Source organism: Streptomyces sp. NPDC047841 (assembly GCF_040704085.1).
Lineage (GTDB): Bacteria > Actinomycetota > Actinomycetes > Streptomycetales > Streptomycetaceae > Streptomyces > Streptomyces argyrophylli.
This window is the reverse complement of sequence record NZ_JBEYRP010000017.1, coordinates 93,666-150,607: the sequence shown is the minus strand read 5'-3', so window position 1 is coordinate 150,607 and position 56,942 is coordinate 93,666. Positions and strand designations below refer to the sequence as shown.

Sequence of the window (56,942 nt, the reverse complement as noted above, 5' to 3'; positions counted from 1 at the left end):
CCCCGCATCCCGGGCAGTGCACCGTCCGGGCCGTCCACACGCCGGGCGCGGGGCGGCCGTGCCGCGGAACCGGCCCTCGTGCCGGACCTGCCAGGGCCCGGCCGGCGGCGTGAGCGGGGCGAGACCGGGAGGCCCGGCGCGGCCAGGGCGCCGAACACCGCTGTGAGGCCGGGGAGGAGGGCCTCGCCCGCCTCGGTCGGCGTACTCGCCACGCCGTTCGGCACTCCCGGCCCGGCCCCGTACCTCGGGGCCGCCGCCGCGACCGGCGGGTTCGGGATGCCGTGCCAGGCCGGCAGGGCCCGCGCGACGGCCGCCAGGGGAGCGGCGGCCGACCGGCTGACGGCGCCCGCGCCGAGGCGGTGCAGGACGGTGCGCAGGACGCGCTGCAGCCGCCGGTGCCGGCCCGCGGCCCGCCGGACCGACGGCGGAGCGGTGAGCCCCGCTTCGCCAGGGACCGCACCACGCGCCGGCAGCGGCCCGCTGCCGCAGCCGCCCTCGGGTACGCCCGGCCCGTTCGTCATGACACACAGTCTCCCGGCTCCCAACTGCCGCAGCCGCGGGACGACTTCTAAGGTGGTCAAGTGACAGCATTCAACATCCTTGACGACCACAGCGCCTGGCGGAAGGACTTTGAGCAGCGGCTCCACGCTCCGTACACGGCGGCCGGGTTCAGTCTGGCCGCGGCCCAGCGTCTGGTGGAGTACATCCGCGCCCGCATCGGCGACTGGACCGTCGCCGAGATCACGGACGCCGGGACCCGGGTGGGACACGTGGCCGTGGACGTGGCCGACGACCACGGCGTCCTCGTGGGCCACATCCAGGACCTCCGTGTCGACGCCCCCCACACCGGCCGGGGGTACGAGCAGGCGGCCCGGGACTGGGCCGAGGCGTGGTGCGCCGAGCGCGGCGCGCGCCGGCTGGGCATACGGCTCACCGAGCCCGCCGCTGACCTGTTCGGCGGTTACGGCGTCCGGGGCCAGCTCAGGGCGCGGAGCATCGGCCCGGCGCCCGAGCCGCTCCACGGTGTCACCGCGCGGCCGATGACCCCGGCCGAATACCCCGCCTGGCTCGACTCCGAGAAGGCCGCCTACGTCGCCGACATCGTCCGGTCGGGAGCCATGAGCCGGGAGGAGGCCGCGCGCAAGGCCGACCGGGACTTCGGGAACCTGCTGCCCCAGGGCCTGGACACGCCCGACAACAGCGTCCTGGTGCTGGAAGCGGCCGGCGAGCCGATCGGCAGCGGGTGGTTGAAGCACGGACACCTGCCGGGGGTGACGTACGGCTACTCGCTGTACGTCGCGGAGCGGCACCGCGGCAAGGGGTACGGGCGGGCCGCGATGGCGGCCGGCGAACAGGTCGCGCTCGCGGCCGGTGACTCGATGCTGATGTTCACCGTGTGGGGCGGCAACGAGGTGGCCATGAACCTGTACACGAGCGCGGGATACCGGATCGTGGAGGAATCGCGCACCCTCGACCTCCCCCAGGGCGCGGCCTGACCCGACGCGGCGAGGCCCCGCCTTCGGCCCGAGCCGTGGGCGAGGGCGGGGCCCGTCTCCGCCCCGCCAGGCATCCGCAAGGGAACCGCCCCCGCCGGGGAATCCGGGTATACGGCGAATCTGGGTATACAGCACTAGAAACCGGCAAACGCATACATACGGTCGCTGCCTGTTCCGGGAGGCACGATGAGCCAGCAGCCAGTCCTTCTCCCTTACGCCGACCCGGCCTTCGTGGCGGACCCCTTCCCCCTCTACCGCCGCCTCCGCGAGGAGGGTCCCGTCCGCCGCGCGATCATCGCCGGCGGCCTGGACGCCTGGCTGGTCACCCGCTACGAGGACGGACTCGCCGCCCTGTCCGACCCCCGGCTGAGCAGCGATGTCCGAGACGCCTCGGACCCCCGCCTCATCGCACAGCTGCCCGCGTTCGAGCGCGAGTCGATGATGAGCACCATGCTGCGCTCCGATCCGCCCGACCACACCCGGCTGCGCCGCCTGGTGGCGAAGGCGTTCACGGCGCGCCGGGTCGCCGAGCTGCGGCCCCGGGTCCAGGAGATCACCGACCGGCTCCTCGAAGCGGTGCTCCCGGCCGGCCGGGCGGAACTCGTGGCGGACTTCGCGCTGCCCCTGCCGGTCACCGTCATCGGCGAACTGCTGGGCGTGCCGGTGGACGAACGGCACGACTTCCAGCGGTGGACCGACGCCATGCTCGTCCGCGGGGAGGAGGCGCCCGACCCGCTCGTGGTCGACGAGGCGTGGCGCCGGATGCGCGCCTACGTGACGCAGCACCTCGCAGCCAAGCGAGCCCGGCCGGGGGACGACCTCCTCAGCGCGCTGATCGACGCCCACGACCAGGAGCAGCGGCTGAGTCACGACGAACTGATCGCCATGACGTTCCTGCTGCTGGTGGCGGGCTACGTCACGACGGTCAACCTGATCGCCGGCGGCATCGCCGCGCTGCTCACCCACCCCGACCAGCTCACCCTCCTGCGGAATCGTCCGGAGCTGCTGCCGGACGCGATCGAGGAGTTCCTGCGCCACGACGGCCCGGTCAGTCCGGGCATCGCCCGTTTCGCACGCGAGGACGTCGAGATCGCCGGCGTGACCGTCCCGCGCGGCGCGACCGTGCTCGTCGCGTCCGCCATCGCCGACCGTGACCCGGCGCGGTTCCCGGACCCCGACCGGCTGGACATCACCCGGCGGGACAACGGCCACCTGGCCTTCGGGCACGGCATCCACTACTGCCTGGGCGCGCCGCTGGCCCGGCTGGAGGGCCGGGTCGCCATCGGGACGGTCCTGCGCCGCCTGCCTGACCTGGCCCTGGCCGTGCCGCCGGCGGAGCTCACCTGGCGTCCCGGCGGCCTCCGCGGCCCGGCGCGGCTGCCCGTCACGTTCGCCCCCGGCGGCCTGCGCTGAACACCGCCGGCCGCCCCTCGCCACCGCGGTCACCCCGAGGCGCGTGGCTTGGTTGGATGGGCCCCTCGGCCCCGTGCCCCGACGCCGTCACGCACGTGCCGCAAAGGCGGCTGTTCGTCGAGGCGGACCCGGTCAGCCCGCACGTGCCGTTGCTGCCCGGCACCACCACCTCGTCGGCGCCGAGACCCTGGCGCTCATGAAGGACGACGCCCTGCTGATCAATTCCAGCCGGGGCGGTCTCGTGGACACCGACGCCCTCCTGGAGGCGCTGCGTGCCGGGCGGCTGAGGGGCGTCGGGCTCGACGTGTACGAGGAGGAGGCCGGCGTGTTCTTCCTGGACAAGTCGCTCGAGGTGATGACCGACGAACGCCTCGCGAGGCTCATGACCTTCAGCAACGTGCTGGTCACCTCGCACCAGGCGTACTTCACCAGGGACGCGGTCGGCCGGATCGCCGAGACCACGGTGGCCGGCATCGAGGACTGCTTCGCGGGCCGTACCAGCGACAACACCCTGGTGCGGCCCGTGACGGCGTGACACACGGTCTGGGCCGTGCGCGGATTTGGCCCCCGCTGGTCCGCCGCCCCGGGAGTGGCGGACCAGCGCCTGCGAAGACGCCGTCGCGGGGTGAAACGGAACCTACGCTTCCAGTGCTCCGCGACGGAAGACCTGCGGATGTGGTCCGCCTCACACGTGTCCAACGGACCTGCGCGAGACGCGCTGACCTGCGGAAACCCAAGCGATCACGGATTCGGGCACGCGGGCACTGCTCGTCCCGCCAGGCGATGAGGACGAGAGGCAGGCTGCCCACGGCGGCTGCCCACGGCGACGAACTCCTTCTCCGTCGGCCGGGTGCCGACGCGAGCAACATCCCCCAGGAGGTGGTCACCAAAGCTCGGCTGAACGAAGATGGCCACCGGTGGACACGAGGCGCCTGGGACGCCGGGCCCGTGCCTGAGGGCTGGACGAGGGGAGCGTTCCGCGGTGACGCAGGCTCATGAGGACGAAGTGCTGGCCCGGATCACGAAGGGGCTGGTCTACACCGAGTCGGAAGCGGCCTTCCAGGCCCCTCGGCGCCGCACCGAGGAGATCTTCGAGTACAACCACACACCTCCGGGCCGGACGGACAGGCGCCGTGCGCTGCTCCTCGCGATCTTCGGCTCGGTCGGTGAACGCACGGTGCTGCTGCCGCCGTTCCACGCGGGGTTCGGCAGCAACGTCCACATCGGCGACGACTTCTTCGGCAACGTGAACCTGACGTTCGTCGACGACGTGGACATCCGCATAGGCGACGGTGTCATGATCGCCCCCAGCGTCACCCTGACCACGACGGGGCACCCGGTGCACCCGGCGCGACGCGCCGACTTCGGCCGGTTCTCGGAACCGATCGTGATCGAGGACAAGGTCTGGATCGGCAGCAACGCGGTGGTCCTGCCGGGCGTCCGCATCGGATACGGCTCGGTCATCGGCGCCGGCAGCGTCGTCAGCCGCGACATCCCCCCGATGAGCGTCGCGGTCGGAACCCCGTGCCGGGTGGTCCGCCCGATCACGGAGGAGGACCTCACCACACGCACGGCCGGGCCTTAGGCCCTGCGGCGGCCGTCGGCGTCCGGCGGCGCTTCGTCCCCGTCAGCGCCCCGGCACCAGGGCGCGCAACGCCGCCTTGTCCGGCTTGCCGCTCGGGGCGACGGGAACCTCGGTGATGCCGACGACGCCGACCGGGACGCACGCCTCGCCGAGTTCCCGGGCCACCAGCTCGCGCAGCGCGTCCGGGTCGGGCACGCTCCCGGCTCGCGGGACGACGAAGGCGTGGATCGCCTCGCCGGTCCGGTCGTCCGGGACTCCGACGACGTACGCCTGGTCGACGTCGGGATGGGAGGCCAGCACCCGCTCGACGGGGCCCGCGTAGTGGATGACGGCGTTGACGATGACGATGTCGCGCGTGCGCCCGGACAGCCGCAGATACCCCCGCGCGTCGAGCCGTCCGAGGTCCCGGGTCCGGACCCAGCCGTCCCGCAGGACCTCCGCGGTCTCCCGGGGGTCCTCCCAGTAGCCGCTGAACGCGTCCGCCAGCCGGACCCACACCTCGCCCGTCCGGCCCGTGGGGAGGTCCCGTCCGTCAGCGTCCCGCACGGCCATCTCGACGGTGTCGAGCGGGCGTCCGACGCTGTCGGCGAGCCCGGGATCGGCCGCCAGCTCCTCCGGTTCGAGGACGGTCAGCATGCCCGTCTCCGTCTGGCCGTAGGCGTGGTGGACCACCGGCCCCAGCAGCTCCGCCGCCTCGGTGAGCCGGTGCGGGGCGAGCGGGGAGCCGGCCACGACGAGGGCGCGCAGGCTGCTCGTGTCCACGGCCCGCTCGCGCACGGCGTCGAGGATGCCGTACAGGCGCGGCACCGTCGTCATGCAGGCGGTGACGCGGTGCTCGGCGAAGACCTCGGGGAACCGCAGGGGCTGGTCCGGGATGACCGCGGTGCCTCCGCCGAGCAGCGACAGGCAGAGGTGTTCGAACATGACGGCGCTGCTGAGTGTGCCGAAGAGCAGGAAGCGTGCGTACCGCGCGGCGAGGCGCCGGGTGCGGTCGGTCCAGCGGGCGGGTTGCAGGGCCCAGTCCTCCGACAGCGCGCCGTAGGTCACCATCGTGCCCTTGGGCCGGCCGGTGCTGCCGCTGGTCAGGTGGATGACGCCGATGCCGTCCCGGTCGCCCCGGGCGGTGAGGTCGCCGAGACCGGGCGTGACGGGTGCCGGGGCCCATGACGCGCCGCCGGTGTCCAGCAGCGGGACGTCGCCCGCCTGAGTGGCCAGTTCCGGCCGGCTCGCGGCGTCGTCCGTCACGACGGCGTCGATGTCGCGGGCGAGGATGTCGCGCAGGTGCTCGCGGGTCAGCCCGGGACGCAGCGCCACCACCTGGCAGCCGACGACATGGGCCGCCACGCGGACGGCGAACGCCTCCGGCGTGACACCGGTGTCCAGGGCCACGCGGGATCCGGCGGTCAGCCCCGCACCGCGCAGACCTCCCACGAACCCGGCGATCAGCGCGAGCACCTGCCCCCGGTGACCGCGCGTCCCCCGTACTCGAGAGCGGGCAGGTCCGGAGCGTCGCGGAAGGCGTCGACGAGCGCTTGCGGAAAGACTTCCCCGGGCTTTTCGTCCACTTCGTCTCCACTCCGGACCGGAAATCGACGTAAAGGCAGTGTGAATGACTGGAAAACGACCATGCGGGGTGTGCTCGGCGTACTCCGTCCGCCAATCACGCCTTCACGTTAACCGACAGGAGAAATCCGCCGCCCCGAGAGGTGTGTGACCTACATCACGCGGGGCTGGGGTGGCTCCGTGCTTTAACCGTCAAGTACCGTCTTTCCCGCCCCCACGGAAGGCAGGAGAAGGCCATGTCTGATTTAGGACAGGTTGACTATCTCGTCATCGGCGGCGGCCCCGCGGGCCTCCAGGCCGGTTACTTCCTCCAGAAGAGCGGCAGAGATTACCTCATCGTGGAAGAAGGCGACGCTCCGGGCGCTTTCTTCACCCGCTTCCCCAGACACCGGACCCTGATTTCCTCCAACAAGGTGCACACCGGTTGGAGCGATCCCGAGATGCGGCTGCGCGTCGACTGGAACTCCTTGCTCTCGGACGAGGGCCCGCTGTTCACGGCGTACTCGCCCCGGTATTTCCCGCCGGCCGACGACATGGTCCGGTACCTGGCGGACTTCGCGCGGGCGCACGCGTTGCGCATCCGCTACCACACCCGTGTCACCCGGGTCTCCCGGCCCGGCGGTGACCTCTTCACGGCGACCGACGGGAGTGGCAACGTTGTCCGGGCCCGGCGCGTCATCGTCGCCACCGGCGTCTCGAGGCCGTACGTGCCGCCCATCGAGGGCGCCGAGGAGGCCGAGCACTACGACCAGGTGTCCGTGGACCCCGCCGAATTCACCGACAAGCGGGTACTGATCATCGGGCGGGGGAATTCGGCTTTCGAGACCGCCGACAATCTCATCGAGACCGCCGCCGTCATCCACGTCGCCGGACCCGGCTCCCTCAAACTCGCCTGGCGCACCCATTTCGTCGGACATCTCCGGGCCGTCAACAACAACTTCCTGGACACCTACCAGCTCAAGTCGCAGAACGCCGTACTGGACGGTGACATCCTGCGCATAGCACGGAAGCCCGACGGCACCTATGTCGTGAGTGTCAAATTCGCGCGCGTCGCGGAAGTGGTCAAGGACATCCCGTACGACCGGGTCATTCTGGCCACCGGATTCCGGTTCGACGCCTCGATCTTCGACGACGACTGCCGTCCCGGCCTCGTCATCAAGGACCGCTTCCCGCAGCTCACCGATGCCTGGGAATCGGTGAACGTGCCCGATCTGTATTTCGCCGGCACCATCACCCAGTCCCTGGACTTCAAGAAGTCCACCAGCGGCTTCATCCACGGGTTCCGGTACGGCGTGAAGGCGCTGCACCGCATCCTGGAGCGCCGCTACCACGACCGGCCATGGCCCCACACCACCCTGCCCGCCGCCGCGGGCCCCGTGGCCGACGCGGTCATCGGGCGGGTCAACCGCACCTCGGCCCTGTGGCAGATGTTCGGATTCCTCGGCGACGCGGTGCTGGTCGGCACCGAAGGGGAGGTCCGCTACTGCGAGGAGATCCCGGTGGCGCACCTGCACGAGGCCGCCGCCCGGGGCGAGTTCGGCAATCCGTCCTCCTACTTCACCGTCACGCTGGAGTACGGCGCCGACCACGACCGGGTCGACCCCTTCGACATCACCGTCAGCAGGACGCCCCAGCAGGACACCAGCGGTCTCGACGCGCGCTATCTGCACCCGGTGGTACGGCAGTTCCGGCCCGACGGCAGCGGCAAGCCGGTCGCCGAGCACCACATCACGGAGAACCTGGAGAACGAGTGGGACAACCCCGACGTCCACGTCGGCCCGCTGCGTTCGTTCCTCGCGTCCCGGCTGTCCGCCGGGGACGACCTCCCGGCCGGCGAGGAACTCGCCGCGCCCCGGGCATGACCGGCCCGCACGCCGGCCCGCCGCACGGTCCAGCCGAGTCGGCACGCGAAAGGCTCGGTCCCGAGCACTACGACTACTTCGCCGGCGGCGCGGGCGAGGAGACGGCGCTCAGGGACAACGAGGACGCCTTCGGCCGGCTGGCCCTGCTCCCCCGGGTGCTGCGGGGCGGCGCCGGCCGCGACACCCGGGTGAGCGTGCTGGGCCGGTCATGGCCGGCACCGCTCTTCGTCTCGCCCACCGCCTTCCACCGTCTCGCCCACCCCGACGGCGAGGCGGCCACCGCCCGCGCCGCCGCGGCGACCGGCACCCCGCTGGTCACCGGCATGGCCGCCACCACCGCCGTCGCGGAAGTCGTCACCGCGGCCCGCGAGGCGGACCCGGACGCGGTGGTCTGGTTCCAGCTGTACCTGCAACCGGAGCACGAGGTCACCGCCGAGCTGGTGCACCGGGCCGAACGCGCGGGGTGCTCCGCCCTCGTCGTCACCGTCGACTCACCCGTCTTCGGCACGCGCACCCGGGACCTGCGCAACGGCTTCCACGACCTGCCGCCCGGTCTCGCGGCGGAGAACATGCGGGACCTGCCCGGTGCCGCACCCGGCGCCACCCGCGACATCGCCATGTGGCCGGCCGGCTGGGACGACCTGGGGCGGCTGCGCGAGCTGACCGGCCTGCCCCTCGTCCTGAAGGGCGTCCTGCACCCCGAGGACGCGCGGCTCGCCGTCGAGCACGGCGTCGACGCGCTGGTCGTGTCCAACCACGGGGGACGGCAGCTCGACGCCGCTCCCGCGTCGGTCGAGGCACTTCCGGCCGTCGCCGAGGCCGTCGCCGGACGGGTGCCGGTCCTGATGGACGGGGGAGTGCGCCGGGGCGGCGACATCGCCCTGGCCCTCGCCCTCGGGGCCCGGGCCGTCGGTGTGGGCCGCCCCGTGCTGTGGGCCCTGGCCACGGGCGGCGAGGCCGGCGTACGGGAGGCGCTGACGGCCCTGCGCGAGGACTTCGACCAGGTGCTCGCCCTCTGCGGCGGGCACCGCCCGCAGGACCTCACGGCCGACCAGGTGGTCCCGCGCGGACTCCCGTACCGGACCCGCCAAGGAGGACCCGCATGATGAGCAGGAGAACGGCGGCGGCCCTGGCCGCGGGTGGTGCGCTGCTGCTGACCTCCCCGGCCTGGCTGCCCGGCAAGGTCGTCGCACTGCGCACGAAGGTCTTCGCCCGCGTCAACGGCGACGAGGGCATGCTCCTGCCCGACGCCGTCTTCGGCCCCGACCGCTTCCAGGAGGTCTACGGCCACCCGGCCGCCGGGGGCCGCAGCAAGGGCGCGGCACTGTCCGACCTGTTCTGGTACTGGCTCGCGCCCGGCGCCGACATCCACCAGGAGCACCTGGAGGCCGGACCCCGCTACGACGAGGTCGCCCGCCGGACGCTCGCCATCCTCTCCGGCCCGTCGGCGGAACTGTACGAGGCCGCCGCACGGCACACCCGGCAGGCCCTGGACGCCGCGGCCACCGGCCGCGTCCAGGCGGTGCGGCTGCGCGACGTGATGATGCCGGTGTGGGCCGGGTTCTTCTACGGCCTCGTCTTCAAGGAACCCTGTCCGGCCGAGGCCCGGCGGCTGATCGTCGCCCACGCCGAGGACGTCGTCAACGCCCTCAAGTGCACCCGTCCGCGCCGCATGCGCCGCAGGAACCGGCTCACCCGCTACCTGCTGCGCCGCCTGGCGGCCGGTGACGTACCGCATGAGCTGCCCGCCGGCCTGACCCGCCGCCAGCAGGCGTACTACCTCCAGGGCACCTTCTTCAACACCGCCGTCGTCCAGATGTCCGAGGCGATGGCCCACCTGCTGCTGGTCCTGGCCCAGCACCCGGAGGTCCAGGACCGGGTGGCGGCCGCACCCGACGACGACCGCTACCTGACCCATGTCATGAACGAGACGTTCCGCCTCTACCCGCTGTTCGGGGTGGCCCACCGGATCACCACCGCGGACATCGCCCTCGACGGTCTGCCCACGATCCCGGCGGGCACCGTCCTGACCTTCAGCTACCCCGACTACCACGCCACCGGATATCCCGACCCCGAACGCTTCGACCCCGGACGCTGGGCGGCGCTCTCCGCGAGGGACGCCCACCACATCCCCTTCGGTGTGGCCACCAACCGGCCCTGCCCCGCGTGGCGCCTCGCACCCGTCGTCATGCGCGCCGCGACCCGCGAGGTGCTGGCCCGGTACGTGCTCGACTCGCCCGTCCGCCACACCCGCTCCATCCCGCACCGCGCTCCCTGCCTGCTCCTGCCCCGGGACCGGCCGGTCCCGGAGCGCCGGCGACGCGTCCTGCGCACGGCACTGACCGTCCGCGACCGCGCCGAGGACGTCGGACGGAGCCTGCTGCAACTGCTCTTCGGCACCTGGATGGTGCTCGACGCCCGTCGCACCACCCCCGCCGCGACGTACTTCGCCCGGCACGACACCGAGGGCCGCCCGCTGGACGGCGACCACGGCTCGCCCGGCACCGCGGCGGGACCCGCACAGGCCGCGGCCACCTGCCCCTACACCGGCCGGAGCGCCTGACAGCGGCAACCCCCCATACGTCTCCTCACCAAGGAGTCACCGTTGTCGACCACCGAGATGGGCCCGGCGTTCTTCCTCGCCGCGGCCGTCATCCTCACCGCGTGCCGCCTCGTCAGCCGGCTGCTGCGCCCGCTCGGCCAGCCACCGGTCGTCGGCGAGATGGTCGCCGGCGTGGCCCTCGGCCCCTCCGTCCTCGGCCTCCTCTCGCCCGGCCTGGAGAAGGCCGTCTTCCCGGACGAGATCCGTCCCGTGCTGTACGTGGCGGGACAGGTCGGCCTCGTCGTGTTCATGTTCCTGTCCGGATACGAGTTCCGAACCGACCGGCTGCGGTCGGTGGGCCGCACCGCGGTGCCCGTCTCGGCGGCCGGCATCACCGTGCCGCTCGTGCTGGGCGCGGGACTGGCCTGGGCGGCGCACGACACGGTGGACCTCTACCCGGACGGGATCTCGCCCACGGTGGGCGCGCTGTTCGTCGGCGTCACCGTGGCGATCACCGCCTTCCCGATGATGGCCCGGATCATCACCGAACGCGGGCTGACGAACACCCGCTTCGGATCGGTCTCCCTGGCCGCGGGCGCGCTCGACGACGCCGTGGCGTGGGTCCTGCTCGCCGGGGTGCTCAGCATGGCGGGCAGCGGTGCGGACACCTTCCTGCGCGCCGTGATCGGCACGGCCGGGCTCGCCGTGTTCCTCGGCGTCTTCCTCCGTGTCCGGCCCCGGGCCCTCGAACGGGCCCGGCGGCTGACCGAGGACCACATGCTGCTGGTCACCGTCCTGCTGTTGTTCCTGGCCGCGTGGTACACCGACCGCATCGGCCTGTACGCCGTGTTCGGAGCCTTCAGCCTCGGTGTCGCCTTCCCCCGCGACCCGGTGGTGACGCGCGCGGTGGAGGCCGTTGCACCGGTCAGCCGGATCGTGTTCCTGCCCCTGTTCTTCGCCTACTCCGGCCTCAACACGGACTTCACGCTGCTGTCCGACGGCAGGATGTTGCTGTTCACCGTGGCCTGCGTGGCGGTGGCGATCATCAGCAAGTTCGGTGCGTGCTGGGCCGCGGCCCGCCTGCTGGGCGAGCCGCAGGCCGTCGCCGTCCGCGTCGGCACCCTGATGAACGCGCGCGGCCTGATGCAGCTCATCGCCATCAACGTGGGCCTGTCCGCGGGCATCGCCTCCCCCGCCCTCTTCGGCGTCCTCGTGATCGTCGCCCTGGTGACCACGGTGATGACGGCCCCGCTGCTGGCCCTGCTGGACCACCGGGACCAGAGCCGACGGCCGCGCGAAGCTCCCCTGGCGGGGATGACACCGACCGCGAGGGAACCATGACGCCGTCCGGGGTCCGCTGCCGGGTGCGGGGCCGCCTGGACGGAGGTGTTCGACGCCGACGGCGAGGATCCGGACCGCCCTGGGCCTGTCCTGACCTCGCGCGTCCCCTCCCCGTGAGCCGGTCCGCCGGGACGGCCCGCCGCTCTCCTTCGGGCGGCTGATCAGAGCACCGGCGGTCCTCGACCGGACCGCCCAGCCCGGCGGCGAAGATCCCCCGGCCGCCGCCGAGGTGGTCCAGGGTGGCCACCTGGCGGGCCAGTCGTGCCGGGCGGTAACGGGGGAGCGGGGTCAGCAGGGTGCCCAGCCGGATGCGGGAGGCCGCCGGCGCGGCCGCCGTCATCAGCGTCAGGGATATCCGAAGGGACGCCCCGTCGCGGAAGTCGGCGAAGTCACCGAAGTCCGGGATGTACGCGGAGAAGCGCATCCCGGCAGGATGCGCAGCGGGCCGTGACGGGGCGATCGCATCGCCGACGTGGCCGCGGCGGCGGTCCGGCGCTCGCAGGCGTCGGCGGACTGGTGCCGTGCCTCCCTCACGGACACGGTCCTCATCGGTCGCCCGGACGGCGGCCTCATCAGGGGGCGGGCTCCGGCGGGCCGTGACCCCCGGCATGGTCCTCGTCCGGCGTCCCGGGTGTTCCGAGGTGTTGTTCCGCCCACACGGTCTTGCCGTGGGCGTGCTGGCGGGTGCCCCAGCTCCGGGTGAGCTGGGCGACGATGAACAGTCCGCGTCCGCTCTCGTCGAAGGTGCGGGCCCACCGCAGGTGCGGGGAGGTGCTGCTGTTGTCGGAGACTTCGCAGATCAGCCCCGTGCCCTGGCGGATCAGGCGCAACCGCACCGGAGGCCCGGCATGGCGGACGGCGTTGGTGACGAGTTCGCTGACGATCAGTTCCGTGGTGGCGACGGCCTCCTCAAGGCCCCACTCGGTCAGCTTCTCCGCGACGTGCCGGCGGGCCTCGGACGCGGAGGCGAGGCCGGCCGGGAGCTCCCAGGTGGCGACGTCGTCGCTGCCGAGCCTGCGGGTGCGGGCGGCGAGCACACCGGCGTGGGCGGGACGCTCACCGGACAGCAGCGTGTCGAGCGCGGCCTGGCAGACGGCAGTCAGGCTCGGCTGGGATCCGAGGTCCGCCAGGGGCGGCGCGGTCGCGCCGGTCCCGGCTGCCGGGCCGGGCGTTCCGGGGGCGTGTCCGCACAGCAGGAGCACACTGCCCTCGGGGAGACGGACCTCCGTGGCCTCCACGGGCGGCCGCGCGTGTCCGAGCGGTGGGCTGGCCGGAAGCTCGACCGTGGTGACGGCGCCGTCGGGCCCGATGACGGTCGGCGCCGGAGATCCGGCGCCGGCGAGAGCGCAACAGCCGGAGACGGGGTCGTACACCGCGTACAGGCAGCTCACGGTCATCTCCGGCGCGCCCGCGCGGTGCCGGCCCGCGGGGCCGGCGGGACGCAGCCGGGTGAGCACGTGTTCCAGGCGGGTGAGGAGTTCCTCCGGTTGCAGGTCCACGTCGGCCAGCGTGCGTACCGCGGCGCGCAGTTCGGCGGTGACGGCGGGCGTGGCGCTCCCGTCCTCGACGGAGCCGGCGACGAGCGCGACGCGGGCACCCGGCAGCGGTATGGCGTCGAGCCAGTAGGCCTGGGCGCCGGCCGTGCCGTCGGCGGGCGTGCAGCGAGCGGCCAGTTCCACCGCCGCGGGGTGCGGCAGGAGGTCCAGCCGCAGATCGGTCGCCGGGGGCGGAGTGCCAGGGACCGCGCTGCGGGCGGACGCCACGGGCCGCTTCCCGGGGACGGAAGCAGAGCGGTGGGGACGCAGCCGCGCCTTGCAGACGACGAGGCTCAGGACGAGGGACAGCACGGCCGCGGAGATCACGACCGTTCGGCCGCCGCCCGAGACCCCCTGGATCGCGAAGCCGTAGACGGCCACGCTGGCGGCCAGCGTCGCCATCCCGACCGTGAGGGTGGTGCGGACGGAAAGCAGCGCGGCGGCCACCAGGGGTGCCGGCAGGGAGTAGGCGGACCAGCGGACCAGGCCGCCCGCCGACGCGCCCAGCTGGACCGCGCAGGCCGCGCACAGGTAGACGGCGAGCAGCGAGCCGGGGTGCCACAGCAGGCGGCGTACGGCGGCCGTCCGTGTCACGGTCCCTTCCGGACCGGCGCTGTGCAGGGGGCACACAGCGGGCGGGGGGCCGTCGCCGCTGGTCGTGTCGCCGGTCATGCGGTCGCCTCCGGTGCGGGTCCCGCGACAGCCGTCGGGACGTGGCAGAAGTGGGCGGGGGAGTGCACGGCCACCATGGCGAGGTCGTCGTCCAGATGCCGCCCCGCATACCTCTTCAGGTCCTGGCCGATGTCATGGAGAAGACCGCGCGGACACTGCCACGCCCAGCCGGCGGCGCGTTCGAGGACGGGGTAGAAGCTCCCGGTGGCATCGCGGGCTTCGATGAGCCCGTCGGTGTAGAGCAGCAAGGTGTCTCCTGGCGCGAACGCGAAGGTGGAGAGGGGGAATTCCTCCGCCGTGCTCCCGGCCAGGCCGAGCGGCGGAGCGGGACGGGTCACACGCAGGGCGGTCACGGGGCCGCGCCGGTTCACCAGGGGCGGGGGATGTCCGCAGCTGACGATCCGGACGGTCTCCTCTCCGTCGGGAAGTTCGGCCAGCAGGGCCGTGATGAAGCGCTCGGCGCTGTCGGGCGCGAGCTCGGCCATCTCGTCCAGGTGCCGGCGGACACTGCGTTCCAGGGCGGCCGCCAGTTCCGGGAGGGTCTCGTGCTGGTGGGCCGCCTCGCGGAACGCGCCGAGCAGGGCGGAGGCGTCCTCCAGGGCCGGGAGACCTCTGCCGCGGACGTCGCCTATGAGGATGCGGGTCGCGCGGCCGGTGCGGGCGGCGGCGTACAGGTCACCGCCCACCTGGGCGTGCGCGGTGGCCGCCCGGTACGCCGACGCGACGAGCAAGGAGCCCAGCCTGCGGGGGAGGGGCCGCAGCAGGACCCGCTGGGCCGCCTCGGCCACGGTCCGCACCTGCGTGAGTTCCCTCAGGTCGCGATCGTGCAGGGCGCGAGCAGCGATCACCGAGGCGGAGACGGACAGCAGGGCGCCGATGTGAATGGGCAGCAGGGGTGAACGCAGCAGCCCGTCGTGCCGGTCGATGAGGACGACGGCCGCACTGGCGATCAGCGCTATGGCGACCGTGTACCGGGTCCGCGCGACCGCCGCGGTGCAGGTGGGGGCGGCCACGAGGAGGGGGGAGAGGTGCACGGCCAGGGGGGCGAAGGACGCCGCGAGGGTGATGACCGCGATCAGCAGGAGGGGAAGGGCCGCCTGGGCTCGGACACCGCTCGCGAGGGGTCTTCCGGCATTCGTGGGGCCGAGCCGGGACCGGCTTGCCCACCGGTGCCGAAGTCCCCGCGACCCGTGGCCCTCCGCGTCCTCGGGATCTGGTGCCGGGACACCGCGGGAAGGAGATTTCATGGGGGTCCTATGAGAGGTCGAACCTCATCAGCGCCGGGGGTTCCCCGGCGACGCGACGCAGACGCTCCGACGGAAGTGGATCATAGGCCCGCCGTCCTAACCGGATTCATGCCGCATTATCACCGTAATGCGCGAAATGGTTTCCGTTATGCGGAATCAAATGTGCGACACCCGAAGGGCGCGAGTCAAGCGGCTATAGCATCAAGGCCCCGTCATGACAAGACCGTACGCATTCGTGGTCACCCTGTGCTCGGCCGGACACGTGCCGGTCATCGCCCGGCCCCCTGACGGGCCCGCCCACCGGCTGCCGGCACCGGTCGGTGTGCCGCTGGGCGTCAACGCACCGTCCGGCGCCGCGGTGCCGTTCGAGGAGACGACCCAGCCGCTGCCGCCGGGCAGCACCGTCGCGCTCTACACCGACGGACTGGTCGAAAGGCCCGGCACCGACATCGAGGCACAGATCGATGTCCTCGCCCACACCCTCGATGGCGTGTTGCGGAACGCTCCCTGCGGTCCGGACGCCCTGGACGCCACCGCGGCCCACCTGCTCGGCAGCCTCATCCCGGACACGGCCACGCACGACGACGACGTGACGCTGCTCCTCCTCGGCGTGCCCGAGCCGCAGGAGTCACCCGGTTCGGCGGTCCGCCGTGATGCGCAGCCGGATCGTGCGGGCCTCGGGGCGCAGCGCGAACGCGGGCCGCACGTCCGGTCCGCAGGAGCGTGAACCGAGTCCGTGCTGGGCCGCATCGATGATCAGGTGGCTCGTCGTCGAGGCGGGAAGCTCGAACGGGTGCCCGGCCCGTGCGGTCTGCCGGGGGGTGTGGCGGCTGAGGGTGAACCCCGGACGACGTCCGGACCTGTCCGGGACCGCCTCGACGTGCAGCACCTCGGTGCCGCCGCTCAGCAGTGTCAACCGGCGCAGTCCGGAACGGTGCCCGGTCTCCTGGGGGCGCGCGTAGCCGGCCGAGAGGTCGCCGATATCCGCGGTGAAGCGGCCCGTGCGCGCCGCGCGCAGACTGTCGGGGTAGGACTCGAAGGGGCCGAGACCGAACCACTCGGCGCCGTCGACCGGAGCCGTGCCGTCGGGAAAGCCGAAACGGATCCCGATCCGGGGCCACACCGTCCGCCAACCCCTCGACGGCTCGACCTCCACGAGCAGTTCCAGACCGTCGGCCCCGAGGGACCAGACAGACTCCACCGTCACCGACGGGGCGGAGCCCGCCGCTGCGACCTTGTCGATCGTGCGCAGGGACCGCGCGGCCTGCTCCACGCGGACCCGCCGTGTCATGAGCCGGTCGAGACCGTCGCGGCGCCACAGATCGGCGTGGGAGACACCGGCCACGGCGGCGTCACTGTCCTCGACCCGGTCGGACGCGCTCTCGTCGTTGTCGGTCGGTGCCCGGAACAGTTCCAGCCGCGGGCCCGTCACGGCGCGCCCGGCCAGCCGGACGAGGGACCCGTCGGCGAACTCGGCGATCCCCAGCGTCAGGGTTCCCCCTCCCGGCCGCCAGTCGGTCCGGGGCCGGGCCGCCGGCACGGTACGGGGAGCCGATGCGTCCCGCTGGGCCGTCGCTACCACGTGTCCCTCGGGCGCCCAGGCCGTTCCGGCCGCCAGCACCGCGTCGACCGTCAGCCATGTCTCGGCGTCCGGCGACACACGGACCGGAGGCAACGGCACCCGCGCCGAGCCGCCCGGTCCGACGACGGGGACCTCCAGGACCCCGCTGTCCACGGGCGAGCCGTCGTGCTCGACCCGCCAGCGGAAACGCAGGTCGGAGGTGTCCGCGGAGTGCCGCAGGTTCGTGACCGTGACGCCGTCGTCGCCGAAGCCGAAGCGGATCGGCTGCGCGACCGCCTTGAACTCGTGGAGGCCGGGCGTCGGCACGTCGTCGCTGAGCAGCATCCCGTCCATCACGAAGTTGCCGTCGTGCACCACCTCCCCGAAGTCGCCGCCGTAGGCGTAGTACGGTGTCCCGTCCGGGGCGCCGGCCAGGATGCCGTGGTCGCGCCACTCCCAGACGAAACCGCCGTGCACGCGCGGGTACGCGTGCACCAGTGCCTCGTACTCGTCGAGCCCTCCCGGCCCGTTGCCCATCGCGTGCGCGTACTCGCACAGCAGGAACGGCTTGGCACGCTGACGGGCACTCTGGGCCGGGGTGCAGTGCGCCAGCGCCGAACGGGCCCCGTCGGCGCCGATCTGCTCGATCTCCGGCACCGATGCGTACATGCGGGAGTAGACGTCGGTGTACTCGCCGGTGTGGTCGCCCTCGTAGTGCACGGGGCGTCCGGTGTCGCGGGCGTGCACCCACGCCGACATGGCGGCGAGGTTGCTGCCCGTCCCCGCCTCGTTGCCGAGCGACCAGATCACGACGCTGGGGTGGTTCTTGTCCCGTTCGACGGTGCGCTCGATCCGGTCGAGGAGCGCCTCGCGCCACGCCGGGTCGTCGGAGGGATTGCCGGCCCAGCCGGCGTCCTCGAAGCCGTGCGTCTCCAGATCGCATTCGAGGACGACCCAGAACCCGAGTTCGTCGGCGAGGTCGAGCAGCCTCGGGTGCGGCGGGTAGTGGCTGGTGCGGATGGCGTTCACGTTGAACCGCTTCATGCGGGCCAGGTCCGCCCGGGCGTGCTCCTCGTCGAAGACGCGCCCGCGCTCGGGATGCGCCTCGTGGCGGTTCATCCCGTGGAACACGACGCGGCGGCCGTTGACCAGGAACCGGTCGCCGCTGATCTCGACCGTGCGGAACCCCACCCGCAGGGAGACGGTCTCGGCGGCCGTCGACACGGTGGCGTCGTACAGGCGCGGTCGTTCGGCCGACCAGGGCTCCACGCCGGCGACGTCCAGGGGGGCCACGTCGGCGGGCGTCGCCCAGACCCGCTCCACGCCGAGTTCCGGGATGCGCAGGGTGACCGGGAAGGCCGCCGCCTCGGCCGTGACCTCGGGATCGACGCGTCCGCGCCCGTCGTCGAACCCGGTGCGCAACCAGACGTCCTCGACGCCCCCGGCAGGCCGGGCGATCACGGTGACGTCCCTGAAGATGCCCGGCAGCCACCACTGGTCCTGGTCCTCCAGGTAACTGCCCGCCGACCACTGGTGCACCCGTACGGCGACGACGTTGTCGCCCGGGCGCACCACCGAGGTGACGTCGAACTCGTGGGCGAGCCGGCTGCCGCTTGCGCTGCCGATCTCCACGCCGTTCACCCACACCCGGAAGAACGACTCGACCCCGTCGAACCGCAGCACGACGCACTCGGCGTCCGACCAGTCGGCGGGCAGGCCGAAGTGGCGCCGGTAGTCGCCGGTGGGGTTCTCGTCCGGCACGTGGGGCGGGTCGAGCGGGAAGGGGTAGCGGATGTTGGTGTAGACGGGCCGGCCGTAGGCTCCGTCGCCCTGGAGCACCCAGTGGGAGGGGACCGGGATGCTGTCCCAGCCGCGGTCGTCGAAGTCCTCGGCCGCGAAGTCCTCGGCCTGCGACGCCGTGGGCGACAGACGGAACCGCCACGGCCCGTCGAGTGACAGGGAGGGAGCGTCGGAGTGCAGCCACGACCGCGCGGGACGCAACGCCCCGCGTCCGGGGGCCAGGTCCGGGACAGGGGTGGGAAGTCTGGAAGGCAAGGGGTCACAACTCTTTCTCGTGAGCGAGTGAGTGCGTGAGCGAGTGAGCCACTGGGCGACCGGGCGTGTTCCAGCGCCCGCGGCGACCGGTCAGCGCACCCTGACGGTGCGGATCTCCCACGGGGCGAGGCCGAGTCCGAGCCCGTCGCGCACCGGCGTCTCGGACAGGGGCCTGCCCAGCAGGTCGACCGTGGTGGCTTCCGTGAACGGGCCGGTGACGCGGACGTGCGTCCCGCTGTCGCTCATCGCCGTCAGCCGGATCTCGGTACCGCTGCCGGTTCCGTGACCGGCGTCGGTGACCCGGCGAACGGCCGAGACGAGGACGTTCGCGCCGTCGACGTGGATGCCGGTCGCGTCGGGGGGCAGTCCGCCCCCGGCGGGGCCGGTCCCGCGGGTCACGAGTACGTCGTTGCGGAACTCCTCGGCGCGCGCGACCGCTCCGGCACCCGCCCAGCCGGCCGCCGAGGGCAGCACCGCGAAACGGTTCTCGATGCGCATGCCCAGGTCCTGCGCACCCGGTGCCGGGATCTCGCTCGCCGCGGGCTCGTCACGGAGAGGATGGATGTTGACGCTGATCGAGCCGATGGCACGCAGCAGGGTGAGGGCGAGTTCGGAGCCGCCGTCGACGAGTTCGTACTCACCGGAGTGGGCGAGCAGCACGTGCGCGGCGCCGGCCGACACGAAGGAACTCGCGGGGAACGTCGGGATCGGGTACTCGCCCCAGCCGCCCTCGGCGCTGAGCCCGCGTTCGGTGACGGCGAACTGCCCGGCCGAGGCCGACGTGTCCACTGGTTCGGGCAGCGGCACGTGGAAGCGCAGCCGGTGGTCGGCGCACTGGTTGAGGAACGCGGTGGAGACACGGACGAACGGCTCCCCGGCGCGCACCTCCACCAGCGTCTCGACCGGCGTCGGCACGGTCCGCGCGCTGCGCACGTCACGGTCGCAAGACAGCTCCGCAGGCCACTCGTAGACGCGGGTGACACGCACGCGCGCACGCAGCGGGCCGCTCTCGAGCAGCTCGGAGCCGACCTCGGCGGGCTCCGAGACGAGCACGTCCCGGGCCGGGGGAGCGTAGTTGTAACTGTCGCCGCGGTCTCCGCCGTCGACGAGCCGCCCGACCCCGTTCAGCACGGTGCCGTCGGCCCCGGTCACGTTCAACGTGCCGTCGTCGGCGACCACGACCTCGACCAGCCCGTTCGACAGGGCGCGGTCCGTCGCCGTCGCCGGGGCGGGTGCCGCCGCGGGGGCGGCGGTCCGGTCGCCCGGCGCGACCCGGAAGCTCGCCAGCCCGCAGGCGGGGACGTGCACGGGCACCAGCGCGGTGGCACGCGCCTCCTGAAGCGTCAGCACCCGCCACTCACCCGGATGCGCGGCAGCGGCGGCGGCGACGTCCCGGCGCAGGACGAGCAGGTCGAACGGTCCGCCCGCCGGCACCTCGGCGAGGTGGAAGACGAGCGACCCCGGGGTGAGTTCGTAGTGGTCGATCAGCAGGCCGAAGAGTTCCCGGCGGTGGATCCGGCGCAGCACGCGTTCGAGCTGCGAGGCGTCCACGCGCTCGTCGCTGAGCACGGTCGGGGCCTCGCAGACCAGTTGCACGGGGTGTTCGCGGCCGTCCGCGGTGGTGGCGACCAGAGCGGTTCCCCCAGGCGGGGCCGCGACCTGCACCTCGACCAACGCCTCGCGGGGGAACGGCAGCGGATTGGCGACCAGATGGCCGTCGCCCGGCACCAGGGCGGCGGGCTCGGCGAGAGCCGCGTCCCGGACGGCACGCGCGATCTGCGCGGCTTCGGCGAGCCGGGCTTCGACCTGGGTACAGGTCTCGTCGGTGCCGGAGCCGACCACCGAGTCGTGCGCCGTCGACTCGATGATCTTGTGCCAGGCGAGCGAGAGGAACGGCGAGTCGTCCCGCCGGGACCACAGCGCGTTCACCCGCTCGGCGTGGTCGATGGTGCGCTCGGCCACGGCCATCCGCTGCTTGAGGCCGAGCCGGACGGACAGCACGCCGGGCAGGATGTTCCCGCGCACATGGCTGCGCAGCTCACCGGTGACGACGGTGGCCGCCTCGTCGCGCACGTGCTCGCGGACGTACTCGTCGAGCGTGGCGAGGGTGATGGCGCGGTCCGGTCCGGCCGCGCGCCGCAGCCAGGCCGCGAGCCGCGGGTCGGGCGCGGTGTGATCGGTGCCGGCCATCGCCAGCACCGGGTCCTCGCCCCACCGGTGGGCCGTCATCTCCGTGTACTCGCCGAGCGCGCGGCCGATCCGGTCGGGTACCAGCAGCAGGTCCAGGCCGTTGTCGTAGCCGTCGAAGAGGAACTCGGTGCGCACCTCGGAGCCGTCGGGAGCGCGCCAGCGGAAGGCGTGGCCTTCGACGGCACCGGGCACACCACGCCACAGCGCCGCGTGTTCGATGCCGGCGCGGGCCAGGATCTGCGGCATCTGCGCGATGTGGCCGAACATGTCCGGCAGATAGCCGATGGGCATCGCCCCGCCCAGGCCCTCCGCGGCCGCCCACCCGAGCTGGAGGTTGCGGACGATGGTCTCGCCGGAGCAGAGGAACTCGTCGAGAAGGATCAGCCACGGTCCGATGGCGAGCCGGCCCTCGGCGACCAGGGCCGCGAGACGATCGCGGTTCTCGGGACGCATCTGGAGGTAGTCCTCGACCGCGGCCATCTGACCGTCGACGGTGAACCGGAACTCCGGGTCGGCCTCGGCCGTCTCCAGCACGGTGTCGAGGGCGGTGACGAGCCGGTGCCGGAACACCTGGAAGGGCTCGTACCACTCGCGGTCCCAGTGGAAGTGGGGCACGAACACGGCCTCATGGGACATGGCGGCGGACACCTTCCGTGCGAGGGGGGCGGACGTCATTTGAGGGACCCGGCGGCGAGCCCGGTCCGCCAGAACCGCTGGAGGAGCACGAACACGATGATCACGGGCAGGATCGACACCAGCGAGCCGGTGATCACGGACTGCTGGAGCAGCGGGGCGCGGGCGGTCTGGCCGTTCCACTCGTACAGGCCGAGCGTGATCGGGAACAGGGACTCCTTCTGCAGCATCACCATCGGCAGGAAGAAGTTGTTCCAGATGGCCACGAACTGGAACAGGAAGATGGTCACCAGGGCCGGCGTCATCAGCCGGAACGCCACCGAGAAGAACGTGCGGAACTCGCCCGCGCCGTCCAGCCGCGCCGACTCGATCAGCTCCTGCGGGACGGACGCGTTCGCGAAGACGCGCGCGAGGTAGACCCCGAACGGGCTGACGACGCTGGGCAGGAAGACGGCGAGATAGGTGTTGACGAGTCCGGTCGCCGAGAACAGCAGGAACAGCGGCAGGGCGAGCGCGGTGGTCGGCACGAGGACACCGCCGAGGATGACGGAGAACAGCACCTCCCGGCCGCGGAAGCGGAACTTGGCGAGGGCGTAGCCGCACAGCGCGGAGATCAGAGTGCCCACGGCCGCGCCCAGCACCGCGTAGACGACGGTGTTGAGGGCCCAGCGGCCGAAGACGCCGTCGCTGCGGGTGAACAGGACGCGGAGGTTCTCGAACAGGTCGAAGTGCGAGAACACCAGCCCGTTGGTCGAGGCGAGGTCGCCCTGCGGCTTCGTCGCCGCGACGACGAGGAAGTAGACGGGCAGCAGGAAGTAGACGGCCAGGAGCAGCATCAGGGCCATGACGGCCGTACGGCTGACGCGGCTCTCACGGATCACGGAGGGGTTGCTCACAGTCCGGCCCTCTTCGCGGTCAGTCGCATGAACCCGAAGCTCAGCACGAAGGTGATGACGGCGATGACCACGGAAATCGCCGCGGCCTGCTGGTAGTTGTTCCCCGAGGCCACCGTGTAGGCGAGCATGTTGGGCGTGAACGTGCTGGAGATGTTCGAGGAGATCTGGCGCAGCACGGCCGGTTCGGCGTACAGCTGGAGCGTGCCGATGATCGAGAACACCGAGGTCAGGACGATCGACGGGGCGATGATCGGGACCTTGACCCGCCACGCGATCGTCCAGTTGCTCGCGCCGTCGATCTTCGCGGCCTCGTAGAGCTCCTGCGGGATCGACTGCAGCGCCGAGAACATGATCAGCATGTTGTAGCCGGTCCACAGCCAGGTGGAGACGTTGGCGGTCGACCACAGCACGGCGCCCGGGCCGAGGAAGTCCGGCTTGAGGCCGACGCCGTTCAGCAGGTCGACGACGGGGCTGAGCTGGGGCGAGTACAGATACGACCACATGATCGCGGCGATCACTCCGGGCACCGCGTACGGCATGAACGCGGTGATGCGGAAGAACGCCTTGAGCTTCAGCAGCGGGGTGTCCAGCAGCAGCGCGATGATCAGGGCGACGAACAGCATGACCGGCACCTGCACGACGCCGAACAGCCCGGTGCGGCCGATGCTGGACCAGAACTCGGTGTTCCGCAGCACCTGGCCGTACTGCTCGAGACCACCGAAGGCGGTGTACGAGGTCCCGTACTGCCCGCCGGTGCGGCGCACCACCCGGAGGCTCTGCCAGAGCGCGTAGCCGACGGGCACCAGGTAGAACAGCAGGAACGGCAGGAAGAAGGGGGTCAGGAACGCGGCGACGGTACCCGCCCGGGGCCCGCCGCCGTGGAGCCGGCGGCGGACGCGGACCGGCGCCGCCACGGATGCCGCACGGGCTGCGGTGTCGGTCATGCCGCGGTCACTTCCCCGCCGTGACCGGGATCGCCTGGTCCTTCATCGATGTCAGCGCGGCCTTCTGGGCTGCCGCCAGCGCGTCGGTGAGCGTGCCGCCGCCGGCCGCCGCCTTGGCCATCGCGTCCTGCAACGCCAGGTTGACCGTCTTCTGCGTGGGACCCCAGGCGAAGCCGGTGTCGATCTTCTTGGACGACTCGGCGAAGACGTCGAAGATCTTCTCGTTGCCGTAGTACGCGACGCCCTTCCGCAGCGAGGGAAGCCGCAGCCCGGCCTTGGCGGCGGGGTACAGGCCGCCCAGCTCGTTCTCCAGCGCGAGCGCCTCCGGATCGGTGTTCAGCCAGGTGTTGAACCGCACCGACTCGTACAGGTGCTTGCTCCCCTTCATGAACGCGACGGTCGACCCGCCCCAGTCACCGGACGCGCCGTCCGTGCCCCAGGTCGGCATGGGCACGACCGACCACTTGCCGGCCTGCCTGGGCAGGTTGTCGCGGAACATGCTGTAGCCCCAGGCGGCACCGACGTAGCTGGCGATCCGGTCCTTCTGGTACGCGGCGTACATCTGCGTCGAGCCGTTGGCGAGGTCGGTGCGCACGAGCTTGCCGGAGATGAGCTTCTGCCAGTACGCCGCCACCTGCCTGCTGCGGTCGGAGTCGACGGTGACCTGCCACTTGTCGTCGGAGTAGCCGTACATCCTCGCGTCGTTCTGCCAGAGCAGCCCGTTGAACCACTCGGCGTTGTTCGGGTCGAAGAACGTGATGGCGAGGTCCGGGTCCGCCTTGTGCAGCTTCTGTGCCGCGGAGGCGTACGCGTCCCAGGTGGTGGGGATCGCGACGTGGTGCTTCTCGAAGAGGTCGCGGCGCACGAAGAGGGCCATCGGACCGGTGTCCTGCGGGAGGGCGAACACACCGGTGCCGCCGAAGCTGGTCTGGGACCAGGTCCACGGGACGAACTTCGACCTGGCCGCGGTGGCCGCCTTGCACGCCGAGGCGTCCACGAAGGCGTTCTGGGTGCGCAGGTTGGGGAGTTCGTCGTAGCCGACCTGCGCCAGGTCCGGCGCCTTCCCCGCCTTCAGGGCGTTCCCCAGGGTGCCGTACTGGTCGTTGGAGATGTTCTTCGTCTCGACCCGGATGTCCGGGTGCCGCTGGTTCCACAGGTCCACGACCTTGTCCATGCCCGGAACGGTGTTCCAGTACTGGAGGGTGACCTTGCCCTTGGCGGGCGCGCACGACGCCGCCGACGCCTCGCCCGACGGCGCGGGCGAGGAACACGCGGCGAGTACGGCGACACCGGCGGCCGCGGCCACGGTGGCGAGGCGGGTGCGCATGACTGTGCTGCTCATGTTTTCCGTTCCCGAGAACGGCCGGCGACGGGCGCCGGCCGGGTCGACGTTGACTCACTCAGACGGGATGCCGCGGTGGACATGGACGGCCGCGACGGTGCCGGTCGGGGTCCTCGGGCACCGTGGCGGAAAGGGGCGAGCCTGCTGTAACTTCCGTCCGTGAGCGTTCACGGGAACGTTCACGGGCGCTGTGAAACGTTCGGAAGTGTGCGCTCGCGTGCAGTTGAGTGTCAAGACTCCGGATCACGAGGGGGAGGTGGCCGACAGTGCCGTCCGGGACCGGGTCCCGCAGGGTGACGATCCATGACGTCGCCCGTGCCGCCGGGGTGTCCCGGCAGACCGTGTCACGCGCGCTGAACGACAAGGGGGAGATCGACGACTCCACCAAGCAGCGTGTGCTCGACGCCGCACGGACGCTGGGATACCGGCCGAGCCGGTTCGCCAGGGGACTGGTGCGCCAGGACACGATCAGCGTCGGTCTCGTGATCCCCGACCTGCTCAACCCGTTCTTCACCGAGGTCGCCGCGGCCGCGCTGGAGGCGGCGCGGGCCCGCGGATGGCACGTCCTGGTCTACGACACCGCGGACAGCGCACAGGAGGAGCTCGGCACGCTCCAGGTGATCGCCTCCCAAGTGGACGCGGTCGTCGGCTACTTCAGCCGTGGCGAGAGCGAGATCGAGCAGTGGACCCGGGGGCTGCCGGTCGTCCTCATCGACCGGGGCGAGGACGCCGAACGCTTCAGCTCCATCCGCGTCGACGGGCGGGAGGGCGTCAGGGCGGCCATCTCCCACCTCGTCCAGGCGGGCCATCGGCGCATCGGCATGCTCGACCACGCGGCTCGGACCGAGCCGAGCGTCCGGCACGCGTGGTTCGCCGACGCGCTGACCGCCTGCGGACTCGCCGACGGACCGGTGTGCCGCGCGGAGCAGAGCGTGCAGGGCGGCGAGAGGGCGCTGGAGCACCTCCTCGGCCACCACCCCGACGTGACCGCCGTGTTCGCCTTCAACGACGTCATCGCCATCGGCGCGCTCCGTGCCGCGCGCCGGACGGGACGCCAGGTGCCGCGCGACCTGGCCGTGATCGGCTTCGACGGAGTGACGCTCGGCACGCTGGTCGAGCCCCCGCTGTCCAGCGTGGCCCTGGACATCCGCCGGCTCGGAGCACTCGCCGTCGAGCAAGCGGCCCGTCTCCTGACCGGCGACAGTCCCCTCGGCCCCGACGACCTCGTGGTCCGCGCGGAACTCCGGCTCCGGGAGTCCACGTAGGTCCGCCCCTCACCCGGGCGGCGTGGCGAGCGCCGCCGGGACCGGCCCCGTCACGCGAGGCCGGAGCGCAGGCCGACCGCTTGGCGGAGGGCCTTCCGGCACGCCCGCACGGCAGGGTGCCGGCCGCGGCCACGGCGTACGACGGTGAAGATGCGACGGACGCGCTGACCGCGGGGGAGCGGCCGCAGCGCGACGGTCGGGGACTGTCCGGTCCAGACGAGGCCGGGCAGGAAGGCCGCGGCGTGCCTCTGCTCGACGAGGCGGAGGTGGAGCAGCAGGTCGGTGGTCTCGAACCGCACGTCCGGTTCGAAGCCGGCGTCGCGGCACAGGGTCATGGCCCAGTGCCGGGCCGCGGTGCCCTCCGGTTCCATCACCCAGGGGTGGTCGGCGAGGGAACGCAGCGCCGCGGCCGGGCCCTCGGCTTCCGCTGTGCCGGCCGGTGCCGGCAGGGCGAGGCGCAGGGGGTCGTCGAGCAGGCCTTCCTGTTCGAGTTCGGCGGGCCGGGGGCTGGGGTTGCCCGGGTATTCCTCGGCGAGGACGAGGTCGAAGTCGCGGGCCTGGAGCGCGGGCAGGGCCTTTTCCGGCTCCATGTGCGTGACGTGGACGCGCAGGTGCGGGTGCTGCTCCCGCAGCAGGCCGAGCGCGGCGGGGACGAGGGCCAGGGCGGCTGTCTGGAACGAGGCGATGCGCAAGGTGCCGGTCAGGTCGGACAGCGAGGCGGCGATGTCCGCCTCCGCGCGCTCCAGGCGTTCGAGGACCGCCTCGGTGTGGGCGACGAGGATCTCGGCCTGCTCGGTCAGCCGTACCCGCCGCCCGACCGGTTCCAGCAGCGGGACACCGACCTCGCTCTCCAGCAGGGAGAGCTGCTGGGAGACGGAGGAGGGGGCGTAGGACAGGGCGGCGGCGACGGCCGCCAGGGTGCCGCGGTGCTTGAGTTCCCGGAGCAGGCGCAGCCGGTGCAGATCGAACATGTCACGCTCGGTCCGTGGGGCCCATCGGTCGGTTCCGTCGATGAGTATAGGTCGAAAACATTCGCTGGACCGATCGTACGGACGCGCCGCACGCTGATCCTGTGCCTGACGACACCCCTGACGACACTCCTGCCAACGCCGGCGCCCCTGACAACACCCCCTCCTCCCGTCCGCTGCCGTGGTTCGCGCGCTCCGGTGCCCGTGCCTGCCGGTGTCAGCCCGCGCCGGCCGAGGTGCGGGCCTTCCACCTCTCGCTGCCCGACTACGCGCCCACCCCGCTGACCGAACTCCCGTCCCTCGCGGACGCGTGGGGTGTCGGCCGGGTCTTCGTCAAGGACGAGTCGTGCCGTCTGGGGCTGCCCGCGTTCAAGGCCCTGGGTGTGTCCTGGGCCATCCACCGCGTCCTCGCCGAGCGGACGGCCGACGGCGGGGAACCGGCTCCGCTCACCCTCGTGACCGCCACCGACGGCAACCACGGCCGCGCGGTGGCCCGTACCGCACGCCGCCTCGGCCGGGAGGCCCACGTGTTCGTTCCGCAGGGCGTGCACCCCCGGGCCGTGGCGGCCATCGTCGCCGAACAGGCCAAGGTCACCGAGGTGCCGGGGCCGTACGACGAGGCCGTGCGCCGGGCGGCCGAGGCGGCTGCCGCGCCGGACGCGGTCCTGGTCCAGGACACCGCCTGGCCGGGCTACGAGCGGATCCCGCGGTGGATCGTCGAGGGTTACTCCACCCTCTGCGCCGAGACCGACGAGCAGTTGAGGACCCGAGGGGTCGCCGACGGGCCCGATCTCGTCTCCGTACCGGTGGGCGTGGGGTCCCTGGCACAGGCCGTGGTCACCCACTACCGCAGCCGTCCCTCCGGGCACGCCCCGGCGCTGCTGTCGGTGGAGCCGGAGGCCGCGCCGTGCGTCCTGGAAAGCCTCACGCTCGGCGCACCCGTCAGCGTCCCCACGGGGAGGACCACCATGGCCGGGCTGAACTGCGGCACCCCGTCCACCATCGCGTGGCCCCGCCTGCGGGACGGGCTGGACGCCGCGGTCGCCGTCGCGGACGCCGACAGCTCCGACGCGGCCGGTGTCCTCGCCGCTGCCGGTGTCTCCTCGGGTCCCTGCGGGGCCGCGTCGCTCGCCGGTCTGCGCGCGGCGCTCACCGGCGCGGGGGCCGGGGAACGCCGCAGGGCGCTGGGACTGGGGCCGTCCTCGGTCGTCGTGCTGCTGAGCACCGAGGGCACCGCTGCCAATCCGCACGCGGGGGCGGGTCACGGATGACCGCATCGACCGCATCGACCGCTTCGAAGAGTGAGATCGACTCAGCCGACTCGACCGGGGGGAGGGTGGCCGGGTGCTGACCCACCTCCTGTCCGCGATCGGCGTCCTGGGGCTGCTGACCGTCGTGCCCGGCCCGGACATGGCGGTGGTGACCCGGCGTGCGCTCGTGGCCGGTCGCGGGGACGGGCTGCGTACCGTGGGCGGGATCGCGACCGGGCTGCTGCTCTGGGGTGCGCTGACCGTGGCGGGGCTGGCGGCCGTGCTCGCCGCCTCACCCGCGGCGTACCTGACCGTGAAACTGCTGGGCGCGGGCTACCTGGTGTTCCTGGGCTCGCAGGCGCTGTGGCGACACCGCCGCGCGGCCCCGGCCGCCGGGACGGATGCCGTTCCTGCCGCCGTGGGGGGCCCTTGGCGGACCGGCCTGGTCGGCAACGTCCTGAACCCGAAGATCGCCGTCTTCTACACGGGGCTGCTGCCCACGCTGGCCCCCCCCTCGGCTGCCCGCCCCCTGGGCGATGACGCTCCTCGTGCTCGTCCACGGCGCGCTCACCCTCGCCTGGCTCGGCGGCTACGTGCTGCTGCTGTCCAAGGCCGGACCCGTCCTCCACAAGCCACGGATCCGCCGCGCGCTCGGGCTGACCACGGGCGTCGCACTGGTCGGCCTGGGCCTCACGGTCGCCGCGACGTCCGGTTGACGGGCGTCCACCGGCGGTTCGGCGACACGCCGGGCTGCCCCGGCCGGCTCTGGGCAAGCCGGGGCCCGGCGCCGTCCGGCGGCCGGCTACGACCGGATGTACGGCCGGGTCATGATCTCCATGTTGTGGCCGTCCGGGTCCTCGAAGTAGGCGCCGCGGCCACCGAAGAGACGGTTGATCCGGCCGGGTTCGGTGTGGCCGGGGTCGGCGTAGTAGGTGACACCGAGCGTGTCCAGGCGGGCGATCATGGTGCTGAACCGATCGTCGGGCACGAGGAACGCGTAGTGCTGCGACTGGATCGGCTCGTCGCGCTTCTCGTAGTAGTCGAGTGTGACGCCGTTGCCCAGGTCGACGGGCAGGAACGGGCCGAAGGGGGCACCGACCTCCAGACCGAGGACCGCGGCGATGAATTCGGCCGACAGGCGACGGTCCGTCGCGTAGACGGCGGTGTGGTTCAGCTGGACGGCAGCCGGCGAGGCAAGGTCGTTCCGGCGCTGCTGGTCATGTGACATGTGTGGTGTGTCTCTCGAGTCCTGGATCCGCTGTCGGGGCGCCGCGTGGGGGCGCTCGGGGGAAGACGCGGAGAGGTGGCGGGGCTCTGGCCCGCCTCGGGCTCACGCCGAGGCCGGGTGCCCTACTCGTGCATGGCCCATGGCCGACCCGGCAGTCACATGATCGACTCTAGTGCCTGACCGTCTGTCACGGCAAAGAGACCGGGCACACCTTGACCTTGACACGGTGACAAGGTCTTCACTGCGTGCCGAGGAGGTGGTCTCCATGACGATCCCAGGACAGGCCACGGATGCGGACACGGACACGGACACGGACACGGACACGGATACGGCAGGAGTGCTCCACGGGCTGGAGGACAACCGGCCGTCCGTGCGGCTGCGGGCCGCCATGGCGGCCGGGACGGCACCCGACCCGCGTTTCGTCGGCAAGCTCGTCGAGCGATGCGCGATCGAGCCCGAGTTCTTCGTCCGCGACATGCTGACCTGGGCGCTTACCCGCCACCCGGTGCCCATGACGCTTCCCGCACTGCTTCGCGAAGTCCGCTCGGAGCGTGCGCAGGCACGGAGCCAGGCGCTGCACACACTGTCCAAGATCGGGGACCGGCAGGCGTGGCCGGCGATCACACGGACACTGCTGACCGACGCCGACGACGAGGTGGCGCGGACCGCCTGGCGGGCCGCTGTCGTGCTCGTACCGGAAGGCGGGGAACCCGCGCTGGCCACGGTGCTGGCGACGCAGCTCGGGCGCGGCGACCGGGAGACACGGCTGAGTCTCAGCCGGGCACTGGTCGCGCTGGGGGAAGTGATCGTGCCGGTTCTCCGTTCTGCGACGATGGCCCCCGACCCCGGTGTACGGACGCACGCGCTCGCCACGCAACGGCTGCTGCGCGACCCGGACGCCGGATTCGAGTTCGCGATCGAGGAGGCGAAGCGCGTCGTGGTCCTCGGCGGCCCCGGCCAGGAGGAACGATAGGGCGTGTTGATCAGTGAGGTGGCGCGGCGGTCCGGGGTCAGCGCCCGCATGCTCCGGCACTACGAGTCGCTCGGTCTGGTGCGCCCCTCGGGTCGTACGGGCTCCGGATACCGGGAGTACTCCCGCGAGGACATGCGCAGGATCTTCCACATCGAGAGCCTGCGGTCGCTGGGACTGTCGCTGCGGGAGATCGGACGCGCGCTCGACGATCCCGGCTTCACGCCCTCGGCACTCGTCGACGACCTCGTTCGCCAGACGCGCGACCGCATCGCGGCCGAGACCGAGCTGCTCACGCGGCTCCGCCGGATCCGCGCCGCGGACCCCGCCGGCTGGGAGGACGTCCTCCAAGTCGTCGCGCTGCTCCAGGCACTGGGGTCGAAGAACGCCGACGCACGCCAGCGCGCGGCCCTCTCCTCGGCCGACGAGGTTCCGGTACCGGTGGACGCCCTGGTCGAGGCGGCACTCGGCGAGGCGGACCCGAACGTCGCCGGGGCCCTTCGATGGGCGCTGGCGCGATCGGGCGGCACGGGCCCTGCGCTGCTGGCGGAGGGCCTCGGCTCACCGGTGGCCGCGGTACGGGAACGTGCCGTTCAGTGCCTCGCCGAGATGCCCGGAGAGGAAGCCACCGCGCGACTGCGGGACGCCCTCGCCCACCCCGACGCCGTGGTGCGCGGGCATGCGGCTCTGGCGCTCGGCGCACGCGGTCTGGCCGATGCGGTCCCGGTGCTCATCGACATGATCGTGGAGGGAAGGAACGACACCGACGCGGCCGATGCGCTGAGCGTGCTGGCCGGCGACACCGCGACGGCGGACGAGATCGCGAGCGTGTTCGTCGACCGCCTCGCCCACGACACCACGGGAGCGCCCGCACGCGGACGGCTGACCCAGGCGCTGGCGGGCGTCCCGGGACCGAGGGCGTCACGGGCCCTCGTGGAGCTGTCCCACGACACGGACCGTGCCGTCGCGCTGACCGCGGCGTACCTCCTTCAGCTGCGCGGCGCACGCTGACGGGTCTCCGCCGACGGCTGGGGAGCGCTCGGGCCGCGGCGCGCTCACCGCGGCCGGCTCGGCCGGCGGACGTCAGTCCTCCAGGCCGGCGGTTCCGCGGCGTGTGCGCCCGGTTCCGGCGCACCGTGCCGCTCGCCGGGCGGGCCCGCGGGCTACCGGTCCTCCGCCGCAGCGGTCGGGACCATGACGTCCGTCTCCTGAGTGGCGGCCCAGGAGGCCAGGAGTCGCAGGGCCTCGTGCCCGGCCGTGCCGGGGGCGGCGCTGTAGGCGGTGAGGGTCAGGCCGGGCAGGGCCGGCAGTTCCATGGCGTCGAAGTCCAGGGTGAGGGCGCCGACGGCCGGGTGGCGGAAGGATTTGCGGCCGGTGTGGTGCAGGCGCACGTTGTGCTTGGCCCACGCGGTGCGGAACTCCTCGCTGCGGGTGACGAGTTCGCCGATGAGCCCGGTCAGGCCGCTGTCGTGCGGGGCGCGTCCGGCCTCGGTGCGCAACAGGGACACGGTGGTGTTCACCGACTCCTCCCAGTCCGGGAAGAAGTCCCGGCCGCGTGGGTGGAGGAACTGGAAACGGGCGATGTTGACCGACTCGGTGGTGCTGTCGGGGAACAGGGGGGAGTACAGCGCGCGGCCCAGGCGATTGGTGGCCAGGATGTCCAGGCGGCCGTTGCGCAGGAAGGCGGGGGAGTCGGTCATGGACTTGAGGACACGCAGGACGCTGTCCGGCAGCGGGCCACTGCGTCTGGTACGGCGGACCGGACGTCTGGCGGCGGCGCGGGCCAGGTCGTTCAGGTGGGCGCGTTCGGCCTCGTCGAGCTGGAGGGCGTTCGCGACGGCGCCGAGGACTTCCTCCGAGGCTCCGGCGAGGTGGCCGCGTTCCAGGCGGACGTAGTAGTCGACGCTGACACCCGCGAGCAGGGCGACTTCCTCCCTGCGCAGCCCCGGCACGCGCCGGTTGCCGCCGTAAGCGGGCAGGCCCGCCTGCTGCGGGGTGATCCTGGCGCGGCGGGAGGCCAGGAACTCGCGGACATCGCTCTCGGGACTCACGATGCTCAGGCTATGCCGGATGCCGCAGGGGAGGGGGGTCCTGTGAGTACCTGGAACAGCAGACCCTTCCCCGCCTCACCGGCCCGCGGTTTCCTCGATGACGGCGGCTGCTCCGGGAAGACCGCCGACGAGCCCGAGGCGAGCGCGTCTCCCTCCGGTCACCGAGCGGCCGCCCCTCTGCCGGGCCCGGGCCTCACCCGCGCCGGCGCCGCCCGAACCATCCTCGAACCCGTACCCCAGAGAGGGACCCCCATGGAATTCGTCACACGGCAGGCCACGGTCAAGGCACCGGCGGCCTGGTTCACCGGCGACGTCTGGTTCGACGTGCTCTACGCGGGACAGGAGCCGTCGCGGATGCGCGCCAACCTGGTCCGCTTCTCCCCGGGCGCCCGTACCCACTGGCACTCCCACGTACTGGGCCAGACCCTGCACGTCGTCTCCGGCACCGCCCTGATCGGCACCCGCGACGGGACCGTCTTCGAAGCACACCCCGGCGAGACCGTCACCTGCCCCCCGGACGAGGAGCACTGGCACGGCGCCACCGCCGACCGCTTCATGGAGCACATCGCGATGTGGGAGGGCAAGGGCGACGGCAGCGAGGAGACGACCTGGAACGAGCCCGTCACCGACGAGCAGTACACCCGTCCCCGCAGCCGCTGACCCCGCGCCGAACCGGAAGGATCTCCGATGACCGACCAGCCCCGGCAGATCGGCGGCGGACGCCGTACCGTCGGTGACTTCGCCCCCAAGCTCGCCGAACTCACCGACGACGTCCTGTTCGAGGACGTCTGGAACCGCCCCGAGCTGGCCGCCCGCGACCGCAGCCTGATCACCGTCGCCGCGCTCGTCGCCGGCGGTGACGCCGACCAGCTCCGCTTCCACCTCGGACGCGCGAAGGAGAACGGCGTCACCGAGACCGAACTCATCGAGGCGATCACCCACCTCGCCTTCTACGCCGGCTGGCCCAAGGCCATGACGGCGATCACGGCCGCGAAGCAGGTCTTCGCAGCCTGAACACCGGGGGAGGAGCCGGCCAGGGCTCCTCGGGCCGGCAGCGTGTCCGCACACGGACCCGGCACCCGGACGAGCCGGGGGCCGGCCCGGACGGAAGGAGGCATTCCATGCGAGGAGCAGTCCGGCGCGATGCCGAAGGGGCTCTCACACTCCCAGCGGTGGTGTCCGCCCGGACATCACGCGTGCGACAGGGGGCGCGCCCGTGAGCCGGATCCTGGTCACCGGCTCCGCGGACGGCCTGGGACGTGCCGCCGCCGACGCGCTGTCGTCCGCCGGACACCAGGTCGTGGTGCACGCCCGCGACGAGGAGCGCGCGGTGGCCCTCGACCCGCTGGCCGCCCGCGGGGCGCACCTCGTGGCCGGCGACCTCACCGACCGCGACGCCGTACGGCGCATCGCCGCCGAACTGGACGACGCCGAACCGCTCGACGCGGTCGTCCACAACGCCGGCGTCTGGAGCGGGCCGGCCGTCATGCCGGTCAACATCGTCGCCCCGTACCTGCTCACGGCCCTGCTCCGCGCCCCACGGCGCCTGGTGTACCTCAGCAGCGACTCGCACTTCGGCGGGCGGCCCTCGCTCGACGGGGTCGACTGGCGGGGGCGGGGCCCGGGGTCGTACGCCGACAGCAAGCTGTTCGTCACGACGCTCGCGGCCGCGACGTGCTCAGCAATGCGGTGGACCCTGGCTGGGTGCCGACGAGGATGGGCGGCCCCCACGCACCGGACGACCTCGAACTCGGCCATCGGACGCAGGAGTGGCTGGCGGTGAGCGACGACCCCGAGGCACTGACCAGCGGCGGGTACTGGTACCACCGCCGACGGCAGGAGCCGCACCGCGCGGTCCACGACGAGGCGTTCCAGGACCGTCTGCTGTCGGCCCTGGCGCGGGAGACCGGTACCGCGCTCTAGGCGGGGAGGGCGAACCTCCCCACGCCTCCCGCACGGAGCGAGGCCGGGAGGCCGTCGTCCCCGTCGCCGCCGTCAACGAGTGGGGGTGACGTACTGGTCCGACGACAACTCGAACACCCTCACCCGCCGACCGCCGGCGGGATGGACGGTCTCACGGACCGGACGCATGCCCAGTTTCGTCATGATCCGTTCGGAGGCGTCGTTGCCCACCTGAGCGATGCTGACGATCCGCTCCAGCCCCCGTTCCTCGAACCCGAACCGTACGGCGGCCATGGCCGCCTCGGTGGCCAGGCCCTGCCCCCAGTGGGAACGTCCCAGCCGCCAGCCGACCTCGACCGCCGGCAGCACCTCCGGCAGGAAGTGCGGCACCGAAAGACCGGTGAACCCGGCCAGCTCTCCAGTGGAGCGGATCTCCACGGCGAACAGGCCGAAGCCCCGTGACTCCCACTCGCTCTCCCACGCCTGGATCCCGCCGCGGGTCTGCTGTTCGTCACGGACGCTGCCGTCACGGATCCACCGCATGACCTCGGGGTCGGCATGGATGGCGGCCATGGGCGCGACGTCTTCCTCGCGCCAGCGACGCAGGATCAACCGCGGAGTCTCAAGCGTGACCATCCCTTCATCCTGGATCACGGAACGGGCTGTCCGCCATCCTCACCAGGCACTTCCGGTACACGCCGACCGTGTTCAGGACGTCGCCGGGGCGGTCCGTCGCCGACCCGCCTCGCGGTGCCGCCGTGTGGGCGAAGCGACCCCCGCTGTTATTCAATGAGGTGTGCGGCCGGGGCTCTCGGGACCCCGTCGCACGGGTCCGAGTACGGCCCCGGCGCTGCGCCGGGGATTGCGGAGAGAGCTGCATGGACTCCACACCCTCCCCATCGTCCTCTTCCGCGTTCGACCTGGTCAGCAGGGCCTTGGGGCGCTACATCCCGCGCGGCGGAGCGGCAGGGGCCGCCCGTCCCGCCGACGCGCGGGGCGACCGCACCACGCGCCGGCGGCCACCCGAGGACCCGGCGACCGGCCGGCAGGAGCAGATTCTCGGCGCGGTCAACCTGGACCGGGATCTGGTCATCACCCGCTGCAATCTGGACGCCCCGGTGTTCGCGGGTCTGGAAGCCGTGGCCGGGAGGCCCTTCGTCGGTCTCCTGCCCCCCGGGGACGTACCGACGGTCACCCGGCGGTTGCGGCAGGTCCTGGAGACCGGTGAGGCGCACGTGGCCCGGATCCAGCGCCTGCGGCGCGGCGACGGGTCGGAGCTGGTCGTGTCGATGAGCATCCTGCCCGCGGCGGCGCCCGAGGAGGGCCTGACCGTCTCCCTGATCGCGATGGCCAGGAGACTGCACCTGTACGCCGCCGAGACCGCGATCGGCACCTCGCTGGACATCGGTGAGACCGCGCAGTCGCTGGCGGAGTCCCTGCTGGCCTGGGGGGACGTGGCCGCCGTCGACCTCGACTTCGCCGTGTGGACGGGCGAGGGGGTCACCGGCCGCTCGAAGGGGCGCATCCGGCTGCGGCGGGCGGCCCTGGTGCCGGACCGGGCGTGGCCCGAGGGCTATGTGACTCCGGGGGAGGACCTCCCCGGCGACGCGAGCCGCCTGCTGGCGCAGGCCGTACTGCGCGACGACGCCCCGCAGACCATCGTCATACCCGACCGGGAGGCCGTCGAGCGGGTGCTCGGCAGTCCACGCGTCGTGCGGGCCCTCGTACCCGGTGACCGGTCGGCGGGTGTGGCGTGCGTCCCGCTGGTCCTGGACGGCACGCCGCCCGTCGTACTGGGCGTGGCGGAGGTCTGGCGGCGGGCGGACTCCCCGTTCCGCGACAGCGAGCTGCTCGACCTGCAGGAACTGGTCGCCAGGACCGCCCACCACGTCGACCTGGCTCGCCAGCACCAGCGCGAGCACACCCAGGTGCTGGCCCTGCAGCGCCGGCTCCTGCCCCGGACCGGTGGCGACACGATCGAGATAGCGAGCGTCTACCAGCCCGCCACCCCCGACAGCGCGGGCGTCGGCGGTGACTGGGTGAACAGCTTCCCGCTGCCGGACGGCCGCACCGCACTCGTCGTCGGCGACGTCGTCGGGCACGGTCTGGGAGCCGCGGCCACCATGGGTCAGCTGAGCATGGAGGCCCGCGCGCTGCTGTCCGCCGGACTCGCGCCGGACGAGGTACTGGAGCACCTGGACGAGACCGTCTCCCTGCTGGACGACGCCGGTTCCGGGCTGACGGCCGGTTACAGCGCCCTCGGCTCGACCTGCTGCATCGCCCTCTACGACCCGGTCAGCCACCGGGTGACCCTGTCCAGCGCGGGCCACCTCCCACCGGTCCTGGTCTCCCCGGACGGGCACGCGGGCCCGCTGGAGATCCGCACGCACCCCGGCCTCGGCGCCGAGTTCGCTCTGCGGGAACCGTTCGACGTGCACACGTTCAGCGCACCGCCGGGTTCCCTGCTCGCCCTCTACACCGACGGCCTGGTGGAGGATCCGGCCGTGCCGATCGACGAGGGCATCGCCAGGCTGGCGGAGGCCGTGTCCACCGTGCACCCCTGGGACGCCCTCCAGCGGGCGGCACGGCACGTCGTCTCCACGCTGGCACCCGCTCGCCAGCGCGACGACGTGACCCTGCTCCTGGCACGGATGATCGGCTACCGCAAGGGGGACACCGCGACCTGGCGGCTGCCCGCCCGGGACGACGCCCCCGCTCGTGCCCGCGCGCAGGTCTCCGTGCTGCTGCGGCAGTGGCGCACGAAGGCCGACACCCGCGACGACGTGGTCCTGCTGATCAGCGAGCTGGTCACGAACGCCGTGCGCTTCGCCACCGGTCCCATCACGGTACGGCTGATCAGGTCCGGTCCCGGCCTGCTGTGCGAGGTGGGCGACACCGGCAGCGGCAGGCCACGTCTGAGGCGGGGCGGCCTGCTCGACGACGGCGGGCGTGGCCTGCACATCGCGCACAGGCTCACCACCCGGTGGGGGGTCCGGTGGACGGACACCGGCAAGGTGGTCTGGGCGGAGGTCGCGAGGTGACGCGGCCACGGGGGCCAGGTGCCTGCCGGTACCTGGCCGGTGCCCGGGCCTGGTACCGGCACCGGGGGCTGGTACCGGCACCGGTACCGGTGGGGCGTACTACAGCCACTCCCCTTCCAGGGCGGTGGCGGTGAGGCCCGGCGCCGCCGCGTAGAGAACGGCGCGGCTGCCCGGCTTCTGCCCGGCGTCATGCGCCCGCCGCAGGATGTCGAACACGGCGGCGCCCCCGCGGTTTCCGGTGGTGTAGCTGTCCCGGCTGTGGTCCAGCAGCCCCGACGGCCAGGCGTCCGGCATCGTCTGCTCCATGTACTCCAGCACCCGGGTGCCGCCGGGGTGCGCGAGCAGCACGTCGGGGTGCCAGGCGTCGGGGTGGTCCTGGTACCGGACGCGCAGCCACTCCCACATCGCGGTGACCGTCTCCTGTACGGCGCGCGGCCCGCGCCGGTCCATCACGAAGTGGGTGCCGTCCGCACGCGTCTCCAGGCGGTGCAGGTCCTGGGTGCCGGGCAGGGTGTGATGCCAGGCGGCGTCCAGGCGCAGCACCGACTCGCGCCGGGGGCGGCCCGTGACGACCGCGGCGACCGCGGTGTCCGCGAACAGCAGCCGGACGATCAGCGACTCGAGGGTGTCGTCCGCGGGCTGGTAGGTCGTGCTCAGCGCCTCCGAGATGACGACCAGGACCACGCGGTCGGGGTCCGCCGCCACGAGGTCCGCGGCCAGCGCCAGGGAGCGGGTCCCGGCGATGCACGCCCACTGCGTGGCCGGCAGCAGCATCACGTCGTCGCGCAGGGGGAGCTTGTTGGCCAGGGCTATGTCCAGACCCGGCAGCGCCGGGGTGGTGGAGTGGCTGGTGATCAGGCAGTCGATGTCCGCGGTGTCCAGCCCGGCGATCTGCAGGGCCCCGCGTGCCGCGCGCTCTCCGTAGGACTGTACGGCCTGCCAGGCCGGCCCGGTGCGCTCCTGGACGGTCTGCGGCGTGGGCAGCGCCTCGAGCGCGGCGATCACGCGGTCCACGTCCTGCTGGGTGAACCCGTCACGTGCCAGTGCCTCTTGGGCCGGCTCGACGCCGACGGCCCGCAGGCCGCCGCCCTTGCCGGGCGCGACGGCGGTCTCCAGCGGCAGCATCCACCCACGGGTCTCGATACCCGTACTGGCCGCGATGCCGTCGATCCGCTGCGCCCACGCGGCGTGCGGGTGCCGGTCGCGCACCTCCGCCACGATCTGGCTGGTCTTCACGGGGTGCTCGCCGTGTATCACGGCAGGAGGACAGAGGTAAGCGGCCATGGTGCACCTTCCCGGCGGAACAGGGGAAATGGGAGGAAAAGGGATATCTGGTGAATGGTGTGGCATGAGCCACTTTGCGGCTTCATGCCCAAGAGGATGCCGATAAGCTCCACTTGGGAGTCGGTATCCGTTTCGAGCATGGACGCTAAAGGGACATTTCCGCTGTGATGCAGACAACTTAGGCAGCTTCGAAAGTGCGTGACACGGCACACACATCGCTGCATCGAGTGACCGCGGGAGTGGCTCCCAGCCGGGCCTGGGCAAGCACGTCCTCGCGCGGGGGAATTGAGCACCCGTCGGTGACACGCAACGGTGACTGTGCGTTATGGGAGCGGATGCGCTCCTTCTTCCGGCGGCGGGGGCAGGTGCTCAGTCGAACCGGATGTGCCTGATCCCTGTCCAGGCCCGCCGCGCACGTCCGCGCAGTGCTCCGTCCCTGTTCGGGGCGAGTGCCAGGCCGGCGGCAGCGGCGATGTGCTCGGCGACCTGGGGCACGGTGAGGTGGTCGGTCCAGACCTGCTCCCCGAACTCCTGGGCACGCAGGCGCTCCAGACACAGGTCGAGCCGGGACACGGCGAAACTCTCGCGACGCAGGGGAGCGTCCTTGCCGGCGACGAACCGGACGACGTGTCCGAAGCCGCGCTCGCGCAGCCGGCGCAGCACCGTCTCACGCTCGGCCAGCAGGGCGAAGTGCCGCACATCATGGCCGCGCTCGCGCAGGCGACCTACGGTCTCGCGGAAGTACGCCGGCTCCACGACCGTCATGGGCACGATCACCGTCCCCTCGTACGTGCTCAGGACGTGATCAAGCACGCCGACCACCCCCAGCCGCCAGGCGGCGAGGTCCTGGAAGTCGCCGCGCAAGGACGGGGGCATCATGCGGTGCAGACCGAAGCCCACGTGTTCGGGATCGCAGACGACGCTGTCCGCGAGCCGGCGTCGGAGTTCGTACGCGGTCTGCGTCTTGCCGCCACCGAAGGGACCGTTGATCCACAGGAGCATGCACGCGACCCTACGGGGGCCGGGGCGGTTGCCGGCCGCGCCGGGTTCGTACCCGGCCTATCGCGCCCTCACGAACCGTGCCCGCTCGGCCCGCACCAGGCGCTCCGTCGCATAGCGCACGGTGACGCGCGGCAGCTCGTCCAGGTGCCGTGCGAGGAAGGCCACCATGAGCGGTTCGTCCCGGCGGCCGATCTCCCGCAGCATCCAGCCGAGCGCCTTGTGGATCAGAGGTTCCGGATCCTGGCGCAACGTCAGGACCAGGCCGAGCGTCGGCTCGAAGCGGCCCGCGCGGATCAGCGCCAGCGTGGCGAGCACCGCGATCCGGCGGTCCCACAGCCGCGCCGACGCGGCGAGTTCGTCCAGGACGCGCAGGTCACCCTCCAGCAGCCACGGCCCGAGTACGACGTGCGCGGAACCGTCGACGAGGTCCCAGTTGTCCACGCACTCGGTGCGCGCCAGATAGAAGTCGGCCAGCGCCTCGCGGTCTGCGCCGCTCGCCGTGCGCACCCGCTCGGCCAGGACCAGCAGCCCGGCGAAGCGCTCCTCGTGGACACGGCCGCGCAGCAGTACGTCCACGTCGTCGAGGGACAGCTCGCGGTAGGCACGCGCCAGCTTGCGCAGCACCGGCACGCGCACGCCGAGCAGTTCGTCGTCCTCCGCGGGGCTGAGCACCCGCTCCAGTTGCGCCCGTACGGCCGGCTCCGCCAGATTCCGCAACTCGGCCCGCAGGTCCTCGAGCGAAGTGAACGTCATGACGGCGGACGTTAGCGCAGACGCCCCGTGCACGCCGCGGACGGGCCACGCCGGGTGCCCGCGCACCGCAGGAGAAGCCCTTCCCATGTGTGATCGACGGCCATCCGGCCAGCGGACGGTCGTCCTCGGTGACCGCGTCCAGGATGCCTCCGTACGCGACGAACGCGGTGGACACGGCGGCGGGAGACCGGCTCCAGCGTTCCGAGGCCGGGGCGGCGGGGCCCGGCGTCCGCGGTGGTGTCTTCCGCGGCGCCGTCCTCCGTGGCCTCCGCGTGCCGCATCCGGGTGACCCGCGTCCGTTCGGGCACTCCGGCGGGAAGAGAGGCAGAGCACGTGCACCCACAGCACGGCGCACAGCAGGGAAGGAGCCGTCGTGTTCGAGGCGGACGTGGCCGTTCTGGGCGGCGGAGCCGCAGGACTGTCCCTGGCCCACCGTCTGGCCGGGCCCGCGCGGGGACTGCGGACGCCGTCCGTCGTGCTGGTGGACGCGCCGCCGGGCCCACTGCGCCCACCGCGCCGCACCTGGTGCTTCTGGGAACCGGGCCCGGGGCGCTTCGACGGCGCGCTGACGGCCTCCTGGGGGCACCTGCGCGTACGGCCCCCCACGGGCGACCCGATCGAGGGGGACCTCGCGCCGCTGCGGTACAAGATGATCCGGTCCGACGACTTCGAGGGCCTGGTCGGGCGGGACCTGGCGCGCAGCCCGAACGTGCGGAGGCTGGAGGCCACCGTCGAGACGGTGGAGGACGTCGAGGGCGGAGCCCGCGTCCAGGTGCGGAGCGCCGGCGGCGAAGCCCGGGTGCTCACCGCCCGCTGGGTGTTCGACTCCCGGCCGCCCGGCAGCCTGCCCGCCGCCCGCACCACCCTGCTCCAGCACTTCCACGGCTGGTTCGTCCGCACCGCACGCCCGGTCTTCGACCCCGGCACCGTCGACCTCATGGACTTCCGCACCCCGCAGCCCGCCGACGGCCTGTCGTTCGGCTACGTCCTGCCCGTCGGACCGCACGAAGCCCTCGTCGAGTACACGGAGTTCTCATCCCGGCCACTCACCGACGGCGAGTACGAGGCGGCGGTGCGCCACTACGCCGACGACGTGCTGCGCCTCGGCGACGCACAGGTCCTGTCCACCGAGACCGGCGTCATCCCGATGACGGACGCGCCGATGCCCCGGCAGGCCGGGGCCCGCGTGTTCCGCATCGGTGCCGCCGGCGGCGCCACCCGCCCGGCCACCGGCTACACCTTCGCCGGTCTGCAACGTCAGACACGGGCCGTCGCCGCAGCCCTGCGCCGCGGACGGCGGCCGGCGCCGCCTCCCGCCCACTCCGCCAGGTCCCGCGCCATGGACGCCGTCCTCCTGCGCGCCCTGGCCAGCGGCCGGGTCGACGGCCCCGCGCTGTTCTGCGGCTTGTTCGCCCACGTACCCGCCCCCCGGCTGCTGCGCTTCCTCGACGGACGCACCTGTCTGCGCGAGGACCTCGCCATCGGCCTGCGCACCCCGATCGGCCCGATGCTCCGCTCGGCGCTCGAACTGCCCCTCCTGCCCCGCCGCCCGTTCGACTGAGCCGCCCGTCCCGCTCCACCGCCCCGCCCGGCCGATCACCCGCCACCGCACCGACCTGGAGACCGCATGACGCTGCTGCGCGACGAGGACCTCACCGCCGCCTTCGACCACGCCGCCCGCGGCTACGACGGGCTGGTGGCCGCCAACCCCGGCTACCACGCCCATCTGAGGCGCTCGGTACGCCGTCTCGGCCTGCCCGGGTCCGCGGCGGGCCTGCGCCTGCTGGACCTGGGCTGCGGCACGGGCGCCTCGACGGCCGCGCTCCGCGCCGTCCTGCCGGCCGCGCACATCACCGCCGTCGACGCCTCCGCCGGCATGCTGCGGCGGGCCGCCGCCAAGCCCTGGGCGGACGGGGTGACCTTCGTGCGGGCACCGGCGGAACGGCTGGCCGAGGCGGGCGTGACCGGGCCGTTCGACGCGGTCTTCGCCGCCTACCTGCTGCGCAACGTGTCCGATCCCGACGCCGTCCTCACCGCCGTGCGGGACCTGCTCGTGCCCGGCGGCCGGCTCGGCGTGCACGAGTACGCCCTCAGCGGCCGCCGCGTCGACCGAACGGTGTGGAGCCTGGTCTGCCGCGGCCTCGTGCAGCCCGTGGCGTCCGTCCTCGGGGACGGCGGGCTGTACCGCCATCTGTGGCGCAGCGTCGTCGAGTTCGACACCGTCGACCGCCTGGCCGCCCGCGTCCGCGCGGCCGGCTTCGAGCGGGTCCGGGCGCTGCCCCTGCCGGGCTGGCAGACCGGCATCACCCACACCGTCGTCGCCCGGCGCGCGGAGAGCGCGCGATGACCGCGGCGGAGCAGACGGCGGCCGCGGCCGAGCAGACGGCAGCCGCGGCAGAGCGGCCGGACGGCGATCGTCCCGGACGGGACCGGCGGGCCCGGATGCTGCCGGCGCCGCCCGGCGCACGGCGCGTCGGCGGGGCCCGCCCCAGCGCGGCCGTCGTCGGCGGCGGCATCGCCGGTCTCGCCGCCGCCACGGCGCTCGCCGAACGCGGGGTGGCCGTGACGCTGTACGAGCGGCAGCCGTACCTCGGCGGGCGCGCCGGGGGCTGGCCGACCACCCTGCGGGACGGCACCCGGGTGACCATGAGCCGGGGCTTCCACGCCTTCTTCCGCCAGTACTACAACCTGCGCGGGCTGCTCCGCCGTACCGACCCCGGCCTGCGGCGGCTGACCGGTCTGCCCGACTACCCGCTGCTGCACGCCGGCGGAACGCGCGACAGCTTCCGCCGCGTCCCGCGCACCCCGCCGTGGAGCGCGCTCGGCTTCGCCGCGCTCAGCCCCACCTTCACCCTGCGGGACATGTGCCGCATGAACCCGGTCGCGGCCCTGCCGCTGCTGGACGTCCGCGTCCCCGAGATCTACGACCGGCTGGACCACGTCAGCGCCCACGCGTTCCTCGACGCCGTCCGCTTCCCCGAGAAGGCCCGGCACCTCGCCTTCGAGGTGTTCTCCCGCAGCTTCTTCGCCGACCCCCGCCAGCTCTCGGCGGCCGAGATGGCGCTGATGTTCCACGTCTACTTCCTCGGCTCGGCCGAGGGCCTGCTGTTCGACGTGCCGCGCGCACCCTTCCCGGCCGCCCTGTGGGAGCCCCTGGCCGGTCACCTGCGGCGGCACGGCGCCGAGGTGCGCACCGCCACGGCCGTCGAACACATCACGCCGGGGCGCAGCGGCGGTCACCAGGTCGTCACGGACCGGGACGAGCGGCACCACGACGCCGTCGTCCTCGCCCTGGACACCGCCGGCCTGCGCCGCCTCGTCGCCCGGTCGGACCTGCTGGGCGACGCCTCGTGGCGCGAGCGGATCGCACGGCTGCGCAACGCCCCGCCGTTCCTGGTGACCAGGCTGTGGCTGGACCGTCCCGTGGCACCGGGCCGTCCGGGCTTCCTGGGCACCGGCGGATTCGGGAGCCTGGACAACGTCAGTGTCCTGGAGCGCTGGGAGGACGAGGCCGCCCACTGGGCCGCACGCACCGGGGGGTCCGTGGTGGAACTGCACGCCTACGCCGTCCCGGACGGCGCCGCCCGGGACGTCGAGGAGAAGCGCCTGATCGAACAGATGCACCGCGTCTATCCGGAGACGCGCGACGCGACGATCGTCGACGCCCGACACGAATGGCGCGACGACTGCCCGCTGTTCCCGGTGGGCGGGCACGGCGACCGGCCGGCCGTGCGCACCCCGGATCCCCACCTCGTGGTGGCCGGCGACCTCGTCCGCACCGGCCTGCCCGTGGCGCTCATGGAACGGGCCGCGACGACCGGCTTCCTCGCGGCCAACGCCCTGCTGGAGCAGTGGGGCGTGCGGGGAGTGACCCTGTGGACGGTTCCACGGCACGGCCGGAGCGCCCTGCTGCGGGGCCTGGCCGGCGCCGCCGCCCGTGGCTCCGGCACGCGGTGAACGCCCGTCCGCGCGTGGCGATCCCGGGGAACGCGCGGCCACACGACGCACGACGGCTCCTCACCCGTCCGGCCCACGCCGCACGCGGTCACCCGGCGCGACGGGAAGGGATGCGGGGACCGACAGAGCCACAGCACCCAGGGAGTGCCATGAACGAGTACCAGGGCGGGTCCGAGCACCGGTACCACCGCCCGGAAGGTGTCGACGACCTGACCGTCGAAGCCCTCGGATCGCTGTCGAAGGCCCTGGAGACCACGGAACGCGCCCGCGGCCACCTGTACAGCTTCCACCAGCTGACCGGTGGAGCCGACCGCGAACTGGAGCGAGCGGTAGGGCTGTTGCGCGATGCCGGGCACACCGAGTGGGCGGCGAAGGCCGAGGCGGAGATCCTGGGCCGCGACGTCATCCCCGGTCACTGGACCTTCCAGATCATCGAGGCCTACAACGACACCTACTACGGGCCGTTCCGGGAACTGGAACGCGGCGTGGTCAACGCACTCGCCCAGGGCCGGGACCACCTGTACGAGGCGGAGATGAAGGAGGCGCGCCGCACCCTCGGGCACCCCGGCCACAGGGCGAGCCCCCCGGCCGCCGACGGCTGACCGCCCCTCGCCCCGCCGGGCCCGGCGGCACACCTCCGAGTGACCCCAAACCACCCGAACTCCCGCTCCCGCCCCACCACTTCCAGGACGGCGACCATGCAGACGTTCCTGCCCGATGCCGACTTCCGGCGCTCCGCCCTGCTCCTGGACCGGCGCCGCCTGGGCAAGCAGCGGGTCGAGGCACTCCAGGTCCTGCGCGGCCTGACCGTTCCCGGATACGGCTGGCGCAGGCACCCGGCCGTGCGCATGTGGAACGGCTACGAGGAGGCCCTGGTCCGCTACGGGCTCGAAGTCTGCCGGGTCTGGCGCGAGCAGGGCCACCAGGACAGCTGTGCCGCGTCACTGATCGCCGGATACGCCGCGGGCCGTCCTGGCGCACACGTGCGCGACCAGCCCGCTCTCGCCGCCGCGGGCGAACTCCCGCCGTGGCTCGGTGACGAGGCCTTCCACCGCAGCCACCAGTCAGCGCTCGTCCGCAAGGACCGGGACACGTACGCGCCCGTGTTCCCCGGCGTACCGGACGACCTGCCCTACGTGTGGCCGTCCTCCGACCGGGAGGGGACGACCGCCTGACCGGTGCGCCGGACGACGTGGCGGGAGCAGACGGCGGGGCCGCCGGCGCAGGGGCACGGCTGGGGGTTTTCCGAAGGCCCCGCCCGCCCTACGACGCCCTGCGGGGCTCCCACGAGTCGTACTTCACGACCGACGGGGCCTAGGGGTCGCGGACCGCCCGGTCCGTGTGCCCCGGTCTCCGGCCATCGTCGGGACGGTCAGACGCCCGAACCCGAACGGCGGGTCCGCAGCTTGCCGATGAGACGCTGGGCCTGGGCTCGACGGCGCGGATCGGCGGCGGTACGGCGCACTTGGTCGATCGTGCGCCGGCCCTGCGGGCTGTTGGCGAACTGCTTGAGTCGTTGGAGAACTCCTGACATGACACTCCTCTCGCCGGGGGTGCCCTGCTCTCGTCGGGCCCCACGGGGTTCGGCTACCCGGAAACCGGTGGTCCAGCCTCCGGCGGCCGGGGACGCGGCTGTTATCGCGTCGAATGGGCGGTGCCGGTGCGGACATCGCCGCCCCGCGCCCTGAGAGGCGCGCCGGCTTCGGTGAGCACGCGGTGCACGAAGCCGTACGACCGGCCATGAGCCTCGGCTATGGCGCGGATCGACCGCCCCTCCCGGTACTCCTTGGTGAAGGCGTCGGCCAACTCCTTGCGCGCGCTGCCCGTTATCCACTTGCCCTTGTGCACAGAGAATCTCCTCCCGCATCGCCGAAACGTGATCACCGGTTTCCCGCGTCGACGCGACCCATGCGGGACGAACGGTCACAGGGTCTGTCCGGGCCCTCCCCGGACGCTGGACCACAGCATCGACTCGGTCACGGCTCCTCCATCGGCCGCGCGGCCGCCCGGGCCCGTCACGGCGGTGGCAGACGGTCGCCAAGGGGCCTTCGCCGACCGGATCCTCCAGGACCGCGATCAGGAGCACGAACCAGTCGTGCACCGTGTCGCCGTCCCACACGGCCTCGATCGCGGCCAGGCGGCCCGGCAGGGCCGCGGAACGGGCGGCGAGCGAGGGGACGTCGAGCGGACCCTCGGCCGGCCGGGGCCTACGGCGACGTGGTCCAGCGAGGAGCCGTCCGGGCCCAGGCGGTGTCCCACGCGGCGAGGTTGCGGCGCTGGATGACGAGGCAGGCGGCACCGTAGGCGGCGGCCGCCGCGGCGTGGACGCCCAGGGTGGCGATGATGCCTGATCCCATGGCGCGGCTGCGGACCTCACGGGGGCTCATCGGTGGGCCGGTGATCGTGCCGTCGGTGCCGACCCAGACGCGGACCACGCTGCCCCGGGGCAGCGCGGGCTCGACGTCGGCGGTGGCCGTGCGGGTGCGCCCGTGCGGGTCGGTGAAGCGGACCTCGGCCGGGTAGCGCGTCTTCCTGGCCTGGGCCGACCCGGGTTCGGGGTGGTGCCGGGAGTCCTCCAGGAGGACGGCGGTGGTCTGGTGACGGGTGGCGGCCTGGTGCTGGGCGGCGCGGGCGTAGTGGCGGTGGGCGGCGTCGCCGACGAGGACCATGGCGGCAGGGGTGGCCGCCAGCGCGGCCAGCAGCAGGCACAGACGGGCCCACGCCCGGACCAGATGGCTGCGGCGGCACAGGGGGTTCCGTCTCAGGCGCCGGAGCGCGAGTCCGGGCGAGTCCTCGGGAGGGGGCGGATTGCGGCCGGGCACGTGTCCTCCTTCCGGCGTGGACGCAGTGGACGGGGCACCCGGGGAACCGGGGCACGGGCGCTGCCCGGCAGTGTGTCTCGCGGTTGGTCCCGAGTTCTCGCCGATCGCCCCCGGGGCCACGGGACTCGGCACGTACGTCCGCCACCTCGCCGTCGGTCACCGGCGCGCCGAGCCGACCCCCTCCTCCGCCTTACGACCGCACGCGTCGGACCCCGCGCGCCACGGTCTAGCGGGGGCGGACAGGCGGGAGAACGCCGGACGCGGAGGGGTGGGTGTGGGCGGCTTGCAGGAGCTTGGCGGCGCCGCGAACCGCCGCGGTGTGCGGGGCCGTGACCACGTGCAGCGGCATGTGCAACCGCTCGGTGAGACGGCGGGTGATCCCGGGACGCAAGGCACCTCCACCGGCCAGCAGGACGCCGCGGTGCGCCGCGTCGGCGGCGAGCGAGGTGCGGTCCTGCCGGAGCATCGCGGTCAGCATCGAGGCCACCGCACCGGCGATCTCCTCGGGTGTGGTCGTGTCGTCCAGATCGCCGGTGCCCAGGGCGGTGCGGCGCGCGTCGGTGATGTCACCGTCGGCCAGCAGCACCACCTCGGTGAGATGGGCGCCGATGTCCACCACCATCAGCGGACGGGACATGTCCGCGCCGGCCGCCACGGCGATGGCCCGGGCGCTGGGCACGGTCAGGACGCTGCGCGGGCGCAGCACGTCGACCGCGCCGCGGGCGTGCGCGCGGTAGGCGACGCCGTCCAGGACGGGCGCGGTCACGATGACCATGGGGCGGGCGGAGCGCGGCAGGCGGTGGGCGAGCAGACGGTGGAGCATACGGGCGCACTCCGCGGTGTCGATGATGGTGCCGCGCTGGATGGGATGCACCGCGCCGGAGCCCGGGAAGGTCACGGAGGGCACGTCGACGACCACACCCTTTCCGGCGATCCAGGCGCGGGTGCGCACGCTTCCCATGTCCAGGGCGACGCCGCAGCAGCGCCGGCACAGCGGCCAGGGCAGGTGCCGGACGGCGGTGGTGCGGTCGTGGCCGGTGCCGGTCATGGGACCGCCCGCCTGACCTGCTGGCAGCGGACGCAGTAGCGGCACTGCGGCACGATCATCAGCCGCTCCCGGTCGACGGGGCGCCGGCACAGGTGGCAGGTGCCGTACGAGCCGTCGTCCATGCGCCGCAGGGCCGCCTCGACATCGGCGAGGACCATGCGGGCGGACGCGGTCAGCTTGACGCGTACCTCGATCTGCGCGGCGGCCTGCCGCTGCAGCCGGTCCTCGGCGCGTGAGGTGACCGGTCCGGCGAGCTGCAGCAGTTGCTCCTGGCGGAACAGGCGCTGCTCCTGGAGGTGCCGGCGCAGCGCGGCGAGGTCCTCGGCCGACAGGTGCGTCGTGCTCTGGCCGATCGTCTGGTGGTTCACCACTTCACCCCTTCGGGGGCAGGAGGCAGGAGGGCGGCGTGACGGGCGGTGGTCAGATGGCGCGGCGCTGGCAGGCGACGCAGTAGCGGGTGTAGGGCAGGATCTCCAGCCGTTCCGCGGGGATGGGCTTGGCACAGTCCTGGCAGGCGCCGTAGGAGCCGTCGTCGACGCGGGTGAAGGCATCCTCGATCTCCTTCAGGACCCGCTTCATGGCGGACTTCTGCTCGGACAGCAGGTACGCGTCCGTGGTCTGCACGGTCTCGTCGAGCGCCTGGAGCTGGGCCAGCCGCGAGACACGGGCGTGTTCCAGGTGCCGTCGGGCCTCGTCCGGGTGGGGTTCGGCCCGGGTGACGTCGAGTGACATGGTCGGTTCCTTTCGCGGCGGCCCACGGCCCGGCGGCGTCGCCGAGCCGCACGCTCGTCGTCGGCGGTGATCGTGTGCCTCCCACCATGGCCGGGCCTGCGGCGGACACCTATCGGGCGCGGAACCCATCTACGCGGGGGCGCGGGACCCATACGGGAGGGCCATGGGTGGTGCGCGCCCCGTGAAATGGGCTCCGAGCCCCATCGACGCGGCACACGCGACGGGGGGACGCTGGCGGCAGGCGCACCCGAGCGCCCCGGTACCGTGGACGCGGTGGGGCTGCGCGATGGCCGACAGTGGAGGTGGACCGAGGGTGTAGAAGGGGAGGCGTGGGGCCGGTGTCCTTGTTCTGGCGGATCTTCGCCCTGAACGCCGTCGTGCTGGGCACGGCGACCGCGCTGCTCCTGTGGGCCCCGGTGACCGTCTCCGTGCCGGTCCTGCTCACCGAGGCGGTCATCCTGGTCGGCGGAATGGCCGTGATGCTCGTCGCCAACGCCGTGCTGCTGCGGCTCGGACTGGCCCCGCTCGACCGGCTCACGAAGCTCATGACCACCGTCGACCTGCTGCGCCCCGGCCAGCGTCTGCCGGCTTCCGGGGGCGGCGAGGTCGCCGAGGTGATCCGCACGTTCAACGCCATGCTGGAGCGGCTGGAACACGAGAGGGCCACCAGCAGCGCCCGCGCCCTGCTGGCCCAGGAGGCCGAACGCCGCCGCATCGCCCAGGAGTTGCACGACGAGGTCGGCCAGAGCATGACCGCGATCCTGCTGGGACTGAAACGGGCCGCGGACGACGCACCGGCGGCGCTGCGGGAAGAGCTGCACGAGGCGCAGGAGATCACCCGGCAGAGCCTCGACGAGGTCCGTCGCCTGGTGCGCCGGCTGCGGCCCGGCGTGCTGGACGACCTGGGGCTGGTCAGTGCGCTGACCTCGCTCACCGAGGACTTCGCCACCCACACCGGGCTGCGGGTCGGCCGCCGGTTCGACGCCGACCTGCCCGCCCTCGCGCCGGAGACCGAACTGGTCCTCTACCGCGTGGCCCAGGAGTCGCTGACCAACGTCGCCCGGCACGCGGACGCCCAGCGGGTCACGGTCGCCCTGCGCCACGCCGACGACAGCGTGGTGCTGACGGTCACCGACGACGGCTCCGGCATCAAGGCCCCCCGCGAAGGCGCCGGCATCCGCGGCATGCGCGAGCGGTCCCTGCTCATCGGGGGGAGCCTCGAGATCACCCCGGCGCCCGGTACCGGCACCCGGGTCCAGCTCACCGCGTCCGTTCCCAGGAAGCAGCCCTGACCATGCCCGACGCCACGACGTCCCCGGCGGGGACACCGCCCCGGACGGCCTCCCGGAGCACGATCCGTATCCTGCTCGCCGACGACCACGCGCTGGTCCGGAGGGGTGTGCGGCTCATCCTCGACCAGGAACCGGACCTGGAGGTGGTCGCCGAGGCCAGCGACGGCGCCGAGGCCGTCGACCTGGCCCGCGCCCATGACGTCGACCTGGCCGTGCTGGACATCGCCATGCCGCGCATGACCGGCCTGCAGGCCGCCAGGGAACTGGCCGTCCTCAAGCCGGGCCTGCGCATCCTGATGCTCACCATGCACGACAACGAGCAGTACTTCTTCCAGGCCCTGAAGGCCGGCGCGAGCGGGTACGTGCTGAAGTCGGTCGCCGACCGGGACCTGGTCGCCGCGTGCCGGGCCGCGATGCGGGACGAACCGTTCCTGTACCCCGGCGCGGTCACCGCCCTGATCCGCAACTACCTGGACCGGGCCCGACGCGGCGAGGAAGCCCCCGACCAGGTCCTCACCCCCCGCGAGGAGGAGGTCCTGAAGCTGGTGGCCGAGGGGCACTCGTCGAAGGAGATCGCCGAGCTGCTGTTCATCAGCGTCAAGACGGTCCAGCGGCACCGCGCCAATCTGCTGCAGAAGCTCGGCCTGCGTGACCGCCTCGAACTCACCCGGTACGCCATCCGCGTCGGCCTGATCGAACCCTGACGTCCCGTCCGACCCCACCGGTGGCCGCCCGCCCCCGGACCCGGCACCCGCACACCACGACGAGAGGGGAGGGTCATGCTCCACGCCTCCCGCCGAGGAAACGCCCGGCCCTCCGCCGGAGCGGTCCTGGCGGCCGTCGTCCTGACACTGCTGACCACGGTGGGCTTGACCGGCCCCGCGGGCGCGGGCGGCGCTGCGGTGAGGGGTGGCCCTGCGATGACGGGCGGCACGGCGTTCGGGGGTGGCCCCGCGATGACGAACGGTGCCTCGACGGCGGGTGGCCCCGCGATGACGAGCGGTGCCTCGGCCTCGGGTGGCGCCGGGACGACGGGCGGCCCCGCGACCCCGTACGGTTCCGCAGCCATGGGCGGCCCCGCGGACACGGGCGACCCTGCCACCGCGTACGGCTCCTCAACCCCGGGCGACCCCCCGGCCACAGGCGACCCCGCGGCCACAGGCGGCCCCGCGCCCGCGGACGTCCCCCCGGTCGTGATCGCGGAAGCAGCGGGTCACCACCTGGACCCCGGGCCGCGTGCCGGCGACGGGTGTGACCCCTTCTGCATCGTCCGGGCGGCACCGCGTCAGGAGCAGCACGGCGAGCAGCCCGCTCCGCGTTGCCATCCCGGTGCCTGTCCCGAGGGCACGGACGTCGGTCCGCCCCGCCCGGCGCGGCACACGGAATCCACCCGGCACCTCCCCTCCTCGGGTCCTCACGCACCCCCTGACCGTGGCCGGGCGCCGCCGGTCGCCTCCGGCACCTGACACCCCTTTCCTTCCCCTCACCGCTCACCCCGCCCCCGGCCCGCGCCGTGGCCGTGGTGTGCCTGCCGGAGGCTCCCGTTGACCCGTTCCCAGCGCGTGAGGGCGTTGCTCGCCCTCACCGTGATCGCCGTATCGCTGTACATCGCCGTCACCGTGCCGGTCCGTCTCGGACTCGACCTGCGCGGCGGCACCCAGCTCGTGCTCCAGACCCGGTCCACCGCCACCACCGACGCCGACCGCGCGGCCACCGACCGCACCCTGGAGGTGCTGCGCGGCCGCATCGACGCGCTCGGCGTCGCCGAACCCACCCTCGTCCGCTCCGGCGACGACCGCATCCTCGTCGAACTGCCCGGTGTGCAGGACCCGAAGAAGGCCGCCGACGTCCTGGGCCGCACCGCGCAGCTCACCTTCCACCCCGTGCTCGGCACCGCTGCCGACGCCGACGACGACTCCCGTTCCCTGCCGGGGCGGTCCCGGGAATCCGTCCTGCCCGACGAGTCCGGTACGCCCCTGCGCCTCGGTGCCGCCGCCCTGACCGGCGCGCACGTCGAGGAAGCCGCCGCCCGCTTCGACCAGCAGGGCGGCGCCGGATGGCACGTCACCGTCGGCTTCGCCGGCGCCGGCCGCGACGGCTGGGCCCGGCTGACCGGTGAGGCCGCCTGCCACCCGCCGGGCGCTCCGGAGCGGCGGGTCGCCATCGTCCTCGACGGCAAGGTCATCTCCTCACCGCAGGTCGACCCGTCCGTGGCCTGCGGGACCGGCATCCGCGACGGCGCCACACAGATCACCGGCTCCTTCGGTCCCGAGGAAGCCCGCGAGCTGTCCCTGCTCATCAACGGCGGAGCGCTGCCCGTGCCGGTCGAGACCGTCGAACAGCGCACCGTGGGCCCGACCCTGGGCGCGCGGGCCATCACGGCAAGTGCCTGGGCGGCGGCCATCGGCACGGCACTGACCTCGCTGTTCATCATCGCCGTCTACCGGCTGATGGGAGCGCTGGCCGCCGTGGCCCTGCTCTGCTACGGCCTGGTCTCCTACGCCGCTCTGGCCGTGCTCGGCGCCACCTTGACCCTGCCGGGCCTGGCCGGTTTCGTCCTGGCGATCGGCATGGCCGTGGACGCCAACGTGCTGGTCTTCGAACGGGCCCGCGAGGAGTACGCCGCCCGCCGCCGCCCCAGTGCCCGTTCGGCGCTGGCGGCCGGGTTCCGCAACGCGCTCAGCGCGATCGCCGACTCCAACATCACCACCCTGATCGCCGCCGCCCTGCTGTTCTTCCTCGCGTCCGGACCCGTGCGGGGCTTCGGTGTGACCCTCGGCATCGGCGTGCTCGCCTCCATGTTCAGCGCCCTGGTGATCACCCGGGTGCTCGCCGAGTACGCCGCCGGCCGCCCCGGCCTGCGCCGCCGTCCGCACCTGACCGGCATCGCGACCACGGGCGCCGTCCGTGCCCGGCTCACCCGGCGCGACCCCCACCTCATGCGCCACCCGCGCCGCTGGCTGGCCACGTCCGCCGCCGTGCTCGTCCTGGCCGCGTCGGGCATCGCGGTGCGGGGCCTCGAACTGGGTGTGGAGTTCACCGGCGGCCGCCTCATCGAGTACGCCACCAGCGCGCCCGTCGATGCCGACCGGGCCCGCGCCGCGCTCGCGGACGCCGGATTCCCCCGGGCCGTCGTGCAGTCCTCCGGCGACAGTGGCCTGACCGTGCGCACCGAGCGGCTGACCGACGCCGAAGAAGCCGAGGTCACCGGCGCGGTACGCGACCTCGCGGGCGGGGCGGACAAGGTGCGCGACGAACTGATCGGCCCCAGCCTCGGCAAGGAGCTGCGCCGGGACGCCCTGGTCGCGCTCGCCGTGGCCCTCGGTGCGCAGCTCGTCTACCTGGCGGCGCGCTTCCGTCTGCTGTTCGGCACCGCCGCGGTCGCGGCCCTCGCCCACGACGTGGTGATCCTCGTCGGCGTCTTCGCCTGGCTGGGCAAGCCCGTCGACGGAGTGTTCCTGGCAGCCCTGCTCACCGTCATCGGCTACTCGGTGAACGATTCCGTGGTCCTCTTCGACCGCGTCAGGGAACTGACCCGCACAGCCGGACCGACCCGCCAAGCTGCCTCCACACCGCTGCCCGACCTCACGAACCAGGCGATCCTCCAGACCCTGCCCCGCACCGTGAACACCGGCATGGGCGCCGTCTTCATCCTCACCGCCCTCGCCGTGCTCGGCGGGTCCTCGCTCACCGACTTCGCCCTGGCCCTGCTCATCGGCCTCGCGGTCGGCACCTACTCCTCGGTCTTCACCGCCGCTCCAGTGGCCCTGGAACTCCACCGGCACGGCGACCGGCCCCGCCCACCGCGCCGCGGCCCGGTTCCGGCCGGTGGGTTCCGCCCTCGGCACGGCGCCGACGACCGCGGGCGTCATCGCCCGAAACCCGCTGGTACGGCACCGTCCTGACGGACGTGCCGCGACGAACGTCACGTGGCGGTGCCGTCACGGTCAGAGGCGTACGACGATCAGCGCGATGTCGTCGCGGCCGCCGCTTGACACGCCGAGGCGTGCCAGGACCGTGTCGGCGAGTTGTCCGGTGCCGAGGCGAGCGTTTGCGCCGAGCACGTCGGTCAGGCGTCCGAGGCCGGCGTCGATGTCCTCGCCGCGGCGCTCGATCAGCCCGTCGGTGTACAGCACCAGGGTGTCGCCGCATTTATAGGACAGGCTGGCCTGTGGGCGGGGAACGTGCTGGGGGCGGGCGCCCAGCGGTGGGTCGGTGGCCTGGTCGAGCAGTTCCCAGTCGCCGCCGGGGTGGAGGAGGACCGGCGGTGGGTGGCCGGCGTTGCTGTACGTGATCAGGCGGCAGCGGGTGTCGGCGAGTACCTGGACGGCGGTGGTGCCCAGCGCGTCCTCGATGGACCGGGCGTACAGGCCGAGCACTTCCAGCGCCTGGGCGGGGCGTTCCAGGGCGCGGGTGGCCGCCGACAGGGCGCTGCGGAGCATGCCCATCACGGCCGCGGCCCGGAGGCCGTGGCCGATGACGTCGCCGACAGCGAGGGCGAGCCGGTCGGGCGGGATGTCGACGACGTCGTACCAGTCGCCGCACACGTTGAGGGAGCCGGTGGCGGGCAGGTAGCGGACGGTCACATCGTGGGGGTGCTGGGCCAGGTCGGGGGCGTGGAGCATGGCTTCCTGCAGGGCGAGGGCGACCGTGCGTTCCCGCGTGTGGGCCTGGCGCAGTTCCTCGTTCAGCCGCTGGAGCTCCCGCGCCCGTGAGTACAGCTCGGCATCCAGCGCCTGGGTTTCCTCCAGGTGCTGGCCCACCCGGAGGCCGGCGGGCCGCACGGCCTGGTGGGCCTTGACGAAGGCGGTGACGTCCTCCACCCGGTGGATGATGTAGGCCACCTGTCCGTCCGGTCCGAGGACGGGGGTGTTCACCGGGGACCACCACCGTTCCTCGAAGACGCCTGGCCGGTCCATGACGGGGATGTCGTACTTCTGCAGGCCCATCGTGTCGGGCCGGCTGGTGGTCAGGACCCGGTGCAGCGAGGCGTCGAGGTTGCGGACCCCGTCGGCCTCCGGGTCGGCGGGGTTGTCGGGGAACGCGGTGAAGACGTGCCGGCCGAGCAGGTTCTCGCGGGTGCGTCCGGTGGCCTCCAGGTACGCCTGGTTGACATCGACGATGATCAGGTCCGGGTCCAGTACCAGGTACGGGCTCGGTGTGGCGGCGAACAGCGCCGCGTGATCAATTCGAGATGCCACCGGTGGCGCTCCCTTCCGGCCCCAACAGCCCTCACCCTCAACTTACGGTCCGCCCCGCGTCCGCGCCCGCCATCCCCTCTCCCCACCGCCGGCCCCCCGTACCGGGCCCGCGCCGGACCGGCGCCCGGGCCGCCGGCATCACCCGACCCGGCGACGACAGGGGGACCAGGCGCTGCGCCGACCGGTGCCGGGTTCTAAGCTGCGGTCATGACCGAGATCCAGACCCCGACGCCCCGCGACGCCTTCGAGCTGCTGCTGACCGGCAACCAGCGCTTCGTCGCCGGCACCCCCGAGCACCCGAACCAGGACGCCACCCGCCGCACGGAGATCGCACCGTCCCAGCAGCCCTTCGCCGTGCTGTTCGGGTGCTCGGACTCCCGGCTGGCCGCCGAGATCATCTTCGACCGCGGTCTAGGGGACCTCTTCGTGGTGCGCACCGCGGGCCACGTGGCCGGCGCGGAGGTGCTGGGCAGCATCGAGTACGGCCTGGACGTGCTGGGCTGTCCGCTGGTCGTGGTGCTCGGTCACGACTCGTGCGGCGCGGTCGGCGCGGCGTGCGCCGCGCTGGAGGACGGCGTGACCCCGTCCGGCTACGTCCGGGACGTCGTCGAACGGGTGACGCCCAGCGTGCTGGCGGCGCGGGCCGCCGGACGGGTCGAGCCGGACGAGATCCTCGCCGAGCACATAAGGCACACCGTCGACCTGCTGCTGGACCGCTCCCGGGTGCTCGCCGAGAAGGTCGCCGCCGGCCAGGCCGCCGTGGTGGGCCTGTGCTACCGCCTGGCCGACGGCAGCGCACAGCTCGTCGCCTCCCACGGCCTCGACGCGGCGCTCCCCACCGCGTCCTGACCGCCGGCCACCGCCCGGTGGAAGCGCAGCCCGCCCCCGCGCCGACCTGACGGGGGCCGGGCGGCGCCGGAGTCTGCCGGGCAGCCATGAAACCGGGGTTCACTCCGCTACCGCCGGCCACACTGATCGGCGTCGCGGCGCCGGACGTTCCCGAGCACCTGGCCGTGAGCGAAGCCACGGGCCACCGGCGCGGAGCCACCGCGGCTCCCGCCGGGGCCGCCGTAAACGGGGACGGGCCGACGGGCACCCCGCGCCCCGCAACGGGCGTACGCGCGCCCCCGCTGTGTCGCGCGCGGTACGCCGGCCTGGACGTACGGCTCCGGCTGTGTCGTGGGCGGTGTGCCGGCCTGGACGTACGGCTCCGGCTGTGTCGTGGGCGGTGTGCCGGCCTGGACGTACGGCTCCGGCTGTGTCGTGGGCGGTGTGCCGGCCTGGACGTACGGCTGTACG

General features: G+C 73.1%; 49 protein-coding genes and 4 pseudogenes (1 of these 53 only partly in view). 29 read left to right on the top strand and 24 right to left on the bottom strand.

Annotation, left to right across the window (positions count from 1 at the left end; genetic code table 11):
* On the bottom strand, positions 1–521 hold the 5' portion of the coding sequence (locus AB0947_RS28405) for a hypothetical protein (protein WP_366753167.1). The gene continues 127 nt to the left of window position 1, outside the view; only the first 521 of its 648 coding nucleotides appear in the window; the start codon lies at positions 519–521; its stop codon lies off the left edge, out of view.
* A gap of 60 nt (positions 522–581) precedes the next feature.
* On the opposite strand from AB0947_RS28405, the gene AB0947_RS28400 reads away from it, so the two are divergent.
* The 4 genes and pseudogenes from AB0947_RS28400 (at position 582) to AB0947_RS28385 (ending at position 4,494) form a co-directional block, all read left to right on the top strand.
* On the top strand, positions 582–1,496 hold the full coding sequence (locus AB0947_RS28400) for a GNAT family N-acetyltransferase (protein ID WP_366753166.1): 915 nt from the start codon (positions 582–584) through the stop codon (positions 1,494–1,496).
* A gap of 186 nt (positions 1,497–1,682) precedes the next feature.
* The gene (locus AB0947_RS28395; RefSeq protein ID WP_366753165.1) at positions 1,683–2,909 is read left to right on the top strand and encodes a cytochrome P450; all 1,227 of its coding nucleotides are present in this window, start codon (positions 1,683–1,685) and stop codon (positions 2,907–2,909) included.
* Positions 2,910–3,001: 92 nt separating this feature from the next.
* Positions 3,002–3,444, top strand: a pseudogene (locus AB0947_RS28390) (NAD(P)-dependent oxidoreductase); the annotation flags it as partial.
* A 447-nt stretch (positions 3,445–3,891) separates the two neighbouring features.
* A complete protein-coding gene (locus AB0947_RS28385; protein ID WP_366753164.1) occupies positions 3,892–4,494 on the top strand; it encodes a sugar O-acetyltransferase in 603 nt (200 codons plus the stop codon).
* A gap of 42 nt (positions 4,495–4,536) precedes the next feature.
* Here AB0947_RS28385 and AB0947_RS28380 read toward each other — a convergent pair whose 3' ends face one another.
* Positions 4,537–5,949, bottom strand: coding sequence for a fatty acid--CoA ligase family protein (locus tag AB0947_RS28380; protein WP_366753163.1), 1,413 nt, complete (start codon positions 5,947–5,949; stop codon positions 4,537–4,539).
* A 344-nt stretch (positions 5,950–6,293) separates the two neighbouring features.
* Between AB0947_RS28380 and AB0947_RS28375 the strand changes: the two genes are divergently transcribed.
* The 4 genes from AB0947_RS28375 to AB0947_RS28360 are packed head-to-tail and all read left to right on the top strand — an operon-like array spanning position 6,294 to position 11,802.
* Positions 6,294–7,919, top strand: a complete 1,626-nt coding sequence (locus AB0947_RS28375) for an NAD(P)-binding domain-containing protein (protein ID WP_366753162.1) — start codon at positions 6,294–6,296, stop codon at positions 7,917–7,919.
* A complete protein-coding gene (locus tag AB0947_RS28370; RefSeq protein WP_366753161.1) occupies positions 7,916–9,025 on the top strand; it encodes an alpha-hydroxy acid oxidase in 1,110 nt (369 codons plus the stop codon). Before AB0947_RS28375 ends, AB0947_RS28370 begins: the two co-directional genes overlap by 4 nt.
* Entirely contained in the window at positions 9,022–10,482 is a 1,461-nt protein-coding gene (locus tag AB0947_RS28365) for a cytochrome P450 (protein ID WP_366753160.1), read from the top strand. Before AB0947_RS28370 ends, AB0947_RS28365 begins: the two co-directional genes overlap by 4 nt.
* Positions 10,483–10,524: 42 nt before the next feature.
* The gene (locus tag AB0947_RS28360) at positions 10,525–11,802 is read left to right on the top strand and encodes a cation:proton antiporter (RefSeq protein WP_366753159.1); all 1,278 of its coding nucleotides are present in this window, start codon (positions 10,525–10,527) and stop codon (positions 11,800–11,802) included.
* 175 nt (positions 11,803–11,977) lie between these two features.
* Here AB0947_RS28360 and AB0947_RS28355 read toward each other — a convergent pair.
* From AB0947_RS28355 to AB0947_RS28345, 3 genes and pseudogenes are all read right to left on the bottom strand, one after another.
* A pseudogene (locus AB0947_RS28355) lies at positions 11,978–12,226 on the bottom strand (LLM class flavin-dependent oxidoreductase); the annotation flags it as partial.
* A 148-nt stretch (positions 12,227–12,374) separates the two neighbouring features.
* Positions 12,375–13,931 carry an ATP-binding SpoIIE family protein phosphatase gene (locus AB0947_RS28350; protein WP_366753158.1) on the bottom strand — a complete coding sequence of 519 codons (1,557 nt, stop codon included), beginning with the start codon at positions 13,929–13,931 and terminating at the stop codon, positions 12,375–12,377.
* Between the two features lie 74 nt (positions 13,932–14,005).
* Positions 14,006–15,256, bottom strand: coding sequence for a PP2C family protein-serine/threonine phosphatase (locus AB0947_RS28345; RefSeq protein ID WP_366753157.1), 1,251 nt, complete (start codon positions 15,254–15,256; stop codon positions 14,006–14,008).
* A gap of 214 nt (positions 15,257–15,470) precedes the next feature.
* Here AB0947_RS28345 and AB0947_RS28340 point away from each other — a divergent pair, with 214 nt between their 5' ends.
* A complete protein-coding gene (locus AB0947_RS28340; protein ID WP_366753156.1) occupies positions 15,471–15,983 on the top strand; it encodes a SpoIIE family protein phosphatase in 513 nt (170 codons plus the stop codon).
* Here the strand turns inward: AB0947_RS28340 and AB0947_RS28335 are convergent.
* The 5 genes from AB0947_RS28335 to AB0947_RS28315 all read right to left on the bottom strand — a co-directional run bounded on the left by AB0947_RS28335 (position 15,885) and on the right by AB0947_RS28315 (position 24,877).
* Positions 15,885–18,872: a glycoside hydrolase family 2 TIM barrel-domain containing protein gene (locus tag AB0947_RS28335; RefSeq protein ID WP_366753155.1), complete on the bottom strand. Its 2,988-nt coding sequence runs from the start codon at positions 18,870–18,872 to the stop codon at positions 15,885–15,887. The two genes, AB0947_RS28340 and AB0947_RS28335, sit on opposite strands and share 99 nt — an antisense overlap.
* 90 nt (positions 18,873–18,962) lie before the next feature.
* A complete protein-coding gene (locus AB0947_RS28330; RefSeq protein WP_366753154.1) occupies positions 18,963–21,698 on the bottom strand; it encodes an alpha-mannosidase in 2,736 nt (911 codons plus the stop codon).
* A gap of 35 nt (positions 21,699–21,733) precedes the next feature.
* A complete protein-coding gene (locus AB0947_RS28325; protein ID WP_366753252.1) occupies positions 21,734–22,540 on the bottom strand; it encodes a carbohydrate ABC transporter permease in 807 nt (268 codons plus the stop codon).
* A 47-nt stretch (positions 22,541–22,587) separates the two neighbouring features.
* Positions 22,588–23,535, bottom strand: a complete 948-nt coding sequence (locus tag AB0947_RS28320; protein ID WP_366753153.1) for a sugar ABC transporter permease — start codon at positions 23,533–23,535, stop codon at positions 22,588–22,590.
* Between the two features lie 7 nt (positions 23,536–23,542).
* On the bottom strand, positions 23,543–24,877 hold the full coding sequence (locus AB0947_RS28315; RefSeq protein ID WP_366753152.1) for an ABC transporter substrate-binding protein: 1,335 nt from the start codon (positions 24,875–24,877) through the stop codon (positions 23,543–23,545).
* Between the two features lie 266 nt (positions 24,878–25,143).
* On the opposite strand from AB0947_RS28315, the gene AB0947_RS28310 reads away from it, so the two are divergent.
* Entirely contained in the window at positions 25,144–26,142 is a 999-nt protein-coding gene (locus tag AB0947_RS28310; RefSeq protein WP_366753151.1) for a LacI family DNA-binding transcriptional regulator, read from the top strand.
* A 50-nt stretch (positions 26,143–26,192) separates the two neighbouring features.
* Here AB0947_RS28310 and AB0947_RS28305 read toward each other — a convergent pair whose 3' ends face one another.
* Positions 26,193–27,113, bottom strand: a complete 921-nt coding sequence (locus AB0947_RS28305) for a LysR family transcriptional regulator (protein ID WP_366753150.1) — start codon at positions 27,111–27,113, stop codon at positions 26,193–26,195.
* A 173-nt stretch (positions 27,114–27,286) separates the two neighbouring features.
* On the opposite strand from AB0947_RS28305, the gene AB0947_RS28300 reads away from it, so the two are divergent.
* Together AB0947_RS28300 and AB0947_RS28295 are read left to right on the top strand one after the other, a co-directional pair.
* Positions 27,287–28,381, top strand: a complete 1,095-nt coding sequence (locus AB0947_RS28300; RefSeq protein ID WP_366753251.1) for a diaminopropionate ammonia-lyase — start codon at positions 27,287–27,289, stop codon at positions 28,379–28,381.
* 73 nt (positions 28,382–28,454) lie between these two features.
* A pseudogene (locus AB0947_RS28295) lies at positions 28,455–29,076 on the top strand (LysE family translocator).
* Between the two features lie 86 nt (positions 29,077–29,162).
* Here the strand turns inward: AB0947_RS28295 and AB0947_RS28290 are convergent.
* Positions 29,163–29,588, bottom strand: coding sequence for a VOC family protein (locus tag AB0947_RS28290; RefSeq protein ID WP_366753149.1), 426 nt, complete (start codon positions 29,586–29,588; stop codon positions 29,163–29,165).
* 265 nt (positions 29,589–29,853) lie between these two features.
* On the opposite strand from AB0947_RS28290, the gene AB0947_RS28285 reads away from it, so the two are divergent.
* Complete coding sequence (locus AB0947_RS28285) at positions 29,854–30,561, top strand: HEAT repeat domain-containing protein (protein WP_366753148.1); 708 nt, start codon at positions 29,854–29,856, stop codon at positions 30,559–30,561.
* A gap of 3 nt (positions 30,562–30,564) precedes the next feature.
* Positions 30,565–31,569, top strand: coding sequence for a MerR family transcriptional regulator (locus AB0947_RS28280; RefSeq protein WP_366753147.1), 1,005 nt, complete (start codon positions 30,565–30,567; stop codon positions 31,567–31,569).
* Positions 31,570–31,721: 152 nt separating this feature from the next.
* Here AB0947_RS28280 and AB0947_RS28275 read toward each other — a convergent pair whose 3' ends face one another.
* Positions 31,722–32,609: a helix-turn-helix transcriptional regulator gene (locus AB0947_RS28275; protein WP_366753146.1), complete on the bottom strand. Its 888-nt coding sequence runs from the start codon at positions 32,607–32,609 to the stop codon at positions 31,722–31,724.
* A 252-nt stretch (positions 32,610–32,861) separates the two neighbouring features.
* On the opposite strand from AB0947_RS28275, the gene AB0947_RS28270 reads away from it, so the two are divergent.
* The 4 genes from AB0947_RS28270 (at position 32,862) to AB0947_RS28255 (ending at position 34,532) form a co-directional block, all read left to right on the top strand.
* On the top strand, positions 32,862–33,269 hold the full coding sequence (locus tag AB0947_RS28270) for a cupin domain-containing protein (RefSeq protein WP_366753145.1): 408 nt from the start codon (positions 32,862–32,864) through the stop codon (positions 33,267–33,269).
* Between the two features lie 27 nt (positions 33,270–33,296).
* The gene (locus tag AB0947_RS28265; protein WP_366753144.1) at positions 33,297–33,623 is read left to right on the top strand and encodes a carboxymuconolactone decarboxylase family protein; all 327 of its coding nucleotides are present in this window, start codon (positions 33,297–33,299) and stop codon (positions 33,621–33,623) included.
* A 202-nt stretch (positions 33,624–33,825) separates the two neighbouring features.
* A complete protein-coding gene (locus tag AB0947_RS28260) occupies positions 33,826–34,392 on the top strand; it encodes an SDR family NAD(P)-dependent oxidoreductase (protein WP_366753143.1) in 567 nt (188 codons plus the stop codon).
* A complete protein-coding gene (locus AB0947_RS28255; RefSeq protein ID WP_366753142.1) occupies positions 34,389–34,532 on the top strand; it encodes a hypothetical protein in 144 nt (47 codons plus the stop codon). Before AB0947_RS28260 ends, AB0947_RS28255 begins: the two co-directional genes overlap by 4 nt.
* A gap of 72 nt (positions 34,533–34,604) precedes the next feature.
* On the opposite strand, the gene AB0947_RS28250 is transcribed toward AB0947_RS28255, so the two are convergent.
* Positions 34,605–35,147 carry a GNAT family N-acetyltransferase gene (locus AB0947_RS28250; RefSeq protein WP_366753141.1) on the bottom strand — a complete coding sequence of 181 codons (543 nt, stop codon included), beginning with the start codon at positions 35,145–35,147 and terminating at the stop codon, positions 34,605–34,607.
* A 242-nt stretch (positions 35,148–35,389) separates the two neighbouring features.
* Here AB0947_RS28250 and AB0947_RS28245 point away from each other — a divergent pair, with 242 nt between their 5' ends.
* A complete protein-coding gene (locus AB0947_RS28245; protein WP_366753140.1) occupies positions 35,390–37,552 on the top strand; it encodes a SpoIIE family protein phosphatase in 2,163 nt (720 codons plus the stop codon).
* Between the two features lie 99 nt (positions 37,553–37,651).
* Here the strand turns inward: AB0947_RS28245 and AB0947_RS28240 are convergent, their stop codons facing one another.
* The 3 genes from AB0947_RS28240 to AB0947_RS28230 all read right to left on the bottom strand — a co-directional run bounded on the left by AB0947_RS28240 (position 37,652) and on the right by AB0947_RS28230 (position 40,591).
* Complete coding sequence (locus AB0947_RS28240; protein WP_366753139.1) at positions 37,652–38,836, bottom strand: type III polyketide synthase; 1,185 nt, start codon at positions 38,834–38,836, stop codon at positions 37,652–37,654.
* A gap of 369 nt (positions 38,837–39,205) precedes the next feature.
* The gene (locus AB0947_RS28235; RefSeq protein ID WP_366753138.1) at positions 39,206–39,838 is read right to left on the bottom strand and encodes an ATP-binding protein; all 633 of its coding nucleotides are present in this window, start codon (positions 39,836–39,838) and stop codon (positions 39,206–39,208) included.
* Positions 39,839–39,895: 57 nt separating this feature from the next.
* Positions 39,896–40,591, bottom strand: a complete 696-nt coding sequence (locus AB0947_RS28230) for a DNA alkylation repair protein (RefSeq protein WP_366753137.1) — start codon at positions 40,589–40,591, stop codon at positions 39,896–39,898.
* Between the two features lie 373 nt (positions 40,592–40,964).
* Here AB0947_RS28230 and AB0947_RS28225 point away from each other — a divergent pair, with 373 nt between their 5' ends.
* The 5 genes from AB0947_RS28225 to AB0947_RS28205 all read left to right on the top strand — a co-directional run bounded on the left by AB0947_RS28225 (position 40,965) and on the right by AB0947_RS28205 (position 45,723).
* Positions 40,965–42,152: a lycopene cyclase family protein gene (locus AB0947_RS28225; RefSeq protein ID WP_366753136.1), complete on the top strand. Its 1,188-nt coding sequence runs from the start codon at positions 40,965–40,967 to the stop codon at positions 42,150–42,152.
* Positions 42,153–42,218: 66 nt separating this feature from the next.
* On the top strand, positions 42,219–42,938 hold the full coding sequence (locus AB0947_RS28220; protein ID WP_366753135.1) for a class I SAM-dependent methyltransferase: 720 nt from the start codon (positions 42,219–42,221) through the stop codon (positions 42,936–42,938).
* Positions 42,939–43,033: 95 nt separating this feature from the next.
* Positions 43,034–44,548, top strand: coding sequence for an FAD-dependent oxidoreductase (locus tag AB0947_RS28215; RefSeq protein ID WP_366753250.1), 1,515 nt, complete (start codon positions 43,034–43,036; stop codon positions 44,546–44,548).
* Between the two features lie 149 nt (positions 44,549–44,697).
* Positions 44,698–45,150 carry a hypothetical protein gene (locus AB0947_RS28210; RefSeq protein ID WP_366753134.1) on the top strand — a complete coding sequence of 151 codons (453 nt, stop codon included), beginning with the start codon at positions 44,698–44,700 and terminating at the stop codon, positions 45,148–45,150.
* Between the two features lie 96 nt (positions 45,151–45,246).
* A complete protein-coding gene (locus tag AB0947_RS28205) occupies positions 45,247–45,723 on the top strand; it encodes an MSMEG_6728 family protein (protein WP_366753133.1) in 477 nt (158 codons plus the stop codon).
* A 197-nt stretch (positions 45,724–45,920) separates the two neighbouring features.
* Here AB0947_RS28205 and AB0947_RS28200 read toward each other — a convergent pair whose 3' ends face one another.
* The 6 genes from AB0947_RS28200 to AB0947_RS28175 all read right to left on the bottom strand — a co-directional run bounded on the left by AB0947_RS28200 (position 45,921) and on the right by AB0947_RS28175 (position 49,150).
* Positions 45,921–46,082, bottom strand: coding sequence for a hypothetical protein (locus tag AB0947_RS28200; RefSeq protein WP_366753249.1), 162 nt, complete (start codon positions 46,080–46,082; stop codon positions 45,921–45,923).
* Between the two features lie 101 nt (positions 46,083–46,183).
* The gene (locus AB0947_RS28195) at positions 46,184–46,396 is read right to left on the bottom strand and encodes a helix-turn-helix domain-containing protein (RefSeq protein WP_366753132.1); all 213 of its coding nucleotides are present in this window, start codon (positions 46,394–46,396) and stop codon (positions 46,184–46,186) included.
* Between the two features lie 359 nt (positions 46,397–46,755).
* On the bottom strand, positions 46,756–47,370 hold the full coding sequence (locus AB0947_RS28190; RefSeq protein WP_366753131.1) for a hypothetical protein: 615 nt from the start codon (positions 47,368–47,370) through the stop codon (positions 46,756–46,758).
* A 226-nt stretch (positions 47,371–47,596) separates the two neighbouring features.
* Positions 47,597–48,418 (bottom strand): rod shape-determining protein, encoded by an 822-nt coding sequence (locus tag AB0947_RS28185; protein ID WP_366753130.1) that lies wholly within the window; start codon positions 48,416–48,418, stop codon positions 47,597–47,599.
* Positions 48,415–48,789, bottom strand: a complete 375-nt coding sequence (locus AB0947_RS28180; protein WP_366753129.1) for a TraR/DksA C4-type zinc finger protein — start codon at positions 48,787–48,789, stop codon at positions 48,415–48,417. Before AB0947_RS28180 ends, AB0947_RS28185 begins: the two co-directional genes overlap by 4 nt.
* 49 nt (positions 48,790–48,838) lie before the next feature.
* Complete coding sequence (locus tag AB0947_RS28175) at positions 48,839–49,150, bottom strand: TraR/DksA C4-type zinc finger protein (RefSeq protein WP_366753128.1); 312 nt, start codon at positions 49,148–49,150, stop codon at positions 48,839–48,841.
* A 338-nt stretch (positions 49,151–49,488) separates the two neighbouring features.
* On the opposite strand from AB0947_RS28175, the gene AB0947_RS28170 reads away from it, so the two are divergent.
* The 3 genes from AB0947_RS28170 (at position 49,489) to secD (ending at position 54,347) form a co-directional block, all read left to right on the top strand.
* The gene (locus tag AB0947_RS28170; RefSeq protein ID WP_366753127.1) at positions 49,489–50,442 is read left to right on the top strand and encodes a HAMP domain-containing sensor histidine kinase; all 954 of its coding nucleotides are present in this window, start codon (positions 49,489–49,491) and stop codon (positions 50,440–50,442) included.
* Between the two features lie 2 nt (positions 50,443–50,444).
* Positions 50,445–51,146 carry a response regulator transcription factor gene (locus AB0947_RS28165; RefSeq protein WP_366753126.1) on the top strand — a complete coding sequence of 234 codons (702 nt, stop codon included), beginning with the start codon at positions 50,445–50,447 and terminating at the stop codon, positions 51,144–51,146.
* Positions 51,147–51,986: 840 nt separating this feature from the next.
* Positions 51,987–54,347, top strand: coding sequence for a protein translocase subunit SecD (gene secD / locus AB0947_RS28160; RefSeq protein WP_366753125.1), 2,361 nt, complete (start codon positions 51,987–51,989; stop codon positions 54,345–54,347).
* Positions 54,348–54,389: 42 nt separating this feature from the next.
* Here the strand turns inward: secD and AB0947_RS28155 are convergent, their stop codons facing one another.
* Entirely contained in the window at positions 54,390–55,643 is a 1,254-nt protein-coding gene (locus tag AB0947_RS28155; protein WP_366753124.1) for a SpoIIE family protein phosphatase, read from the bottom strand.
* Positions 55,644–55,850: 207 nt separating this feature from the next.
* On the opposite strand from AB0947_RS28155, the gene AB0947_RS28150 reads away from it, so the two are divergent.
* The gene (locus AB0947_RS28150) at positions 55,851–56,492 is read left to right on the top strand and encodes a carbonic anhydrase (RefSeq protein WP_366753123.1); all 642 of its coding nucleotides are present in this window, start codon (positions 55,851–55,853) and stop codon (positions 56,490–56,492) included.
* A gap of 68 nt (positions 56,493–56,560) precedes the next feature.
* Positions 56,561–56,671, top strand: a pseudogene (locus AB0947_RS28145) (RidA family protein); the annotation flags it as partial.
* Between the last annotated feature and the right edge of the window lie 271 nt (positions 56,672–56,942).

What these genes read in the sequence shown, in the direction of transcription:
- AB0947_RS28395 (WP_366753165.1), top strand. Translation starts at nt 1,683, where the DNA reads ATGAGCCAGCAGCCAGTCCTTCTCCCTTACGCCGACCCGGCCTTCGTG.
- AB0947_RS28375 (WP_366753162.1), top strand. Translation starts at nt 6,294, where the DNA reads ATGTCTGATTTAGGACAGGTTGACTATCTCGTCATCGGCGGCGGCCCC.
- AB0947_RS28370 (WP_366753161.1), top strand. Translation starts at nt 7,916, where the DNA reads ATGACCGGCCCGCACGCCGGCCCGCCGCACGGTCCAGCCGAGTCGGCA.
- AB0947_RS28365 (WP_366753160.1), top strand. Translation starts at nt 9,022, where the DNA reads ATGATGAGCAGGAGAACGGCGGCGGCCCTGGCCGCGGGTGGTGCGCTG.
- AB0947_RS28345 (WP_366753157.1), bottom strand. Translation starts at nt 15,256, where the DNA reads ATGAAATCTCCTTCCCGCGGTGTCCCGGCACCAGATCCCGAGGACGCG.
- AB0947_RS28340 (WP_366753156.1), top strand. Translation starts at nt 15,471, where the DNA reads ATGACAAGACCGTACGCATTCGTGGTCACCCTGTGCTCGGCCGGACAC.
- AB0947_RS28330 (WP_366753154.1), bottom strand. Translation starts at nt 21,698, where the DNA reads ATGTCCCATGAGGCCGTGTTCGTGCCCCACTTCCACTGGGACCGCGAG.
- AB0947_RS28325 (WP_366753252.1), bottom strand. Translation starts at nt 22,540, where the DNA reads ATGGCCCTGATGCTGCTCCTGGCCGTCTACTTCCTGCTGCCCGTCTAC.
- AB0947_RS28320 (WP_366753153.1), bottom strand. Translation starts at nt 23,535, where the DNA reads ATGACCGACACCGCAGCCCGTGCGGCATCCGTGGCGGCGCCGGTCCGC.
- AB0947_RS28315 (WP_366753152.1), bottom strand. Translation starts at nt 24,877, where the DNA reads ATGAGCAGCACAGTCATGCGCACCCGCCTCGCCACCGTGGCCGCGGCC.
- AB0947_RS28305 (WP_366753150.1), bottom strand. Translation starts at nt 27,113, where the DNA reads ATGTTCGATCTGCACCGGCTGCGCCTGCTCCGGGAACTCAAGCACCGC.
- AB0947_RS28290 (WP_366753149.1), bottom strand. Translation starts at nt 29,588, where the DNA reads ATGTCACATGACCAGCAGCGCCGGAACGACCTTGCCTCGCCGGCTGCC.
- AB0947_RS28285 (WP_366753148.1), top strand. Translation starts at nt 29,854, where the DNA reads ATGACGATCCCAGGACAGGCCACGGATGCGGACACGGACACGGACACG.
- AB0947_RS28270 (WP_366753145.1), top strand. Translation starts at nt 32,862, where the DNA reads ATGGAATTCGTCACACGGCAGGCCACGGTCAAGGCACCGGCGGCCTGG.
- AB0947_RS28265 (WP_366753144.1), top strand. Translation starts at nt 33,297, where the DNA reads ATGACCGACCAGCCCCGGCAGATCGGCGGCGGACGCCGTACCGTCGGT.
- AB0947_RS28250 (WP_366753141.1), bottom strand. Translation starts at nt 35,147, where the DNA reads ATGGTCACGCTTGAGACTCCGCGGTTGATCCTGCGTCGCTGGCGCGAG.
- AB0947_RS28245 (WP_366753140.1), top strand. Translation starts at nt 35,390, where the DNA reads ATGGACTCCACACCCTCCCCATCGTCCTCTTCCGCGTTCGACCTGGTC.
- AB0947_RS28240 (WP_366753139.1), bottom strand. Translation starts at nt 38,836, where the DNA reads ATGGCCGCTTACCTCTGTCCTCCTGCCGTGATACACGGCGAGCACCCC.
- AB0947_RS28235 (WP_366753138.1), bottom strand. Translation starts at nt 39,838, where the DNA reads ATGCTCCTGTGGATCAACGGTCCCTTCGGTGGCGGCAAGACGCAGACC.
- AB0947_RS28230 (WP_366753137.1), bottom strand. Translation starts at nt 40,591, where the DNA reads ATGACGTTCACTTCGCTCGAGGACCTGCGGGCCGAGTTGCGGAATCTG.
- AB0947_RS28220 (WP_366753135.1), top strand. Translation starts at nt 42,219, where the DNA reads ATGACGCTGCTGCGCGACGAGGACCTCACCGCCGCCTTCGACCACGCC.
- AB0947_RS28215 (WP_366753250.1), top strand. Translation starts at nt 43,034, where the DNA reads ATGCTGCCGGCGCCGCCCGGCGCACGGCGCGTCGGCGGGGCCCGCCCC.
- AB0947_RS28210 (WP_366753134.1), top strand. Translation starts at nt 44,698, where the DNA reads ATGAACGAGTACCAGGGCGGGTCCGAGCACCGGTACCACCGCCCGGAA.
- AB0947_RS28205 (WP_366753133.1), top strand. Translation starts at nt 45,247, where the DNA reads ATGCAGACGTTCCTGCCCGATGCCGACTTCCGGCGCTCCGCCCTGCTC.
- AB0947_RS28200 (WP_366753249.1), bottom strand. Translation starts at nt 46,082, where the DNA reads ATGTCAGGAGTTCTCCAACGACTCAAGCAGTTCGCCAACAGCCCGCAG.
- AB0947_RS28185 (WP_366753130.1), bottom strand. Translation starts at nt 48,418, where the DNA reads ATGACCGGCACCGGCCACGACCGCACCACCGCCGTCCGGCACCTGCCC.
- AB0947_RS28175 (WP_366753128.1), bottom strand. Translation starts at nt 49,150, where the DNA reads ATGTCACTCGACGTCACCCGGGCCGAACCCCACCCGGACGAGGCCCGA.
- AB0947_RS28165 (WP_366753126.1), top strand. Translation starts at nt 50,445, where the DNA reads ATGCCCGACGCCACGACGTCCCCGGCGGGGACACCGCCCCGGACGGCC.
- AB0947_RS28150 (WP_366753123.1), top strand. Translation starts at nt 55,851, where the DNA reads ATGACCGAGATCCAGACCCCGACGCCCCGCGACGCCTTCGAGCTGCTG.